At 40.1% G+C, this 45,560-nt stretch carries 43 protein-coding genes; 10 read left to right on the top strand and 33 right to left on the bottom strand.

The window, feature by feature from the left end; translation table 11 throughout:
• Nucleotides 1-161: 161 nt before the first annotated feature.
• From WFH04_RS13415 to WFH04_RS13405, 3 genes are all read right to left on the bottom strand, one after another.
• Nucleotides 162-374 carry a helix-turn-helix domain-containing protein gene (locus tag WFH04_RS13415; RefSeq protein WP_336824563.1) on the bottom strand — a complete coding sequence of 71 codons (213 nt, stop codon included), beginning with the start codon at nt 372-374 and terminating at the stop codon, nt 162-164.
• Between the two features lie 210 nt (nt 375-584).
• Nucleotides 585-890: a P-loop NTPase family protein gene (locus WFH04_RS13410; protein WP_336824562.1), complete on the bottom strand. Its 306-nt coding sequence runs from the start codon at nt 888-890 to the stop codon at nt 585-587.
• 187 nt (nt 891-1,077) lie between these two features.
• The gene (locus WFH04_RS13405) at nt 1,078-1,392 is read right to left on the bottom strand and encodes a hypothetical protein (protein WP_336824561.1); all 315 of its coding nucleotides are present in this window, start codon (nt 1,390-1,392) and stop codon (nt 1,078-1,080) included.
• A gap of 238 nt (nt 1,393-1,630) precedes the next feature.
• On the opposite strand from WFH04_RS13405, the gene WFH04_RS13400 reads away from it, so the two are divergent.
• Complete coding sequence (locus WFH04_RS13400) at nt 1,631-2,971, top strand: recombinase family protein (RefSeq protein WP_336824560.1); 1,341 nt, start codon at nt 1,631-1,633, stop codon at nt 2,969-2,971.
• Here the strand turns inward: WFH04_RS13400 and rlmH are convergent.
• The 16 genes from rlmH to rpsF all read right to left on the bottom strand — a co-directional run bounded on the left by rlmH (nt 2,873) and on the right by rpsF (nt 19,526).
• Complete coding sequence (gene rlmH, locus WFH04_RS13395) at nt 2,873-3,352, bottom strand: 23S rRNA (pseudouridine(1915)-N(3))-methyltransferase RlmH (RefSeq protein WP_336824559.1); 480 nt, start codon at nt 3,350-3,352, stop codon at nt 2,873-2,875. The two genes, WFH04_RS13400 and rlmH, sit on opposite strands and share 99 nt — an antisense overlap.
• Nucleotides 3,353-3,431: 79 nt before the next feature.
• The gene (locus tag WFH04_RS13390; RefSeq protein ID WP_336824558.1) at nt 3,432-3,596 is read right to left on the bottom strand and encodes a CxxH/CxxC protein; all 165 of its coding nucleotides are present in this window, start codon (nt 3,594-3,596) and stop codon (nt 3,432-3,434) included.
• A gap of 182 nt (nt 3,597-3,778) precedes the next feature.
• Nucleotides 3,779-5,074, bottom strand: coding sequence for a S1C family serine protease (locus WFH04_RS13385; protein WP_336824557.1), 1,296 nt, complete (start codon nt 5,072-5,074; stop codon nt 3,779-3,781).
• 482 nt (nt 5,075-5,556) lie between these two features.
• Nucleotides 5,557-6,345 carry an MBL fold metallo-hydrolase gene (locus WFH04_RS13380; RefSeq protein WP_336824556.1) on the bottom strand — a complete coding sequence of 263 codons (789 nt, stop codon included), beginning with the start codon at nt 6,343-6,345 and terminating at the stop codon, nt 5,557-5,559.
• Between the two features lie 13 nt (nt 6,346-6,358).
• Nucleotides 6,359-7,186 (bottom strand): two-component system regulatory protein YycI, encoded by an 828-nt coding sequence (locus tag WFH04_RS13375; RefSeq protein ID WP_336824555.1) that lies wholly within the window; start codon nt 7,184-7,186, stop codon nt 6,359-6,361.
• Entirely contained in the window at nt 7,173-8,501 is a 1,329-nt protein-coding gene (locus WFH04_RS13370) for a YycH family regulatory protein (protein WP_336824554.1), read from the bottom strand. Before WFH04_RS13370 ends, WFH04_RS13375 begins: the two co-directional genes overlap by 14 nt.
• Nucleotides 8,492-10,321 (bottom strand): cell wall metabolism sensor histidine kinase WalK, encoded by a 1,830-nt coding sequence (walK, locus tag WFH04_RS13365; protein ID WP_336824553.1) that lies wholly within the window; start codon nt 10,319-10,321, stop codon nt 8,492-8,494. Before walK ends, WFH04_RS13370 begins: the two co-directional genes overlap by 10 nt.
• A 4-nt stretch (nt 10,322-10,325) precedes the next feature.
• Nucleotides 10,326-11,030: a response regulator YycF gene (yycF, locus tag WFH04_RS13360; RefSeq protein ID WP_336824566.1), complete on the bottom strand. Its 705-nt coding sequence runs from the start codon at nt 11,028-11,030 to the stop codon at nt 10,326-10,328.
• Between the two features lie 581 nt (nt 11,031-11,611).
• The gene (locus tag WFH04_RS13355; RefSeq protein WP_336824552.1) at nt 11,612-13,066 is read right to left on the bottom strand and encodes a peptidoglycan DD-metalloendopeptidase family protein; all 1,455 of its coding nucleotides are present in this window, start codon (nt 13,064-13,066) and stop codon (nt 11,612-11,614) included.
• Between the two features lie 245 nt (nt 13,067-13,311).
• Entirely contained in the window at nt 13,312-14,667 is a 1,356-nt protein-coding gene (gene dnaB, locus WFH04_RS13350) for a replicative DNA helicase (protein WP_336824551.1), read from the bottom strand.
• A gap of 18 nt (nt 14,668-14,685) precedes the next feature.
• Complete coding sequence (gene rplI / locus WFH04_RS13345; protein WP_336824550.1) at nt 14,686-15,132, bottom strand: 50S ribosomal protein L9; 447 nt, start codon at nt 15,130-15,132, stop codon at nt 14,686-14,688.
• A 2-nt stretch (nt 15,133-15,134) separates the two neighbouring features.
• Nucleotides 15,135-17,105, bottom strand: coding sequence for a DHH family phosphoesterase (locus tag WFH04_RS13340; RefSeq protein ID WP_336824549.1), 1,971 nt, complete (start codon nt 17,103-17,105; stop codon nt 15,135-15,137).
• Nucleotides 17,106-17,117: 12 nt separating this feature from the next.
• Nucleotides 17,118-18,056 (bottom strand): YybS family protein, encoded by a 939-nt coding sequence (locus tag WFH04_RS13335; RefSeq protein WP_336824548.1) that lies wholly within the window; start codon nt 18,054-18,056, stop codon nt 17,118-17,120.
• 360 nt (nt 18,057-18,416) lie between these two features.
• On the bottom strand, nt 18,417-18,659 hold the full coding sequence (gene rpsR, locus WFH04_RS13330; protein WP_336824565.1) for a 30S ribosomal protein S18: 243 nt from the start codon (nt 18,657-18,659) through the stop codon (nt 18,417-18,419).
• Between the two features lie 34 nt (nt 18,660-18,693).
• On the bottom strand, nt 18,694-19,200 hold the full coding sequence (gene ssb, locus WFH04_RS13325; RefSeq protein WP_336824547.1) for a single-stranded DNA-binding protein: 507 nt from the start codon (nt 19,198-19,200) through the stop codon (nt 18,694-18,696).
• A 38-nt stretch (nt 19,201-19,238) separates the two neighbouring features.
• Nucleotides 19,239-19,526, bottom strand: coding sequence for a 30S ribosomal protein S6 (rpsF, locus tag WFH04_RS13320; RefSeq protein WP_336824546.1), 288 nt, complete (start codon nt 19,524-19,526; stop codon nt 19,239-19,241).
• Between the two features lie 148 nt (nt 19,527-19,674).
• Between rpsF and WFH04_RS13315 the strand changes: the two genes are divergently transcribed.
• Entirely contained in the window at nt 19,675-20,229 is a 555-nt protein-coding gene (locus WFH04_RS13315) for a DUF3267 domain-containing protein (RefSeq protein ID WP_336824545.1), read from the top strand.
• A gap of 139 nt (nt 20,230-20,368) precedes the next feature.
• On the opposite strand, the gene ychF is transcribed toward WFH04_RS13315, so the two are convergent.
• The 3 genes from ychF to WFH04_RS13300 all read right to left on the bottom strand — a co-directional run bounded on the left by ychF (nt 20,369) and on the right by WFH04_RS13300 (nt 22,702).
• Entirely contained in the window at nt 20,369-21,469 is a 1,101-nt protein-coding gene (gene ychF, locus WFH04_RS13310) for a redox-regulated ATPase YchF (RefSeq protein WP_336824544.1), read from the bottom strand.
• Between the two features lie 114 nt (nt 21,470-21,583).
• Nucleotides 21,584-21,787 (bottom strand): DUF951 domain-containing protein, encoded by a 204-nt coding sequence (locus WFH04_RS13305; RefSeq protein ID WP_336824543.1) that lies wholly within the window; start codon nt 21,785-21,787, stop codon nt 21,584-21,586.
• Between the two features lie 21 nt (nt 21,788-21,808).
• Nucleotides 21,809-22,702 carry a mechanosensitive ion channel family protein gene (locus WFH04_RS13300; RefSeq protein WP_336824542.1) on the bottom strand — a complete coding sequence of 298 codons (894 nt, stop codon included), beginning with the start codon at nt 22,700-22,702 and terminating at the stop codon, nt 21,809-21,811.
• A gap of 210 nt (nt 22,703-22,912) precedes the next feature.
• Between WFH04_RS13300 and yyaC the strand changes: the two genes are divergently transcribed.
• The gene (gene yyaC / locus WFH04_RS13295) at nt 22,913-23,473 is read left to right on the top strand and encodes a spore protease YyaC (RefSeq protein ID WP_336824541.1); all 561 of its coding nucleotides are present in this window, start codon (nt 22,913-22,915) and stop codon (nt 23,471-23,473) included.
• Here yyaC and WFH04_RS13290 read toward each other — a convergent pair.
• From WFH04_RS13290 to rpmH, 11 genes are all read right to left on the bottom strand, one after another.
• A complete protein-coding gene (locus WFH04_RS13290; protein ID WP_336824540.1) occupies nt 23,461-24,165 on the bottom strand; it encodes a DUF554 domain-containing protein in 705 nt (234 codons plus the stop codon). The genes yyaC and WFH04_RS13290 overlap by 13 nt on opposite strands.
• Before the next feature lie 336 nt (nt 24,166-24,501).
• Entirely contained in the window at nt 24,502-25,338 is an 837-nt protein-coding gene (locus WFH04_RS13285; protein WP_336824539.1) for a ParB/RepB/Spo0J family partition protein, read from the bottom strand.
• Nucleotides 25,331-26,092, bottom strand: a complete 762-nt coding sequence (locus WFH04_RS13280) for a ParA family protein (RefSeq protein WP_336824538.1) — start codon at nt 26,090-26,092, stop codon at nt 25,331-25,333. Before WFH04_RS13280 ends, WFH04_RS13285 begins: the two co-directional genes overlap by 8 nt.
• Before the next feature lie 250 nt (nt 26,093-26,342).
• Nucleotides 26,343-27,206, bottom strand: a complete 864-nt coding sequence (gene noc, locus WFH04_RS13275; protein ID WP_336824564.1) for a nucleoid occlusion protein — start codon at nt 27,204-27,206, stop codon at nt 26,343-26,345.
• Nucleotides 27,207-27,365: 159 nt separating this feature from the next.
• On the bottom strand, nt 27,366-28,082 hold the full coding sequence (gene rsmG / locus WFH04_RS13270) for a 16S rRNA (guanine(527)-N(7))-methyltransferase RsmG (protein WP_336824537.1): 717 nt from the start codon (nt 28,080-28,082) through the stop codon (nt 27,366-27,368).
• Between the two features lie 58 nt (nt 28,083-28,140).
• Nucleotides 28,141-30,030, bottom strand: coding sequence for a tRNA uridine-5-carboxymethylaminomethyl(34) synthesis enzyme MnmG (gene mnmG, locus WFH04_RS13265; RefSeq protein ID WP_336824536.1), 1,890 nt, complete (start codon nt 30,028-30,030; stop codon nt 28,141-28,143).
• Nucleotides 30,031-30,522: 492 nt separating this feature from the next.
• On the bottom strand, nt 30,523-31,908 hold the full coding sequence (gene mnmE / locus WFH04_RS13260; protein WP_336824535.1) for a tRNA uridine-5-carboxymethylaminomethyl(34) synthesis GTPase MnmE: 1,386 nt from the start codon (nt 31,906-31,908) through the stop codon (nt 30,523-30,525).
• A 342-nt stretch (nt 31,909-32,250) separates the two neighbouring features.
• Nucleotides 32,251-33,027 (bottom strand): RNA-binding cell elongation regulator Jag/EloR, encoded by a 777-nt coding sequence (gene jag / locus WFH04_RS13255; protein ID WP_336824534.1) that lies wholly within the window; start codon nt 33,025-33,027, stop codon nt 32,251-32,253.
• The gene (gene yidC, locus WFH04_RS13250; RefSeq protein ID WP_381479843.1) at nt 33,024-33,767 is read right to left on the bottom strand and encodes a membrane protein insertase YidC; all 744 of its coding nucleotides are present in this window, start codon (nt 33,765-33,767) and stop codon (nt 33,024-33,026) included. Before yidC ends, jag begins: the two co-directional genes overlap by 4 nt.
• A 137-nt stretch (nt 33,768-33,904) precedes the next feature.
• Nucleotides 33,905-34,273, bottom strand: coding sequence for a ribonuclease P protein component (gene rnpA / locus WFH04_RS13245; RefSeq protein ID WP_336824532.1), 369 nt, complete (start codon nt 34,271-34,273; stop codon nt 33,905-33,907).
• A gap of 93 nt (nt 34,274-34,366) precedes the next feature.
• Nucleotides 34,367-34,501 carry a 50S ribosomal protein L34 gene (gene rpmH, locus WFH04_RS13240; protein WP_224654211.1) on the bottom strand — a complete coding sequence of 45 codons (135 nt, stop codon included), beginning with the start codon at nt 34,499-34,501 and terminating at the stop codon, nt 34,367-34,369.
• Between the two features lie 513 nt (nt 34,502-35,014).
• Here rpmH and dnaA point away from each other — a divergent pair.
• The 7 genes from dnaA to WFH04_RS13205 all read left to right on the top strand — a co-directional run bounded on the left by dnaA (nt 35,015) and on the right by WFH04_RS13205 (nt 45,225).
• Entirely contained in the window at nt 35,015-36,364 is a 1,350-nt protein-coding gene (gene dnaA / locus WFH04_RS13235; protein ID WP_336824531.1) for a chromosomal replication initiator protein DnaA, read from the top strand.
• Between the two features lie 181 nt (nt 36,365-36,545).
• A complete protein-coding gene (gene dnaN, locus WFH04_RS13230) occupies nt 36,546-37,682 on the top strand; it encodes a DNA polymerase III subunit beta (protein ID WP_336824530.1) in 1,137 nt (378 codons plus the stop codon).
• Nucleotides 37,683-38,017: 335 nt separating this feature from the next.
• Nucleotides 38,018-38,257, top strand: coding sequence for a S4 domain-containing protein YaaA (yaaA, locus tag WFH04_RS13225; protein WP_336824529.1), 240 nt, complete (start codon nt 38,018-38,020; stop codon nt 38,255-38,257).
• Entirely contained in the window at nt 38,247-39,365 is a 1,119-nt protein-coding gene (recF, locus tag WFH04_RS13220; protein WP_336824528.1) for a DNA replication/repair protein RecF, read from the top strand. The genes yaaA and recF overlap by 11 nt, the downstream gene beginning before the upstream one ends.
• 135 nt (nt 39,366-39,500) lie before the next feature.
• Entirely contained in the window at nt 39,501-41,423 is a 1,923-nt protein-coding gene (gene gyrB / locus WFH04_RS13215; RefSeq protein ID WP_336824527.1) for a DNA topoisomerase (ATP-hydrolyzing) subunit B, read from the top strand.
• Nucleotides 41,424-41,510: 87 nt separating this feature from the next.
• Nucleotides 41,511-44,015, top strand: coding sequence for a DNA gyrase subunit A (gene gyrA / locus WFH04_RS13210; RefSeq protein ID WP_336824526.1), 2,505 nt, complete (start codon nt 41,511-41,513; stop codon nt 44,013-44,015).
• Nucleotides 44,016-44,127: 112 nt separating this feature from the next.
• The gene (locus WFH04_RS13205; RefSeq protein ID WP_336824525.1) at nt 44,128-45,225 is read left to right on the top strand and encodes an HD-GYP domain-containing protein; all 1,098 of its coding nucleotides are present in this window, start codon (nt 44,128-44,130) and stop codon (nt 45,223-45,225) included.
• Nucleotides 45,226-45,560 lie beyond the last annotated feature (335 nt).

Below are 45,560 nucleotides of genomic sequence, written 5' to 3'. Positions count from 1 at the left end.
AAGCTGGCGTCCTGGCTCGGAAGTCATGCCCGTAGAGGCTCGCTGTCAAGTCGCAACTGCAAACGCAGGCAGACCTTAAAACTTTTGTGCAGTTTAGTGTTGACAATCCAATCTATAGATGCACTCTATAAGATTGAACTTACAATCTCTTCTCGCTCTCTTTATTTTTCAATCTGAAAAATATCTTGAAATTCCAGACCTAATTGCTGAGATATTTTCTTTGCAACCGCTGGGCTAGGGTTTTTCTTATGATTAACAATTTGGTTAAAGTAATTTTCACTTAATCCGGTATGTCTCGAAAACCCACGTTGAGAAAATCCCTTTTCAATTAACATTGCTCGTAATTTATCGGAATCTTTAACAATGATTTTCATGTTTTAATTTTCCCCTCCTTTTGTTAAATGCGTGTTCTTAAAGATAAATAAAAAGAGAAAACCACCTTTAAAAGACTGCAGCATACACAACATCGCTGTCACTCTATAGAAATGGGGTTTTCCCTTATTAGACCTATATTCAATTCTATTTTTTAACCGTAACAACTATATTCTAACAATCTTTTTCTATATTTTAAGAGATCAAACACATTAATCCACTTCACTTAGAAACATCATTGCTATTTTTTCATTTTCCTTTTTAGATATTATTTCTCTTACACTCGCTTCAGGCATAACAACTGGGTATGTCATCTTTTCAATACGGCTTTTTATTCTCCCAGCAGGATACTTCTTTTGGAGTAACCGTATTGACATATTCGAAGTAATAATAGTTGGTCTTTTATAACTCATTCGCTCATCTAAAATTTGTGTTAAAATTTCCTCTGACCAACCTGTTGTTTTCTCAACACCTAAATCATCCATTACTAATACTGGTGCTTGCTTAAAGGACTCCATTAAATTATAAAAGTTCCTTTTAGGGTCATTGTTAGAAAATGAATGCGCATATTTACTACCGAAATATACATTGACTTGATCTTATACTTGATGATGAGTTCATTGGTAATGGCAATTGATAGAAGCGTTTTTCCAGAGCCTTTTGTATTACTGTAAAAGTATAGCCCTTTACCCATATCCTCCATCTCTAAATATTGCTCAACATAACTTGTAGCAATTTTCTTAGCACATAATAATAGGAACGATTGTCAAAGGGATCATTAAAATCAGTCGCATAGGACAAATATACCTCTCTATTTTCTAATGTTGAGAATTTCATATTATTAAGTTCCTCATTATCTGTCAGAGAATAATACTTAAAAACTTCATTTGGCACATATAACTTAATGACTTTGTAAATTGTATTAAATGCATCATTAGGAAAGTAATCTAGGGCTTCTAAAAATTTGACATAATCAATTGGATTTTCTTTAATATACTTTTCTCTCTGATTATTATCCATAAGACCCCTCCACTATCACAATACTTCAACTAGGTTATCTTTTTTAAATAAGCAAAGTTAATTATTGATAATCAACATAAACTATTTAATAAACTCCATTTTCCCCTTCCACTATTTTCATAGTAATATAAAGCTGAAAGGAGGACAAATATGGTAATAGAAATTAAAAGAGTGGCTATCTACGCCCGCGTAAGCACAGAGGAACAAGCAAAAGAAGGTTCGCTTAGTACTTCAAATTATGGCCTCAATCGCTGAAATGGAGCGAAACACATTAGCCGAAAATGTTAAGCTTGGAATGAAAAAGAGGGCCTTGGAAGGGAGATGGAACGGTGGAGTTGTATTTGGATATGACACTGTTAAGAAGCAACTAGTTATCAATGAAAAAGAAGCTGAAGTAGTACAATTAATCTATCATATGTATGCAGATGGTAAAGGACTAAGAGCGATTTCTAACCACTTAAATAAAGCCGGGTATAAGACTAAGCGTAATCGTTATTTCTCCATCAATGGGGTAGCACAGATCCTAAACAATGTAATATATATCGGTAAGATAAGTTGGCTAAAGTTTGAAAACTGGGATTCCAAACGTAGAAAGGGAAAAAATCCAAATCCGATTCTAGTAGAAGGAAAGCATGAACCTATTATTTCGGATGAATTATGGAGCGTTGTACAAGCGAGGAGAAAAAGTAAATCATTTAAGCAACGCCAATCAAACGAACCATTCCTGCTTAGTGGCCTTTTACGCTGTCCTGATTGTGGACAGGGTATGGTCCCTTCGATTACAACATATACACGTAAAGACGGTACGAAACAAAAACATCGTTATTACGTCTGTAGTGATTTCCATAATAAAGGTTCTGCTGCTTGTAAAGCTAATTCTATTAAAACTTATGAAGCAGAAGATACGGTTATCAAGAAAATTGAACACTTTAATCCTAATTGGAAAAGGTTATATAAAACAATCACTGATATTAGTACTAGTTCTGCTCATACGATAACTCAGCTTAATAAAGAATTAGGGGAGATTGAAAAGCAATTAAAGGAAATTGAACAATTACAAACAAGGTATATGGAAGCCTTCGAGAAAAACACTCTCCCTGTTGATATTCTACAAGAACGGTTACAGTTAGAACAAAAGAAAAATGAGCTTATAATACAATTAGGTTCTGTCGATTCAAAAGTAATTCAACCAGATTTGATTGAAAAATCACTAAAAAAATTCCTATCAGTTTATAAGAAGTCATCTAGAGAAAAACAAAAGCAATTATTACAGTTATTAATTGCTAATATTACAATCAAACGAAAAGATAGATCCAGAACAATTAAAAACATAGAACTTGAATTTTATTTTACTGAAATGAATATATCCAAAAGCTTTATACTTATCCATTTGCTATATCGAGAAACGGATAATGAACATACATTTTCAATACCCGCCTCTGACAATGAATTACCACCTTATCTTCAACTTTTTTTGCCTCTATTTGTGGTACGGTTCCCCCCGCATAATCCGAAACCCACGATAAATCTGCTCCAACAATACCAACTTCATCAGCTGATGCGGAAACGTCATTTTTGAGAACGACAGCAATTCATCCGCCCGCTTCAGTGCGTCTTTATGTAATCCGAGAGATCCGCCGATAACAAAAACGACTTTGCTTCGGCCGTATGTCATCAATGATTCCATTCCTTCAGCCAATTCTTCGCTTGTTTTCATCTTTCCTTCAATCGCTAACGCTATGACGTATGCATCGGGGCTAATTTTCGCCAAGATGCGGTCCGCCTCTTTTTTCTTAACGATTTCCATATCTGCTTCGCTTAACGATTCGGGTGCTTTCTCGTCAGGGACTTCAACGAGGTCGATTTTGGCGTAGGCGCCTAATCGTTTGGCGTATTCGTCGATGCCCATTTTCAAATATTTTTCTTTTAGTTTGCCTACTGTAACAATTGTAATATTCACAGGTTGTCCACTCCTTTTTAAAAGTTATAAACAGGACTTATGCACATATCCACAATACTTATCTACATATTGTGTCCGATTATTCGTTCGCCACAATATACAAAGCAAGCTCCTCACAGTAGCTACACTTTGTGGATAACTTTTCGTCTTCATTTAACTCTTTCATGATTGGAAATGTTTCATAGTTTGCGACGAAAACGTCAAGTGCATGATTTATATGGGTTTGACAGCTATATGTTTTCATTTTAACTCCTTCTTTCCATTTTTATTTTTTACACAAAGTTATGCACAAATTCAGGTTTTTTATCCACATTGCTTTTTGGAGGGCAAAAAAACAGGCAGGAGAGCCGATGTTCCGCTACCCTGCCCAATGTGGATAATTTTTTGTAGAGTGTGTGTAAAAATTGTAACATGAACGCTCTATTTTTAAAAAGTATTGCCGTCTTTGAGTACCATTTCAATGTCCAACGGTTTGCCGTTTCGATAAACTTTCATTTTCATCGTTTGACCAACTTCTTTTTCATTATATAAATGTTTGCGAAGGCTAACCATATCCTCGATTTTCTCTCCATCCATTTCCACTATAACGTCGTATCGTTGCACTCCCGCTGCTTGTGCAGGCGTGTTTTGGAAAACTTCCGTTACGACTACACCGCCCGTTATATTTTTTGGCAAGTGCAATACTTCTTGTTGCTGGTGCGTTGGGATATCTTGAAGATTCAACAAGCTGACACCCATTGTCGGACGATTTACTGTGCCTGTCGTTTCAAGATGGTCGATAATCGGGATAGCAATATTGATTGGAATTGCCAAACCGATTCCTTCAACAGTAGCTTCTGAAATTTTCATGGAGTTGATGCCAACAAGTTGTCCAGCCATATTAATGAGCGCGCCGCCAGAGTTTCCTGGGTTGATGGCTGCATCAGTTTGCAGAACGTCCGCCTGCCAATCTACACTGCCATTATTATCGAAATCAATCGGGATGGAACGGTCTTTACCGGATACAACGCCAACTGTTACGGATCCTGCAAAACCAAGACCTAATGGATTTCCGATCGCTATGACTGTTTCTCCTCTTTTCAATGCATCTGAATCGCCAAATTTAATGACAGATTTTACGTGCTTCGCATCAATTTCGACAACAGCCAAGTCTGTCCACAAATCGCTTCCGATTAATTTCCCATCCACTTTCGTCCCGTCATCAAAAGTAATCTCAAGCTCTTGTGCATTTTCGACGACGTGATGATTCGTAACGATATAAGCTTTATCTCCCGATTTCTTATAAATGACTCCTGAACCTGAGCCTGTCTCTCTCGTCATTTCAGAGGACGACCAAAAATCACGGACTGTTTGCAAGTTCGTAATACCGACTACTGCATCCGTCACTTCTCCGACGATTTCCGTAATATCTGTATTAATATCGACAGACAGCTGCTCTTTTTGCAGCGCATTTTCATTGCTCTTTACATTATCAACTAAAGGCGTCTCCTCATTATTTCCCGCAATTGCATTCATTAATAAAAAGACAAGCAATCCTCCAATAACGGCGCCAAGGAGAGAAGGCAAAAAACCACCGCGCCGCTTCACCGGTCTCTCTCTCATATGATTTGGTTCATTTTCATGGTTTTTTTGTTCAAAATTATGTTCTGAAATTTGTTCAGAATCTTGTTCAGGAACAACAGGTTCTTCCTCCCGACGCGGCTCTTTGTTGTATTCGTCCATTTTCCTCTCCCTTTCTGTAGGCAGTTACTTTTACTTTACCCATTTAAATTGTAATTCAATTATATTTGCCGTCATTTCATTCATAATCCAGAAAAAGATTTGTGAAGATCTTGCTTTAGGTTGTAATGAAGGACAGGTTTTATGTAGATAAGTGCAGCGTTACTTATTGCAAGCGAAACATTACATGTCCAAAACGTTTAGGAATGCCTTTTTAGCGTTACTATACTGGCGCAAGCTACTCATTTTCTGGCGCACATATAATAAATACTGGCGTGAACTGATCTGTTTTTGGAGTAAACACAATAAATACTGGCAAAACAATCCGTTTCTGGCGTAAACACAATAAATACTGGCGCAAATCAATTCTTTGAAGATGCACATCTACAAGCACCACTGATTCTCCCACTATCCAACAATCAAAAAAACACCACCGAATGTTAGGCCTGTCTAACATTCAATGGTGCGATTACTTTTCTTCCTACTTAGACAGGTACAAGTTCAGTCGGCTTTTCTGCGTCGGTGTCAAACAGATGGACATATTCGCCTGTACGGATGCCGCATGTTTCCAATGTTTGCGAAACACTCATCCTCGCCAAGTCTTTCATATTATTATCCTTACTTAAATGTGATAAGTAGATCATCGTTTCTTTTTGCGCAACGACTTCGCTCATCGCTACCGCTGCATCTTCATTGGACACATGTCCAACATCGCTTAAGATGCGCCGCTTGACGGACCAAGGATAGCGCCCCATTTGCAGCATGCCGACATCATGGTTGCTCTCAAAGACAAATGCATCCGATCCAGCAATATGACCTTTCATGCGATCGCTCACATAACCTGTATCTGTAATGATCGATAGCTTGCGGCCATTTTCATGGAATACATAAAACATAGGGTCCACTGCGTCATGTGATACAGCAAAAGATTGAATGTCCAACGTGCCGAATGACATCGTTGCCTCCATATCAAAGTGAAATCGCTGTTCCATCGGAATTTCTCCGACGAGTCCATCCATTGCTCGCCATGTTTTTTCATTCGCATAGATGGGTACTTTGTGACGCCGCGCCAATACGCCAATCCCTTTTATATGGTCACTATGCTCGTGTGTAACGAGGATGCCGTTCACTTGCTTCATCGATCGACCGATGCTTTCAAGTTGCTGTTCCATCCGCTTTGCACTAAGTCCCGCATCCACTAAAAAAGCATGTTGCTCTGTCTCGATATAAACGGAATTCCCTGTACTCCCGCTCGCCAAAACACTAAAGCGCATTTATAAAAACTCCTTATTCTTCGACTTCATCCGTTTCTTCCTCTTGCCCTCTATCCATCTGGAAATCGATCACTTTACCTTCAATTGCGTTTATGAAGTAATCCTCAATTTCTCCATCTTCTAATTTTACACGAATATTCCAAGTCGGGGCAAATACTTGGGTTTCCGTTAATTGGACTAATGTGGAATAACCTAAAGTGACACCAATTATTTCGGAACCATGCTTTAAATACCCGCGCGTTGCTAATGAACCGATCACTTCATCCTGTGTGATCAAATCCTTTTTACGGTTGAAGTTAATGAACTCTTCCAATAGCCGCTGCTCATAATGAGTCACTTTATAGTCATTATCCCAGTGAATGACCAACATAGCGTTTGAGCTATAAAAGATTGGTTCACCATTCGCTTTTTGAAAAAAGAGCGCCTTCTTTTCATCTTCATTAACTTCCCAAAGCTCATACTCGGCGCCTTGCCATACATATTTCGTTTTAAACTCGTCAAATATATATTCACCTTTAGCATTTTGAATCGGGACATCTATATGAAATGTCGATTCCAATTTCGTACTGTCAACGATTTCAATATCTTGTCCCTCAAGTAATTCCAAATCTTCAGCTGAAAATGAAACTGAATTGGCAGAGACGTAAGAGAAATTATTTTTGACTACCTGCGGGAGATTATATGTAATATTCTCCTGCTTTAATAATTCTTCAACCGAAGTTTTGCCTGCAACTTGCAAATTTTGCGCTTCTGTATGCTGGCTCAAATATAAAGAATAAAGGAAGATGTTCAAAATGGAAAATACAACAATGAAAATTGTTTTCGTTTTACTCCAATCCAATTTGATCACCTCCAAGACTTTCTGGAGAGAAACGGATCCAATCTCCTTTAAATAAATAATACCAAGACGGTTCCATTATGAAAATTCTTCTTTCCGCGTCATACGTCATATAATATCCAACCGTAATCTCCTCTACCATCTTGAAATCCAATTTATCGGATTCCATTAACATTTGAGCAACTGCCGTACCGGAAGGCATAGTGTAGTCTTCATCGGTAAACGGGCCGTCCAACGTATAGTAAGGACGAATATAATGGAAAACACGCCCTTCTCCAAATGTCTGTGTAATTTCAGTAGTTAAGCCTGAATTATCACTATACACAGGATAACCGTTGCTGAAGAGCTGGAATTTCACATATCTCGAATAAGGGTTCATATACGTATATCTGAATTGGTCTGTCCAGCCACCGTGTTCATTTATTGAATCGAAAACACCTAACAACAGTTCTGTTGCACTTATCATTTCCCTGCTCTCTGCGGCAGGATGGACAAAATTCAATGTTTTTGTGTCGGTGTGTACCGTCATTAACGCATGATCATCACCAAACTCCTCGATATTGGAGCCTACTTGAGTTCTCCTAACCGCATATGGATCGTTAAACAATGCATCCCGGAAACGCGTTGGGCTGATCTCTTCCTGATAGAAAGTCCTTTTCTTCATTTGTATGCCTTCCGATGGCAAAGCAATATACACCGGTTCATTTAATTGCAGCTGTTCGTATTCTGGAAACTCTTGTCCTTCCGTAACAATTGTCTGATAAGATTGTAACAGTTCTTTGGCAACAACTTTTCCTTCATAATGACTTCCTGCTTCCCGGTTAATAAAATGCACATCAAACCCGATATTCTTTGGATCCCATGTTACAACGATATAGTCAAAGGTCTTTTCGGGAACATCGGTTTCTTCAATCGTTAAAATTTCATCATATACAGGAAGCGGCACTTGCCCATGAAAATACAATGTATATTGATTGGGTTGCTCCAAGAAGGACTTGAATTTTTCCCGATTCATTTCATTATCCACTAAAGTGAGTTGTGATATTTTCCATCTGCTCATTTCATTGGTAACTTTTTCGATATCCTGAAGATCGGTTGTCCCTTTTAAACCATCCTCATATTGAATCGTGAGTTTGTAAGGTTTAATAATATCTTTTATTTGCAGTCTTTCACCGATTGAAATGTCAACAGTGGGCAATTCTCCAATCGGTTCAAGATGAGGGCTATACGTCCAAATGGAGAAGGTGAAGGTTATGCTCATAATGACGAGCAACAGTAGAATGATCGATTTGATCGGCTCTATATATTTCAATCCCATTCACCGTCCTCTTGTTGTTCATACGGCAATGTGAAGAATATCGTCGTTCCTTTCCCTTCTTCACTTTCCGCCCAAATATCCCCACCATGCGCTAGAATCATTTCTTTCGCAATAGCAAGTCCTAATCCCGTACCTCCCATTGCACGCGATCTTGCACGGTCTGCCCGGTAAAATCGATCAAAAATGCGATTGACATTCGCTTTCGGGATTCCTAACCCATCATCAGAAATCATCACTTTAATGAACGAACCAGAAGTTGTTACACCAAAACGGACATCTCCTCCGTCGGGCGAATACTTCAGCGCATTGGAAATAATATTGTCGATTACTTGCGTCATTTTATCCGTGTCGATTTCCACAAACAAATCTGATTGTGGCAATAGACGTCTAAAATGGACATTTTGTGATTTTGAAAACTCAAATCGCTCAATAATGGAATTAAAGAAATGGTTAAATTCAACCCATTCAGTATTCAATTCATACTCTTTGCTGTCCATTCTCGATAGTTTCAGTAAATCATTGACGAGCCGGATCATTCGCTCGGTTTCGTTTTGCGTTACATTCAAGAAAGAAGGTGCGATATCCTCGTTTTTCCAAGCACCTTCCGCCAATGCATCCAAATAGCTACGCATCGTCGTTAGCGGCGTGCGCAACTCATGCGAAACATTGGAAACGAATTCCCGTCTCTCCATATCAATTTTTTCCTGTTCCGTATTGTCATGCAACACGACGATAAGCCCATTCACGAAGCCGGTCTCCCTTTGAGTTACGGAAAATGTAGCTCTTAAAATATAGGGCTCGTCTTCCGTACTGAAATCGAGTGCAATCGAATCTTTCACTTGTATTAAGTCTTCGAAAGTATACTCTTGCTCCAAACCTAAAATGCTCGTAATCGGCCGGTTCAATACAAGATCTCTTGTCACCCGCAGCATGCCGAGCGCCGAATCGTTAATAAGGCTGACACGCCCTTTTCGGTCCGTGGAGATGACACCGTCCGTCATGTTTTCCAACACGGAAGCCAATTTACGCCGCTCTCCTTCTGTAGTTGATTGAGATTCTTGCAGCTGATTCGTTAAATGATTAAATGCAATCGCCAATTGCCCCATTTCATCGTTCCCATAAACATGCACTTTCCTTGAAAAGTTGCCTTGAGCCATCGCTTGTGCCTGCCGCCTCATATCTGATATCGGCCTTGTAAATGTCTGGGCGATGAAAATTCCAATAATAATTGTAATAGACAAGGAGAAGAGTACCCCTGCCGCAAGAATTTTATTGATTTCATCGATTTGTTTATAGACTGTTTCAATATTCGCTGCCACATATAGTGTTCCGATTACTTCGGAGTTGTTCATAATCGGATGAACTTGCACCATGACACGTTTTCCAGTCGATGGGTCATAGTTGATCATGTCATAGGATGATTCAGATGAAATTGACCGCCGAACGATATCATCCATTGAACGTTGTCCAACCAAAGATTGGTTTTCTAAAACGGACGTAGCTAAAATACGATATTTAGGGTTAATGACTCGAATTTCGTTAATGTCGTTGTTATCTGATTTGAACCCTGAAAGGATACTCCTCAAACTTTGTTCAGGGGTAGGATCTTCCGGTGACCGTTCTTTCAATAACTCTTCCCTCACACTAAACTCTACAAGGTTCATGCGGTCAATAACGGAGTTTGTAAAATTCGTTTTCAGCGTCTGCTCTAATTTGCTCGCGAAATAGATCCCAATGATTTGCACTGCCACGATAATCAGCATGATGAAAATCAATACAAATTTCACATGGATGGACTTAAAAAAACCGACCTTTTGCATAATTTTACTCCTGTTCTGGATCACGCAAATAATAACCTACTCCGCGTCTCGTTACAATCCACGTCGGATGGCTCGGTGTATCTTCAATTTTTTCTCTTAACCTTCTAATCGTAACGTCCACTGTCCGAACATCGCCGAAATAATCATATCCCCAAACTGTTTGGAGAAGATGCTCTCTCGTCATCACCTGTCCAATATGCTTTGCCAAATAATGAAGCAATTCGAACTCTCGATGAGTCAATTCAATCGACTCGCCCCTCTTTTGGACTAAATAAGCATCCGGTTGAATGACAAGGCTTCCGACAGTAATTTCGTTCGATTCTTCCTGTTCATCCGACAAAGTTTTAGAATGTCTGCGCAAGTTCGCCTTCACACGTGCAATTAACTCCCGTGTACCAAACGGTTTCGTCACATAGTCATCTGCACCTAATTCCAATCCTAATACTTTATCGATCTCCGAATCTTTCGCTGTAAGCATAATAATCGGAAAATCATATTTTTTACGCACTTCCCTGCATACTTCCATGCCGTCCTGTTTTGGCAGCATAATATCTAACAGCATAATATCGGGCTGTACCTCTTCCACTTTTTTTATAGCCTCTTCGCCATCATATGCACAATGGACTGTGAACCCTTCTTTTTTCAAATTAAACTCTAATATATCAGCAATTGGTTTTTCATCATCTACGACTAAAATCGTTTTATCTATCATGATCAATTCCCTTTCCCGCCCGTATGGCGCTTCGTCATTTTCTTTTTACTTTATCATTTTTATTAACACCGCGCATTGATAGCGGTAAAAACAAAGTCTTCCAATCCAATCGGTTCTACGATTCTTGAACTCATAAATTGATATAAAAACATCTAAACTGCATCGTGTAGTGAGATACTTCAGTGCTTACACAAAAATATTATCCAAAAACACATAAAGTCAATAGAACTCGCTATCTTTACTCTAACTATGCTAAAGTCCAACGATCGCACATCATCTCATTAGTTCAAGCATAACATGACTTTCTTAACTCATAAAAGTTGAGTAAGCATACAATGCCTCTCAATACATGCATAACTTTGACACATACCTATCATACCTCATTCCACTACACTACACAGTTATCCTCCCATACAGTAGATACCTTATCGTTTCTCGGGTTTCTCTACTGCATCTTATTACTATTCTCCGCTATCGGAATGAACCCCTTCATTACGTAAGCATAAAATATTTCCCGGGCAATTTTCGCCAAAACAATACGAAAAGGGACGACCTCAACACTGTCGTCCCCTTTCTATTTATCTTAATAAACTTAGTGGATCAATATTAGAGCCATGTTTCAACACTTCAAAATGTAAATGCATACCTGTAGAACGGCCTGTAGACCCCATCACACCAATTTTCGTCCCTTGTGGTACTGTTTGTCCTACTTTCACTTCAATCGATGACAGATGGGCATATAACGTTTCATAGCCATTGTTATGAGTAATGACAATTCGGTTGCCATATGTGCCATGATAACCTACTTGCGTAACAACACCATTATCCGCTGCAAAAATAGAACGGGATGACGGGCGTGCGATATCGATCCCTTGATGTACTCTGCCCCAACGTTTGCCCATTTGGCTGGAAATATATCCGCCGTCTGCAGGCCAGACGAAGTTACCTGTCCCTCTTGATGGAATTACTTTTGTCCCTACCACTGTCACTTCATGCACAGGTTCAACTATGACATGCTCCTCTGCAACAGACTTCCCGATTACAGTCCCGTTTTTCTTCCTTACAATTTGGGTGACTGCTTTTTTGCCGTCTGTTCCTTCCTGCTTAACCCGTTGTTCACCTTTAAACTTTGTTTCGTCTTTCTCGGTAAGCTTTTTATATTGAATCGGCTCTATTTTCTTAGTTTCATAATGAGCTTCGACTTCAACGAAAGGCTCCAAAACAGTTACATTCAATTCATCGCCGATTTGCAGAAGTGTGTCTTCTGTAATGTTCGGATTCAAATCCAACAATTGCTGCGTCTTCATATTATGTGCAGAGGCGATTTTCCCAAGTACATCTCCAGCCTGCACTGTATACTTCTTTTCTTCCAGCGTTCCTTTATTGAGTAAAGTCAACGCATCTTCTACGCCTAATACTTCATCTGGCGCTGTTTTGCCTTCCTCGGCTTGTAGTTCTTTACTGAATTCAATATTGACTAAACGTGTTTCATTTTCTTTCAAAGGTGGTAAAGATTCAGTAGATTGCTTGCGGGCTTCGAATTCAGTTAGTTCTTCTTCTGAAACGGTTTGCAATTTAAGTTCTTTGATCACTTCATCATAGGCGGCTTTGTCTTTAACGTAAAGTACACTTTCTCCGCCGATGTTAATGCCCATTGCTTCCGCCTCCACGGATAGCATATCTTGAAGTTGTCCAAGAACTTGGCTGTCATCCGTTCCGACTGAAAACACCTTTTCCTCGACGACAGACAAATCCGAACCGATTGTCAGAGGAAGATTCTTATATTCGGAGACCGCTTCTTTCATCTTCTCTTCTTTTATTTTTTCAAGGTCATCAATGTTTGCCAATTCACCAACATATTGCCCGTCTGAATAGATATGATAGATCGTTTGGATGCCTTCCTGTTCACCGGAAAAACCAGAACTAATGCCAAGACCGGCAAATAATACCGAAGCGACCCCTATTTTTTTTATAGTGCTATAGAAGTTACATCTCTTCCTGTTTCCTTCTTTTACTTCCTTGTTGAAAGACATGATTAAAGACTCCTTCTGTTCTACATCATTAGAGCAGTTTATCAATGTTTCTGCTTTTTCACGCCTCTTTAATTTAACATATCTATATACCTACTTGGCGCTTTGTAACTATTTGTAATAAACTTGTAGTATTGCAACCAATTATTTTAAAAAACTTACATATGTTGGTATAAAGTAAACAATTTTCAACAAAATAATAAGCCTTCTGAACGGATAACTTACTTCCGTTGAGAAGGCCTTTTACTTTATGCATGAACAGGAGCTTGATGTTGGCTCCAATCGATATTTAAGAATTTATTATACTCTTTCGCAAACGCTAATGTTACAGTTCCTGTCGGGCCGTTACGTTGCTTCGCAATAATAATTTCAATCATATTTTGGTTTTCTGTTTCCTTATCGTAATAGTCCTCACGATATAGGAAGGAAACGATATCCGCATCTTGCTCAATACTTCCCGACTCACGTAAGTCCGACATCATTGGCCGCTTGTCTTGTCGCTGCTCAACGCCCCTAGAAAGCTGTGAAAGTGCGATGACAGGTACTTTTAGTTCACGGGCAAGCGCTTTAAGGGAACGGGAGATTTCAGATACTTCCTGTTGCCTGTTCTCGCCGGAGCGCCCGCTTCCCATAATGAGCTGCAAATAGTCGATCATAATCATTCCAAGGCCGTGCTCTTGTTGGAGCCGTCTGCATTTCGAACGAATTTCGTTAATGCGGATCCCTGGCGAGTCATCAATGAAAATGCCAGCGTTGGATAGACTGCCCATCGCCATCGTCAGCTTACGCCAATCCTCAGCTTCCAAATTACCTGTCCGCAATACTTGTGCGTCAATATTGCCTTCCGCACAAAGCATCCGCATGACAAGCTGTTCAGCACCCATCTCCAAACTGAAAATCGCAACATTTTCATCCGTCTTCGTTGCGACGTTTTGTGCTACATTCAATGCAAATGCCGTTTTACCGACAGAAGGACGGGCTGCAACGATGATCAAATCATTGCGTTGAAAACCCGCAGTAATTTTATCCAAATCACGGAATCCTGTCGGAACTCCTGTCACTTCACCTTTGCGTGTATGAAGAAGCTCAATATTGTCATACGTTTCGACCAACACGTCTTTAATATGCTTGAAGTCACCGGCATTTTTTCGATTGGATACTTCCATCATCTTTTTTTCCGCTTCGGATAAGACAGCTTCTACTTCATCTTCTCTTGTAAAGCCATCTTCGACTATGGAAGTTGCCACCTGAATGAGCCGTCTTAGCAGCGACTTCTCTTCAACAATTTTAGCGTAGTATTCAATATTCGCCGCAGTCGGCACTGCATTGGCAATTTCCGTCAAATAGGAAATGCCTCCTACGTCTTCAAGCTCTTTCTTGGCGGATAGCTCTTCCGTTACGGTGACAACGTCAATCGCTTGTCCCCGATCGCTTAAAATGAGCATCGTATCAAAAATCTTACGGTGGGCCGTTCTATAGAAATCATCCGGCAAAAGAATTTCCGATGCCGTAATCAAAGCTTGCGGCTCTAAAAAGATCGCACCAATGACAGACTGTTCCGCTTCGTTATTATGCGGCGGAACCCGATCAAAACTTTGTTCCATTTATGCCCCTGCTTCCCATTACTCTTCCGTCACATGCACTTTTAATGTTGCTGTAACGTCCGGGTGTAATTTAATTGGCACATTTGTATAGCCTAAAGATCGAATGGCATCCGGTAATTCCATTTTTCTGCGGTCCACTTTAATCTTCTCGCTTTTCTCCAATGCATCGGCAATTTGCTTCGTCGTAATCGATCCAAATAGACGTCCGCCTTCGCCTGACTTCGCTTTCATCTCAACCGTAATGTTATCAATTTGCTCTTTTAGTTTTTTCGCAGATGCTAGCTCTTCAGCAGCATCTTTTTCAGCACGTTTTTTCTGTCCTTCCAATTGGCTCAAATTACCTGGTGTTGCTTCAACAGCCAATTTATTTTTCAAAAGGTAGTTTTGTGCATATCCTACAGATACATCTTTCACTTCGCCTTTTTTGCCTTTTCCTTTGACGTCCTTCAAAAAGATTACTTTCATCTTCAATTTCCCCTTTCCAATTTATCTGCTATGACTGCTTTCAGTTTTTCTTCTGCCTCTTCTACAGTATCGACGTCTAACTGGCAAGCTGCGTTCGTCAAATGACCTCCACCGCTCAACTCCTCCATAATGAGCTGAACATTCAATTCACCTAATGACCTCGCACTGATGCCTATTTTGCCATCCAAACGTGGAGCAATGACGAATGAAGCGATGACGCCTTGCATTGTCAATAAAATATCGGCGGTTTGCGCAATTAGAACTGGGTTATATACGACGTCATTCTCCCCTTTAACAATTGCCACGCCGGAAGGTGATAACTCTACCGTCTCCACTAATTTCGAACGAGCAATATACGTTTCAATATCCTCTTTCAAGAGCCGTTGAACTAATACTGTATCTGCTCCATTTGTTCGCAAATAGGATGCCGCCTCAAACGTCCTTGCCCCCGTTCTAAGCGTGAAGCTTTTCGTATCGACAACTATGCCGGCAAGCAACGCAGTCGACTCTAACATCGTCAGCTTCTTATGCTTCGGCTGATACTCGATCAGTTCGGTAACTAATTCAGCTGTCGAAGATGCATACGGTTCCATATAGACTAAAACTGTATTGTTAATAAACTCCTCGCCTCTCCTATGGTGGTCGATGACGACTATCTTGTCGGCTTTGCCGATCAATCTTTCATCAATCACCAAGCTCGGCTTATGCGTATCAACGATAATAAGAAGCGATTTGTCTGTCACCATGCCCATAGCGGTTTCCGGATCAATGAATTGCTCAAATAATTCAGGCTCAGACTTAATTTCATCCATTAGCCTTGTAACGCTTCCATCGAGCTCGTCAGGATTAATCACTACATAGCCTTCCACATTGTTCATGCGGGCCATTTTACGAACGCCGATAGCAGCACCAATTGCATCCATATCCGGCATCTTATGACCCATAACAAAAACCTTATCGCTGCCGCGAATCAAATCGCGCAAGGCATGTGAAATGACACGTGCTCGTACGCGCGTCCTTTTCTCGACTGGATTCGTTTTACCGCCGAAAAACTTCAGCTTGCCATCTGGACGTTTAATGGCAACTTGGTCGCCCCCACGCCCTAAGACAAGATCCAAACTCGACTGAGCCAATTCGCCTAATTCGGTTAACTGTTCTGAACCGGTCCCTATCCCGATGCTCAAAGTCAAGCCAGTGCTTTGCTTATTTGTTTTTTCACGCATATCATCCAAAATGGTGAATTTCGACGCTTCTAATTTCGAAAGGATTGCCTCATTAAGAACGGCTAAAAATCGGTCCGATGCAACCCTTTTAACAAAAATGCCATTTTCGTTCGCCCAACCATTAACGAGAGACGTTACTAACGAATTGATTTGGCTTCTTGTCTGGTCATCCATCGTTTGGACAATTTCATCGTAGTTGTCGATAAGCAAAATGCCTAATACGGTCCGATCTTCATAATAAAGTGATTCCATCTCTACTTTTTCAGTTACATCGAATAGATAGAACAATCGCTCTTCCGATCTATAAATCACTTTATAAGAAAAATCACCAACTTTCAAAAGCGGTAATTCTCCCTCTTCTTTGTTTATAATTTCTTGAAACGTTTCGGAAAGCTGAAACAACTCTTCCCCAATCAATGTTTCTTTTTCAAAAATCCCGACTGCATATGGGTTTGCCCATTCAATCACATTCTTTTCATTTACCAATATGATTGCAATCGGCAATTCTAATAACGCTTCTTCCCCTACCTTTTTCATGCGGTAGGATAACGATTCAATATGTTTTTCTGTTTCTACATAGGTCTGATCTTCAAGCTTCCAAGCAATCCCCATAGCCATTATGAATGGAACTGTAAAAAAAAGCCCCGCCCAAAAATTCGATAGAAATAAAAGGACAGCTGCAATCATTCCAAGGAGAGATAAAACAGCCAATGGGTAGCGAATCGCTCTTTTTCTGAAAAATGACCTCATTGTCTCATCCCCTTACTTCAAGTTGTCTTTTCCGATCCATGCACGAATATTCATTCCTATGTCAACAATCCCTAACAAAGTAGTAATGGGATTTAAAAGTATCGCCAATACAGTTGTAAAGAACGTGACAACACCCGGTAATTTCATCTTATGCATGAAGTAATGGATGAGCGCAATCCCTTGCAGTAAAAAAAGTAATCTTAATATGATTGTCGCATTAATGTAGATCAAATAAATAGTTGATTCGACCTTCATATCCATTATAAACGGCAATAATATAAGCAATCCATAAACAAAAATTGTTACTACAGGCAACTTCATTTCTCTGAAAGGTGGGAATTTCGGTACATCGAATCCCATTCTTCGAACGACCTCGAGACTTGGCATAATGATCATGAATGTAAAAACATAGGTAGATGTAATGAATAGAGCTGGTATAGCAGCCTTATAGGTTTGAAATGCCGATTCAATGACTTCCTCATAGTCCTTTGGAAGCTCACCATATAGAGTGAAAATCTCCATCATACGTTGCTGGACAGAATCCATTGACGCCATTAATCCATCAATCGGATTTATGTTGAAAAGGAATATCGATCCGATATATAACAGGATCAGAGACACGAGCATGAACAAACCTGAAGCCATATAAATGTAGAGCTTCGTTTTTTTCAATACGATAAGTTCACCGATAATGAATCCTAAGAAGCCAAATATGATTGCTGTCGGCAATATGAGCAACCCACCCGGAATGAGAGAAAGCACCATGGCAATCAATACAACAAATATTGACGATGTCCGGTCATGCTTCAAACGATATAGGATCATTGGAATCGGGACGAAAAGCATCATCAGTACACCAATTACCGGTAAATAAAAAGAACCTACAAGCAGTATTGTGAACAACGCACTCATCATTGCACCGTAGGTTATTTTCTTAGTAGGGTCTTGCATCTTTCAGTTCCTCCATCCGGATAATGGACAATTTCCTTATCCATCAATTACTCCTCGGCGTAATTGCGTCAGTTTTTTAGAGATTATATGTTGTGTGAACGATTTTACTCCTTCACCTCATTCAATACATGACATCCGCCGGAAGCATTATTTAAATTCCCCCTCCTAACTTATGAAGGATATCGGCTCGATCCCGTCACTTATAGAAGTCTAACGCAACTACAGAATTTAAATAAATAGTTGTTACAATTGTATCATGATTGCCCCCGATTAACCAAAAACACAGCAGCGTCTACAATGAAAAAACCGCCTTGATTCTCCGGAAACCCGGTATCACAAGGCGGTTACATGTTATTTACATTATCTTTCTTCCGAAACGAACGGAAGAAGTGCCATAATACGCGCACGTTTAATAGCAGTCGTTAATTTACGTTGATATTTCGCGCTTGTACCAGTTACACGGCGAGGCAAGATTTTTCCACGTTCAGAAATAAATTTCTTAAGTAGATCTGTATCTTTATAGTCGATATGTGTAATGTTATTTGATGTAAAATAGCAAACTTTACGACGTCTGCGTCCTCCACGACGTGGTGCCATAATGATTCCCCTCCTTACTTTTTACGTATGATTGGACCTTTCAGAACGGCAAATCGTCATCCGATACTTCGATTGGACCGCTGCCTACTGAGAATGGATCCTCATCAGTACGTGAATAATTTTGTTGGCTTGGTTGTTGATATTGTTGGTTAGGCTGCTGGTTCTGATAATAAGGCTGTTCGTTCCGCGGTGCACCGTAAGCAGCTCCGGATCTTTCGGAATTAGCACTACGCGGCTCAAGGAATTGTACACTGTCTGCCACGACTTCCGTCATGAAGACACGCTTGCCGTCTTGTCCATCGAAACTGCTCGTCTGAATACGGCCTTCGATGCCTGCAAGACTTCCTTTACGTAAAAAGTTCGCAGTGTTTTCCGCTTGTTTTCTCCAAGTCACACAGTTGATGAAATCCGCTTCACGTTCACCTTGCTGGTTAGAGAATGTTCTGTTTACAGCTAATGTGAAACGTGTAACGGCAATTCCGCTCTGCGTGTATTTGAGTTCAGGATCTTTTGTCAATCGGCCAACTAAAACGACACGGTTAATCATCAGAATGCAACCTCCCTCATCTTTTCGTTCTATATAGATTAGTTGTCAAGACGAACAGCCATATGACGAATGATATCTTCGTTGATGTTCGCTAGACGATTGAATTCATCGATTGCTTCAGCACTTGCGTTAGCTGTCACCAATTGGTAATAGCCTTCGCGCAGATCGTCGATTTCGTATGCAAGACGGCGCTTGCCCCACTCTTTCGACTCGATGATTTCCGCTCCGTTAGAAGTAAGGATCCCATCGAAACGTTCGATCAATGCTTTTTTAGCTTCATCTTCCAATGTTGGACGGATAATGTACATGATTTCGTACTTTCTCATCTTCAGTCACCTCCTTATGGACTTTGGCCCACATAACTGCGGGCAAGGAGTAAGTAAATTTCTATTACTCACATCATCATATTTTATCACAGTGATTCCCAACATACAACAATTTTATTGTGTATAATAACAACGAAAGGGTGGTTGCATGGAAATTCAGAGAGAACCCGATAAAATCATCGAAATCGATTTGCGCAAAGTATCATTGACAAGCATCTATCTTTCAATCGGTAGCCTTGTCTTTCTTATGGTAATCAAATCTTTAATTGCTGGCGAACTTCGTGTTTCATTCTCTATTACATCGGTCATTTTATTCATTGTAGGTTATTTGCTTCTCATCGTACTGCACGAACTTTTTCATTTACTTGGCTTCCGAGTATTTGGCAATGTTCCGTGGAAGAGTATGATTGTAGGCGTGAACTTAAAAATGGGTGTCGCCTACGCTACGACGGATAAGCCAATGACGAATAAAGCGATTCGAAAAGCTTTACTGCTGCCATTTTGGACGACCGGTATTTTCCCAGCTCTTGTTGGTTTGTTGTTAGACAACGGAATAGTATTAGGGTTAGCTGCCTTTCTAATCGGCGGTGCGGCAGGTGATTTTGCAATGTACAAAGAGCTGAAGGAGCTTCCGGATGATTGGATGGTAAAAGATGACCCAGAAGCGCCAAAGTTATATATGTACAAGCCAAATCGAATTTGAAGAGCCATGCCTCGTGCAAATGGCTTTTTTATTTTCTCACTTCAGTTGCAGTGAACAATGTTGATCGAACTCTCGTATAACTGAAAAATGCAGCAGGCAATATACAATCGCCTACCGCATCTTCTTACATCTATTCACCTTATACGTTAAATCTAAACAGCATAACATCTCCATCTTGGACGACATAGTCTTTACCTTCCAGACGCACTTTCCCCGCCTCTTTAGCTGCTGCCATCGAACCAGCCTCTACAAGCGCATCATAAGAAACAGTTTCCGCTCGGATAAAACCACGTTCGAAATCCGTATGGATGATGCCAGCACATTGAGGTGCCTTCATTCCTTTACGGAATGTCCAAGCACGCACTTCCTGAACGCCTGCCGTAAAGTATGTAGCGAGGCCTAATAATTGATATGCTGCTTTAATCAGCTGATCTAACCCTGATTCTTTAATTCCTAACTCTTCAAGGAACATTGCTTTTTCCTCGTCATCAAGTTCAGCCATTTCTTCTTCGATTTTCGCACAAACGACAATAACTTCTGCATTGTCTTGCACTGCGAAATCCCGAACCGTTTTCACATATTCATTTTCATCTGCATTGGCAATTTCGTCTTCAGATACGTTTGCGACATACAGCATCGGTTTAATTGTTAATAAATGCATGCCTTTAATCAAGCTGTATTCCTCTGGCGTCAATTCTACTGATCGTGCCGGCTTTTCATTTTCAAACGCTTCTTTCAGCTTCAGCAGCACAGGTTCTTCAGCCATTGCATCTTTGTCTTTCTGCTTCGCCATTTTCGAAACGCGAGTAAGCCGCTTTTCAACACTTTCCATGTCTGCCAAAATCAGTTCCAAATTGATGACTTCAATATCTGAAATCGGATCAACTTTACCAGAAACATGCGTAATGTTGTCATCGTTGAAGCAACGGACAACTTGGCAAATCGCATCCACTTCACGAATATGAGATAAGAATTTATTTCCTAACCCTTCACCTTTGCTTGCCCCTTCAACAATCCCTGCGATATCTGTAAATTCGAACGCAGTTGGCACTGTCTTTTTCGGAACAACCAATTCAGTTAATTTTTGCAAACGCTCATCCGGTACTTCAACGATCCCGACGTTCGGGTCAATTGTACAAAATGGATAGTTTGCCGCTTCCGCTCCTGCTTTCGTAATTGCATTAAATAAAGTCGATTTCCCTACGTTCGGAAGACCGACGATCCCAGCCGTTAACGCCATTTATTTCCCAACCTTTCATTATAGGTCCATTTTCCAATCATATTACGATCGATGTACTTCATCCGTAACAATTTCAACTCTTCCATTATAGGAATAGTTCGGTCATCTGTCTATTTACTGTTCCGATTCGGCAGATACGATGACTTTTTTCATTTTCTTCGCAAATTCATTTCTTGGAATCATGACGCTATGGCCGCAGCCTTCACATTTAATGCGAATATCTGCACCCATTCGGATGATTTTCCAAGCATTTGATCCGCATGGATGCGGTTTTTTCATCTCTACAATATCATGCAAATGAAATTCTTTCCCCACCATCATGCATCTTCCCTTTCTCCATCATTTATTATCCAATGATTTGGACACAATTGTCGGATACGGAATTGCCAAATCTCTCTCCGTTAAATATTGCTTTAACCCTATACTAATTTTACGCGCAACGTCAAAATGCCTCATCGGTTTCGTTTCTGCTATCACACGTTCAATTGCCGCTGTATCAGTAAAATCCCTTGCTCCAACTAATTTAGGAACACCCATTAAATCAGGGTCCTCATCTTTCATTTTTTCTAAAAATTCATCGATCGCTTTTTCAGCATCTTCTAATTTTATTTCAAATGGGATCGTGACGTCTACAATTGCCAAGGAGTTTTTCACTGAAAAATTAACAACTTGCCCGATTGTTCCGTTTGGAAGGATGAACAGCTCGCCGGTCGAACTTTTTATTTTTGTTGTCCTTAAACCAATTTCATCTACTATACCTTCTGCCGTACCGATTTGGACGTAATCACCTACTGAAAATTGGTCCTCAAATAAAATGAAAAAACCAGATATGACGTCTTTTACAAGGCTTTGGGCACCGAAGCCAACCGCAAGCCCTAATACTCCCGCCCCAGCCAATAAACCTCGCACATTTATTGAAAACTCCGAGAGGATTGAAAGCATGGCTGAAAAGTAAATGACGTACGTCAATGTATTTTCCAAAAGCTTCAGTAGTGTACGCTCACGCCGTTCCTCTTTTCGTAGCGGCCCTTTGAATTTAATTTTAAAGACCTTACGAATAACTGATTTCCCAAGCTTCACCAAAAACATGGACAGCAAAATAATAAAAACGATTCGTACTCCGACGACAGCGATTTCAATCCATGTTTCATTATTGAAAATGAACTTCTCTATTTTCTCGGTATCTTCATTCAACACGATTTCCTTCAGCTTTTCCACAATTTTCGTTGTCACTTGCAATCTCCTTTCATGTCGTATAAATCCTTTGGCTTAAGCGTATACTGCTTAACAATGTATCCCCTTTGAACTTTGGCGAAATCAAACCAAACTAGTGTTTCTTTCTACCACAACATCTATGCCGGTCTAAATGCAATCAGTTCAAAACAACAGCGATGCCTTATTACAACTCTATAGGATCAATACTAATAGAATGGAGCATTGTGCATGCAATCTACTTTATTAAATGACTATGAATTTCGTATGCATCATAAAGATTTAGGAGCCGTATGGAAATTAAGCACTTACCTCTTAGAAAATATCCCTTTTGAAAAAGAGGCAATTTCCTTTTTCTGCATTGGGACGGATCGTTCTACTGGAGATGCGTTGGGTCCTTTGACAGGTTCTCTTTTATCAGAATCAATTTTGTTTCCATTTCCGGTTATCGGCACATTGGAAGATCCTTTGCATGCATTAAACTTGCAACAACGATTAGACGATACGTTAACGATCAATCCATCAACATATATCGTTGCAATTGATGCATGTTTAGGAAAAAGTGATTCAATTGGAGATTTACTTATCCAAAGCGGTCCTCTATACCCCGGTAAAGCTGTCGGAAAAGACTTGCCTCCTATTGGAGATATTTCAATAAAAGGTGTAGTCAATGTAGCAGGTTTCATGGAGCAAGCTGTCTTGCAAAGCACTCGTCTTCATCTTTCATTCGAAATGAGCCGTGTAATTTCTCGTGCTTTGCAGCTAAGCTATAGCAGATTTCAAAATAAATGAACAATCGTAACGATAATCCCTACAACAAAAATAGCCGGTATAAGGTTAGCCACCCTAATTTTCGTTAAGCCAATCAAATTTAATCCGATTCCGATAATCATTAAACCGCCGGTTGCGGTCATTTCCGTTATGAATAATTGGATAAGATCATCTGGGACAAATTTATTAATCTGTGTAGCTAATAAACTAATAAGTCCTTGATATATCAGAACAGGAAATGCAGCAAATAGCACACCGATTCCCAATGTTGAACTAAGAATGATTGAAGTGAAGCCATCAACAATTCCTTTCATGATCAGCACATCATGATCATTTCTCAAGCCACTGTCAATCGCTCCAATGATAGCCATCGACCCTACTGCAAATATGAGCGTTGCAGTGACAAATCCTTGAGCAATTCCTTGCTGTTCTTTTTGGGCGGGCATCTTTTTTTCAATCCACATCCCTAACGCATTAATTTTATGTTCGATATCCAACCATTCGCCAATGACAGCACCTACCACAATACTAATAATGACGATTAACAATTGGGTGCTGTCGAATGTCATTTGAATGCCAATCGCTACAATAGCTAAACCTATTCCGTACATAACGGTTTCTTTCATTTTTTCCGGTATTTCTTTTAAAAACCTGCCTGTCAATGAACCCATTATGATTAAAAGGAAATTGACAATCGAGCCGAATAATATCATTTTCCTTCACTTCCAATCACTAAAAATAATACCTATTTTGCACGCTTTAGCAAAATAGGTATCATCTTTATTTAGCAAATACTTTTATACTGTAAGCAAGCGCCACCTAAAAACATTTCTTAATAGGTTGCAAAATATGCAGTTTTATTTCCTATACGGCGAATTTCTCTACTGTAGATAAAAACTTTTCGGTAGATCAATTTTATAGAAGTATTCACTAAGACATACTGTACGTCTATAGCTGTGCGTAAATTCCCCGATTAACTGTTTTTCATGCAATGTAAGTTATCTATACTTCTTTTCACTTGTGATCACTTACTACAAGAGGGAGTCAAATTATTCATTTAACAACTCTAATATTCTTTCTAAGTCTTCTTCGGTAAAGAATTCAATTTCTATTTTACCTTTGTTTTTACTCTTTTTAATCGTTACATTCGTGCCGAAGTATTCACGCAAATTCGACTCTTGTTCTTCGATAAAGATGCTTTTCTTTTCTTTCTTTGTTTCACGTGGAACATCTTCGTTCAATTTTTGTACTAATTTTTCGAGTTGTCTAACATTCAAATTTTCTTTAATTGTTCTTTCTGCAACTGCAATAATTTGTTCTTTTTTTCGAAGCCCTAATAATGTACGTCCATGCCCCATTGAAAGTTTACCATCTGTAATAAGACCTCTAATTTTTTCGGGAAGAGTTAGCAAACGAATATGATTGGCAATATGTGGTCTACTCTTTCCTAACCGGAATGCCAATTGCTCCTGAGTTAAATTTAAGTTATCCATTAGTTTTTGGTAAGCTTCTGCTTCTTCAATTGGTGTTAAATCTTCACGTTGCAAGTTTTCCAAAATAGCCATTTCCATTGACTCTTCATCAGTCAATTGACGAACCACTGCAGGAATCTCCACCAACCCTGCTAACTTCGCAGCTCGGAAACGCCTTTCTCCAACTACAATTTCATACATTGTACCGACTTTACGGACAATAATCGGCTGTAAAATTCCATGTTCCTTAATAGACTCGCTCAATTCTTGAATCGCATTTTCATCAAATATCTTCCTCGGTTGATACGGATTTACTTTAATACTTTTTAATCGTACATGTTCAATTGCTTCCGCTTTTGTTAAAGACTCGTCAGGAAATAAAGCGTTCAACCCTTTACCAAGGCCTTTAGCCATTATGCACCACTTCCTTTGCCAGCTCTAAATATACTTCAGCACCTCTGGATCTCGCATCATAAAGAATGATTGGCTCGCCGTGACTTGGTGCCTCACTCAACCGTACATTCCTTGGAACAATCGTACTGTACACTTTATCTTGAAAATATTTTTTAACTTCTTCAATCACTTGAATCCCTAAGTTTGTCCTTGCATCGAACATTGTCAGCAACACACCATCTATCATTAAATTTTCATTTAAATGTTTTTGGACGAGCCGGATGGTGCTCAGTAGTTGACTTAAACCTTCTAATGCATAGTACTCACATTGCACAGGTATAATTACTGAATTGGCTGCTGTTAAGGAATTGATTGTCAGTAATCCTAATGACGGAGGGCAATCAATTATAATATAATCATACGAATCTTTAGCATCCTGTATCGCATGTTTCATACGGACTTCTCTTGAAATTGTCGAAACCAATTCAATTTCTGCACCTGCTAATGAAATAGTAGCTGGAACGATATCTAAGTTTTCCATTTTTGTTTTATGGATTACTTCGTTAATATTCACGTCATCTATTAACATATCGTAAATGCACTGATGGACATCGCCCTTATTGACCCCTACCCCGCTCGTTGCGTTTCCTTGCGGGTCTGCATCGATCAAAAGAACCTTTTTGCCAATATGTGCAAGGCAAGCACTTAAATTAACTGAAGTTGTTGTTTTCCCGACGCCTCCTTTTTGATTGGCGATCGCAATAATTTTACCCACGCTTGCACCTGCTTTCTCACTCTTTGTACTGCTTTTATTTCAATCGAACTTGTTCACCGCCATGCATATACATACCGGGTAACTATTAATCTTGTTATAACAATTTCAGCCATGCTTTTTACACACTTCTATTTTATCAAAAAAAGAAGTTGCATGGTATCGTTATAGCACAAAAAACTCCTGCTGGGTAAAGCAAGAGTCGACTCACATGGGATGGAGCTTCTTTGTTAAACTGTTATTGACTAGTTCATTATTTTTTTTTCGGTATTTTTACCGTGATCGTATAAAAATCATCCGAATCTTCTTCTTCAGTTTTTACGTTGATTCCACTTTTAGATACAAGAGCTAAAGACTGCCTAATCGTATTAACTGCAATTCTTACATCTTTACTGACGGATTTGCGACGAACAGGTTTCTTCTTCTCTTTTTCTTCTTCAACGACAGGATTCATTATTTCATGAATTCGTTCCTCAAGTTGTTTTACATTAAGTTGCTCATCTAACGCTTCTTGGAACACTTTCATTTGAATCTCACTATCTTTTATCGGTATGAGCGCCCTAGCATGTCTTTCCGAAAGCTCTTTCGATAAAATCTTTTCTTTTATTGGTTCCGGCAATTTTAATAAACGTAGCTTATTTGCGATCGTGGACTGCCCTTTCCCTAAACGTTGCGCCAACGCTTCCTGCGTCAACGAGTGCAGCTCCAACAATTGCTCATATGCATACGCTTCCTCTATAGCTGTCAATTCTTCTCGTTGCAAGTTTTCAATAAGTGCAATTGAGGCAGTTTCCTTGTCATCCAAATTTCGGATAATGGCTGGTACTTCTTCCCAACCTAATTTTTTCATCGCACGGTATCTTCGTTCCCCTGCAATAATTTCATATCCTTCTTCAGACTTGCGAACAACAATTGGTTGAATGACACCATGCGTATGAATTGTCCGCGCTAATTCCTCAATCTTCTCTTCAGAAAAAATTGTACGAGGTTGATATTTATTCGGCTTAATTAATTCTATTTGAACTTGCTCTACTTTCTCTTGCGGGCTCGTTTCCTCTATATCTAAAGCAGGCTCCTTTTCAGCATTACCAAAAAAACGCGAAAACGTATTTTTCATCCCGGCACCACCTTTACAAAACTGCTCGTCTGTAATCTTCTCTTTCGTTATATCCATTATATATCCTCTCGATTACTTATGAAAGGGTTCATTACAAATGGATTACAAACGTATGTCGAATAACCAAATACGAACTTTATTTTGTTTCACGTGAAACATTTATTGAATTGGCGATTTATTTGGAACGCCAACTTTGCGGGGATACTTCTTTGGTGTTGTTTTCTTTTTTGCAAAGACAAAAATATTACGTTCACTTTCTTCGATTGGTAAATGAAATGAATGCTTTTCTTTCATTTCAATGCCTAAAACTTGAATAGCTTTTTTGGCATCGGATAGTTCTTCTTTAGCAGCTGCCCCTTTCATAGCAACAAAAGTGCCCCCTACTTTAACAAGAGGAACACATAACTCCGAAAGTACCGATAATCTTGCAACTGCTCTTGCCGTTACAATATCAAATTTTTCTCTGTACAAAGGATTTTGACCAAAATCTTCTGCTCTGTCATGGACAAAATGAACATTTTTTAGCTGTAGTTTTTTTGATAGTTCATTTAAAAAAGTAATTCTTTTGTTTAATGAATCAACAATCGTAACAGACAAATCCGGAAAACAAATTTTTAATGGGATACTTGGGAACCCTGCCCCTGCTCCAACGTCACAAAGTGATTTTTCTCCTAATAAATCAACATAGAAAGCAGCAGTAATGGAATCATAAAAATGCTTTAAATAAACAGATGGCTCATCAGTGATCGCCGTTAAATTCATTTTTTCATTCCATTCAACCAACATTTGGTAGTAATCCCTAAATTGTGCAATCTGTAATTCAGTCAATTGAATGCCCATCTCATTCATTGCTTGAATAAATTGTTCTTCGTTCAAGTAAATCCTCCTTAGTAAAAAGACTGATGCGGACTATCGCCACATCAGTCACTTAGTATTATCCAGATATTTTAGCTATTTTTCCTTGCTCGATGTAGACGAGCAAAATTGAAATGTCGGCAGGGTTCACACCTGAAATACGGGATGCTTGCGCAATGGATAGTGGGCGAACTGCATTCAAATTAGCTTTCGCTTCTTTGGCAATGCCGGAGATTGCATCGTAATCGATGTTTTCCGGTATTTTTTTGTTCTCCATCTTTTTCATACGCTCGACTTGTTGCATCGATTTTTCGATATAACCTTCATATTTAATGAAAATCTCAACTTGCTCCGCAACTTCATCGGATTTTTCCTCTTTAGGAGGAACGACACGAATAATTTGGCTGTATTTCATTTCTGGTCGTTTTAGAAGATCTGCAGCTTTCATCGGTTCACGAAGCTCTGTTCCGCCTGATTCACGAATAATTTCTTGAACTGCTTCATTAGGTTTAATCGTCACTTTTCGTAGTCGTTCAATTTCCTCTTCAATCTGTTGTTTTTTCACGAGGAATTTTTCATATCTTTCATCGCTGATCATTTGCAATGAATGGCCAATTTCCGTTAATCTCAAATCGGCATTATCATGGCGCAGCAATAAACGATATTCCGCTCTTGAAGTTAGCAGACGATATGGTTCGCTCGTCCCTTTTGTAACTAAGTCATCAATCAGTACACCGATATATGCATCTGCACGGCCTAAAACGACCTCTTCTTTGCCTAATACATTACATGCAGCGTTAATGCCCGCCATAATGCCTTGAGCCGCTGCTTCCTCATAGCCTGAAGTTCCATTAATTTGACCTGCAGTGTACAGATTTTTAATTTTCTTCGTTTCCAAAGTGGGCCAAAGCTGAGTCGGAACGACAGCGTCATATTCAATCGCATAACCAGCTCTCATCATTTCTGCTTTTTCAAGTCCAGGTACACTTTCAATCAATCTTCTTTGTACATGTTCAGGCAAGCTTGTTGACAAACCTTGCACATATACTTCTTTCGTATTGCGGCCTTCCGGCTCCAAGAATATTTGGTGTCGTGATTTATCGGCAAAGCGGACGATTTTATCCTCGATGGATGGGCAATAACTTGGCCCTTTCCCTTTGATCATGCCTGAATACATCGGAGAAAGGTGAAGATTTTCATTAATGATTTCATGTGTTTTAGGTGTCGTATACGTTAACCAGCAAGGCAATTGATCTGTAATGAACTCTGTAGTTTCATAACTGAATGCTCTTGGCTCTTCATCACCCGGCTGAATTTCCGTTTTGCTGTAATCGATCGTTTTGCTATTGATGCGTGGAGGTGTCCCCGTTTTAAAACGAACCATATCAAAACCAAGTTCTCTAAGATTTTCAGCTAATTTAATGGCTGGCATTTGGTTATTAGGTCCACTTGAATATTTTAAATCACCGATAATGACTTCCCCTCGGAGGAATGTTCCGGTAGTAATGATTACCGTTTTAGCACGATAAATCGCGCCAATTTGTGTAATAACACCTTTTACTTCATTCTCTTCGATGATCAATTCTTCTACAACACCTTGACGAAGTGTCAAGTTATCTTGTTCTTCCAAAATGCGTTTCATTTCTTGTTGATAAAGGACTTTATCCGCTTGCGCACGTAATGCGCGAACTGCAGGCCCTTTCCCTGTGTTCAACATCCGCATTTGAATATGCGTTTTGTCGATTACTTTCCCCATTGCTCCGCCGAGTGCGTCTATTTCCCTGACGACGATCCCTTTCGCAGGACCTCCAAGAGAAGGGTTGCATGGCATGAAAGCAATCATATCCAAATTCATTGTCAGCACCAATGTCGATGCACCCATCTTTGCAGAGGCGAGAGCCGCTTCAACGCCAGCATGCCCTGCTCCGATGACTATACAATCGAACGTGCCTGCTTCAAATTGTGGCATGTTCGTTCATCCTTCCTATTTTATAAAATGATTTTTCCGTGTCTATAGGATCGATTTCATGATACTGTTTCAGCTAATCGTTTGTTAATTAGGCAATTATTGCTCCAATATCGGAGCTTTACGGCGCCCTGTGCTCCCAACGCTACGCTTTTGCTCGCAAAGCCCGTTCTTCGTTATGGGCTAAGGCTAAAATGTGCTCCCAACGCTGCGCTTTTGCTCGCAAAGCCCGTTCTTCGTTACGGGCTTCGCTTTTATTACTATCCAGACTCCAAGCGCCAGCTCCTTGGGTCGTTTCAGATAAGAAGCTAAGGCAAAATGCGCCTTAGTTTCTTATCTTCCAACGCCTGTCGGAGCTTTACGGCGCTTAGTGCTCGCAGCGCTAACGCTTTCGCTCGCAAAGCCCGTTCTTCGTTACGGGCTAAGGCTAAAATGTGCTCCCAACGCTGCGCTTTTGCTCGCAAAGCCCGTTCTTCGTTACGGGCTTCGCTTTTATTACTTCCCTAAACAGAACTGGGAGAATAGTTGGTTGATGAGGCTGTCTTGGACGGTGTCTCCGATGATTTCGCCTAATAATTCCCAAGAACGGGTTAGGTCGATTTGGATCATGTCTACTGGGACGCCTGCTTCTGCAGCGGCCAGCGCATCTTCAATTGCTTGGTGCGCTTTGTGAAGCAATGCGATATGCCTTGCATTCGAGACGTATGTCATATCTCCAGAGTCAATCGTTCCTTCAAAGAACAGCTTAGCAATGGCTTCTTCTAACTCTTCAACTCCTTCATCTTTCAGTAAGGAAGTTGTGACAATTTGCCCTTCGCCAACGATGTTCTCTACTTGCTGTATATCAATTCTACGAGGTAGATCCGTTTTATTGACGATGACGATTCGGTCCATTCCTTCAGTTGCTTCAAATAAACGAATATCTTCATCCGATAGTTCCTCTGAATGGTTTAACACTAATAAAATCAAATCAGCTTCTTTTAAAACTTGTCTTGATCTTTCGACACCGATCCGTTCCACAATATCTTCTGTTTCCCGGATACCAGCTGTGTCTATTAGACGAAGTGGTACACCTCTGACATTAACGTATTCTTCTATAATATCACGGGTCGTTCCTGCAATCTCTGTTACGATTGCCTTATTCTCTTGAACCAAACTGTTTAACAATGAAGATTTACCGACATTCGGCCTACCGATAATGACGGTGGAAAGTCCTTCGCGCAAAATTTTCCCTTGAGAAGATGTACGAAGCAGCTTTTCGATTTCTCTCTTCACCCACGTACATTTTTCCGTCATAAGGGGAATCGTTACTTCCTCAACATCATCGTATTCTGGGTAATCGATATTGACTTCGACTTGGGCCAATGTTTCCAAAAGCGCTTGTCTTAAATCACCAATCAATCTGGAAAGCTTTCCTTCCATTTGGTTGAGTGCAACATTCATGGCACGGTCCGTTTTAGCACGAATTAAATCCATGACGGCTTCAGCTTGCGATAAATCGATTCTTCCATTCATAAAAGCTCGTTTAGAGAATTCGCCTGGCTCTGCAAGTCGTGCACCCATTCGAAGTGTTAAACTTAACACCCTGTTAACCGCCACAAGTCCCCCGTGGCAATTGATTTCCACAACATCTTCCCTTGTGAATGTTTTCGGTGCCTTCATAATTGAAACCATAACTTCTTCAACGACTTCATCCGTCGATGGATCGACTAAATGTCCATAATGGATTGTATGTGATTGTTCATCCGCAAGGCGTTTGCCCGACGGAGAACGAAAAATGCGGTCTGCAACGTCGATAGCCTCGTCACCACTTAGCCGGACAATGGCGATAGCCCCTTCCCCTATGGGGGTGGAAATGGCAGCTATTGTATCTTCATGCACGTTCGTTCATCCTTCCTAATTTGTTACCCACATGTGGATAACCGTTTTGACTTGACTATCTGACAACATATAATAACATAAATCATCCTATTCTCATAGCACAGGGAACTAAAAATGTGGATAACTTTTTGAATACGTATAAAAGTTTTTTAGAGAAGCGTTTAGCGATGACTGGCAATCAAACGGACTAGCCAAGTCCATCCTTCGACGTTCGATGGCCCTAATGGTGTATACGTGGGATTTCCTTAAATTGTTTTCTGCAAATATTGAAAGCAAAATTTCATGAAAACATACTAAAAAACCCCGAATGTTTTGCATAACATTCGGGGCCAACTATTTGTTTCAGTAGAGCGGTTCAATAACTAAATAGCGATTTGGATCCGTTCCTTCTGAATACGTTTCAATATCTAAACGGTTTGATAAGGCATTATGAATGACTTTACGTTCGTAAGATGGCATCGGTTCAAGCTGTACCTTCCTGCCTGTTCTGACAGCTTGATCAGCCATTCTTTCTGCAAGCTGCTCCAACGACTGTTCGCGTCGCTGTCTATAGTCACCGACATCGAGACGAACAACTTTAAATTGACCTGCTTTTTTATTTGTTACAAGCTGAGCCAATTGCTGTAACGCGTTTAACGTTTGCCCTCTCTTGCCAATTAGAAATGATGCCTTTTCACTTTGCAATTGAAATGAAATATATTTCCCTTCCATTTCATGTTCGATTTTTAAATCATGAATACCCATATCTTTTGCAATTGCCGTCAAATAAGCTTCAGTGTCACGGATCGCTTCCTCATCACCGTTAACGTTCATCTCTCCGGCTGACCTATCTTCCTCTATCGTTTCTTCTAAAGGATTGCTCTCTTCAATAGGCTCTGCTATGACCGGATCGGAAGGTTGAACAGGCTCCTCTGGCTGCATCTCTTCATTTTTTAATAAACTATTTTGCTGCTTAAGCGAAACGCTTACTTCAGCATCCCGAGCACCAATTCCTAAAAATCCTTTTTTACCTTCATCCACGATATCAATTTCCACTTCATCACGCGTTACATTGAGCTCTTGCAGCGCTTTGGAGATCGCAATTTCTACAGTCGCTCCCTTTCGCGTTATCTTGTTCATTTTCTTTTCCCTCCCACTTTTGCAGGTGTGGCTTCTTTTTTCTTAAATGGTTTGTAAATGAAAATGTTTTGGATAATTGAAATGATGTTACCGATAACCCAGTAAAGCGCAAGTGCTGCAGGTAAGAATGTACCGAAAATCATAATCATGAAAGGCATGATATACATCATTACTTTCATTTGTGGGTTGTCCATCGCAGGGCCTGTACGCAAGACGATAAATTGCATTAAGCCTGCAATGATCGCTAATGTGATGCTTGGCGTTGCAAGTTCGAAAATAAGGAAATTCCCAATTTCAATTTCAGGGGTTGCGTTCATTCTGCTGATCGCATGGTAAAGGCCAATGATAATCGGCATTTGAATAATAACAGGCAAACATCCGGCCGCAGGGTTGATTTTTTCTTCTGTTATAATTCTTTGCATTTCTTCACGATACTTTTGCTGAGTAACCGCGTCTTTTGACTTATATTTCTCTTTTAATTGGTTCAGGACCGGCTGGATCTCTTGCATGCGCTTCGAGCTTTGTGCCTGCTTGATCATGAGTGGCAATAAAATGAGGCGGATAATAATCGTTACCGCAATAATACCGAGTCCGTATGTTCCTAACAGTTCTTTGAACGTGCTGATTAAGGAAACAATCGGCCAAACGATATATTTATTCCAAAATCCTTCACTCGTTGAATAAATTGGTTCATTGAACTGTGAGCACCCTGACAAAAATACTGTCAAGATTGTCAGCATAAATAGTATTCCGGCTTTTCTCTTCAATTTGTTTCCCCCAAATCTGTTCTGTTCCGTGAAGAAAGCATTACTGTCAGTTTATCACGAACATTTAGTACGTTCTACTTCTTAATTGGTTGGATAGGCAAAATATACATTCAGTCTGTCTTTTTTCTCTTCATTTCACTCTTCTTGAATGCCCTTGCAATTCTTAAAACATGTTGCAGACTTTTTTTCGTTTCATGAAAATTCATTGTGGCCGCCTGATGTCTGGCGATAATAACAAAATCCCTATCATTGCGTAACTCGTCCTTCATTTCTAAAAAGGCTTGCCGAATATAGCGTTTCACTTGGTTTCTCGTCACAGCGTTCCCGATTTTTTTGCCAACGGACAATCCGATCCTGAACTCCTGTTGGTCTTCTTTTATATAGGAATAAACAACGAATTGCCGATTGGCGACGGATTTACCACTTTTAAATACTTTTTGGAAATCAGCATTCTTTTTGATTCTTTGACTTTTTTTCAAGTAGCTCACCCGCTTTATTTCATACTTTGTTTCCGTCTCTCAGCAATATGACTATCTCTTAACGAAAAAAAAGACCACTGAGGTACAGTGGCCTTATGCTGAAAGCACTTTTCTTCCTTTGCGTCGACGAGCCGCTAAAACTTTACGACCACTTTTTGAGCTCATTCTCGCGCGGAAGCCGTGAACTTTACTACGTTTACGTTTATTTGGTTGGAATGTACGTTTCATGTTAAAGACACCTCCTGCATTGTCCCTTTGCTATGTGACAGTCTTGAACAGTATAAAGGTCATTTTCATGAATGTCAATCTTTTTTATAAAGACAAACTCGCCATCCTTTGATCGTCTACAGCTTTATCTATCTCGTTTCGACAAAATTCTTATCCACAATTGAACAACATTCGACATGTATATCTTGTTCATAGGAAATAGCGCTCATTTTTTTATTCACAAGTCTTATCTACAGCTTCTACACATATGAAAACCTGTGGATAAAACAGTTTTCCACAGTTGCGGGTCCTGTTTATAACTCATAGAATCCCTTGTCATTATAATAGTTTCCTGTTACAATTAAAAAGATTTTGCTGTGAATAAATTTAAGAGATAAAATTCTTATCCACAATTGTTGATATATTGTGGATAATTTTTTCAACACTTTTGGATATAAGATATCCACATGGCTGGATTCTGTGTATAATACATATTTCCATGTCTTATTTTTTATGTGTAAAGGAGGGAAAAAAGTGGATCAGCTAAGTAATTTATGGAATGAAGTTTTGTCGAAAGTTGAAGAACGCATTTCCAAGCCCAGTTTTGAAACATGGCTAAAATCGACAAAGCTCATGTCCTATGGCAATGAAAATGTGACGATTGCCGTCCCGAATTCATTCGCCAAAGATTGGCTTGAAAATCATTACGTTCATTTGATAACTGGCATTCTATCCGAATTAACGGGGGAAGACCGGCTTATCCAATTCGTCGTTCCTAAAGAAATGGAAGAGAATGATTTCCAGCTTCCAAAACCAGCTGTCCAGCAATCGGAAAAAATTCAAGTCCCTTCAGCATCTGTCATGCTGAATCCAAAGTATACATTCGACACATTCGTCATTGGATCTGGCAATCGCTTTGCCCACGCAGCGTCGTTAGCTGTCGCAGAGGCACCAGCGAAGTCCTACAACCCGCTGTTCATCTATGGTGGAGTCGGTTTAGGAAAGACGCATCTAATGCATGCAATCGGACATTATATTTTGGAACAAAACCCTAATGCAAAGGTTGTCTATCTATCTTCCGAAAAGTTTACAAATGAATTTATTAATTCGATCATGAATAACAAAGCGGGCGATTTTAGAAATCAATACCGCAATGTTGACGTGCTTTTAATAGACGATATTCAATTCATCGCTGGGAAAGAACAGACTCAAGAAGAATTTTTCCATACATTTAACACGCTGCATGAAGCATCAAAGCAAATTATTATCTCAAGCGACCGTCCCCCAAAAGAAATTCCTACATTGGAGGATCGTCTAAGATCTCGCTTCGAATGGGGACTCATAACAGATATCGCGCCGCCTGACTTGGAAACGCGAATAGCTATTTTGCGTAAAAAGGCAAAGGCAGATGGATTAGTTGATATATCGGATGAAGTGATGCTCTATATTGCCAATCAAATTGATACGAACATTAGAGAGTTAGAAGGTGCGCTTATTCGAGTGGTCGCCTATTCCTCGCTAGTCAATATGGATATTACGACAGATTTAGCTGCAGAAGCGTTAAAAGATATCATTCCGAATTCAAGGCCACGCACCGTGACGATTTTAGATATCCAAAAATCAGTTGGGGAGCATTTCAATATCCGGTTAGAGGATTTTTCTGCAAAAAAAAGGACGAGGGCTATCGCATTCCCTCGCCAAATTGCAATGTATTTATCAAGAGAGCTTACGGATGCTTCATTGCCGAAAATCGGATCTGAATTTGGCGGTCGAGACCATTCAACAGTCATTCATGCGCATGAGAAAATTTCCATGCAATTAAAGGAAGATCCAAATTTGCAGCAAGATATCCAAGAAATCCGAAATGCGTTAGGCCGTGGATAAATTGAAGCTGTGAATAGCTATGAATAAAAAATACAGCTTACAAACACGTTATGCACATGTGTATATCTTTGTTAGATAAGGCTTTTTCAGCGTTATTAACATATCCACAGCCCCTATTACTATTATTACTATAAATCTTTATTAATTATTATTATATAAGCGAGGGAAGAGAGGATCCAAAATGAATTTTGAAATCACGAGGGATAGTTTGCTTGATGGATTGAATGATGTGATGAAAGCAATTAGCCAAAAAGTAGCGAACCCTATATTAACTGGTGTGAAAATTGTAGTTGAAGATAAAGGAATGACGATGACAGGAAGTGATTCAGACATAACAATCTGTACGTTCATTCCAAGTGAAAAAGACGGCGAACAAATTATCAATGTTAAACAAACAGGTTCAATCATCCTGCAAGCGAAAATGTTTAATGAAATTGTTCGGAAACTACCAACAAACGAAGTGACAATTGTAGTTGAAAATGGAACACATGCACATATTAGCTCTGGAAAATCGGAATTCCATTTGATCGGTTCAAATGCAGATGATTATCCGATTTTGCCATCTGTAAAAGATGATCATAGCTTTTCATTGCCGGCAGATCTTTTAAAATCAGTGATTAGAGAGACCGTATTTGCCGTATCTCAAGCTGAAACTAGACCAATTTTGACAGGTGTTCATTGGGAAACAGTAGATGATAAACTTATTTGCGTAGCTACAGACAGCCATAGGCTTGCAAAAAGGGAAATCACACCAGAAGTGATGTCTGAAATTCCATTTAGCGTTGTCATTCCAGGAAAAAGCCTTCAAGAATTAAATAAAATTCTCGCTGACAACTCCAACTTAATTGAAATTGTTATTGCCGATCAGCAAATTTTGTTTAAAACGGCCAATGTTCAATTTTACTCACGTCTTTTAGAAGGGAATTATCCTGATACTTCAAGATTGATACCAGCAGAACATAAAACCTCAGTAACAGTAAATGGAAAACAGCTGTTGCAAGCGATTGACCGGGCTTCATTGCTCGCGAGAGATGAAAGAAACAATATTGTCCGTTTTTCTGCAAATGAAGGTAACATCATCGAAATTACGTCTAATTCACCAGAAATTGGTAAAGTTGAAGAGTCAATTGAAGCGATTGAAGTAGTTGGTGAAGATTTAAAAATATCATTTAGTGCAAAATATATGATGGATGCATTAAAGGCCATTGAAGGTCAAAACATTGTTATCCAATTTACTGGCGCTATGAGACCTTTCATCTTGAAAGCAGTCGACAGCGAGGCAATCTTGCAGCTCATTTTGCCGGTTCGAACTTTTTAACAATGGATGGTGAAAGGATAGTCTATAACGGACTATCCTTTCAGACTGTAGACAAAGTATTTTTTCACTTTGTCTACAGTCTTTTAAAGGTTTTTAGTTATGGGATAAGTGTTTGCCCAGCTTGGCTTGAAAACGCTTGCCAGACAAGGCGCGAAGTCGAGCGAAGACCCGAATAGAACTTAAGGTTCATGAGGGGACGAGCGAGACGAGCAACGCAGTATGCGAGCGTTTGTCAACAAGCTGAAAGGATAGTCTATAACGGACTATCCTTTTTACTTAATGCCTAAAGTTCGGTAAAATAGAAGGACAGACTAATTTGTGAAGGGTTGAAGCAGATGGAAATTCTGAAAATAGATACGGAATTCGTCACATTAGGCCAGCTCTTGAAAATGACCGATGCAATTAGCTCAGGGGGCATGGCAAAATGGTTTTTAAGTGAAAATGCCGTTTTTGTGAATGGGGAGCAAGAAAATCGTAGAGGCAAAAAACTTGTTGATGGCGATATTATTAACATCCCCGGAATAGGAAGATTTAAAATATCCACATCTTTAGACGGTCAAGCGGATGTATATTGAGCGGTTATCACTGACGGATTATCGTAATTATGCAGCGCTTGACCTTTCCTTCTCTCCTCAAATCAATGTTTTAATCGGTGAAAACGCACAAGGGAAAACAAATATCATGGAATCGATCTATGTGCTTTCGATGGCGAAATCTCATCGAACATCAAATGATCGTGAATTGATACGTTGGGAACAAGAGTATGGTAAAATAGAAGGGGACATTCAACGCAAATTTGGAAAACTACCACTTGAATTGATTATTTCAAAAAAGGGCAAGAAAGCAAAAGTCAATCATTTGGAACAGAACCGATTAAGTCATTATATCGGTCAACTGAATGTTGTCATGTTTGCGCCTGAAGACTTGAATCTTGTTAAAGGAAGTCCGCAAGTGAGACGGAGATTTTTAGATATGGAAATTGGTCAGATTTCCCCTGTCTATCTACATGACTTGCTGACCTTCCAAAAAATTTTAAAGCAACGCAATGCGATTTTAAAAGATAATCGCGGCAAATTAGAGTTAACGGACGTCATGTTCGATATATATACAGAACAATATATCCAACTATCTGTGCAAATTATCCGTAAACGATTCCATTTCATAGAATTGCTGCAGAAATGGGCCGAGCCGATCCACGAAGGAATTTCAAGAGGATTGGAGCAACTTAAAATCACTTATGGTACTTTAAAAGACCTAAAATCTGGGCAGACTGTGGAGCAAATGGAAGAAATACTCAGCCGGAGATTGCATGAAGTGAGACGTCGTGAACTGGAGCGGGGAATGACATTGATTGGCCCGCACCGTGACGATCTCCATTTTTTTGTGAATGGGTATGATATTCAAACATACGGCTCTCAAGGACAACAACGGACAACGGCCCTGTCCTTGAAATTAGCGGAGATTGAACTGGTTAAACAAGAAGTCGGAGAAACGCCTGTACTTCTGTTGGATGATGTTCTTTCTGAACTTGATGATTACCGTCAATCTCACTTGCTAAATACGATGCAAGGCCAAGTGCAGACATTTGTCACAACGACGAATATCGCAGGGATCGATCACGAGACGATCCGGAAAGCAAAGATGTTCGAGGTGTCTGCTGGCCATGTAGTAAAAGAAGATTGACAAATAGCCATTGCGATCGAATGATGGTGCCTAATTTATAATTGTGCTTTAGGTAACCGCATTGGACTTTCAGGTAAGTTACACATGCCTTGAAAAAGGATAGATGTTCAGAAAGGAAAGGTGAATACTTTGGCGATGGAAGAGAAAGAATTGCAGACAGCTTATGATGCCAATCAGATACAAGTATTGGAAGGTTTAGAAGCTGTCCGTAAACGTCCCGGCATGTATATCGGAACGACAAGTGCGCGCGGACTTCATCACTTAGTATGGGAAATTGTAGATAACAGTATCGACGAAGCTTTAGCTGGATACTGTGATCATATAGAAGTTGCTATCGAGAAAGATAACTGGATTCGTGTGGACGATAATGGACGAGGCATTCCAGTAGGCATCCAGGAATCTACGGGAAGACCGGCTGTTGAGGTCATTATGACTGTACTTCATGCAGGCGGTAAGTTCGGAGGCGGAGGTTATAAAGTTTCGGGCGGATTGCACGGTGTAGGTGCGTCCGTCGTCAACGCGCTTTCCGAGAAAACTCAAGTGTATGTAAAACGGGATGGCAAAATCCACTTCATAGAGTTTGAGCGCGGTATTTTGACACAGGAGCTGCAAGTAATCGGAGAAACGGATGAAACTGGTACGCGTACACGGTTCAAAGCAGATCCCGAAATTTTTACAGAAACAACTGTTTATGATTATGGGATTTTAGCACATCGTCTTCGGGAACTTGCCTATTTGAACCGTGGATTGCGTATCTCTATTACAGATGAGCGTGAAGAAGAGCAGCGCACCGACACGTTTTTTTATGAAGGCGGCATTAAATCATATGTTGAGCATTTAAATCAAAACAAAGAACCAATTCATGAAGATCCGATATTCATTGAAGGAGAAAAAGACGGCATTTCAATTGAAATTGCGATGCAATACAATGCTGGCTATGCCGAAAACCTGCTTTCTTTTGCGAATAATATTAATACGTATGAAGGCGGAACTCATGAAGCTGGCTTTAAAACGGCACTTACCCGCGTTGTGAATGATTATGCTCGAAAAAACGGTTTGGTGAAGGAATCCGAGCCGAACTTATCTGGCGATGATGTTCGAGAAGGGCTGACAGCTATCGTTTCTGTCAAGCATCCGGATCCTCAATTCGAAGGACAAACGAAAACGAAATTAGGAAACTCTGAAGTGAGTACCATTACGAATTCTTTATTTGCTGAAGGTTTTCAAAGATTCCTGCTTGAGAATCCAACAACATCACGATTGATTGTAGATAAAAGCTTAATGGCTGCTCGCGCACGGGTTGCTGCAAAAAATGCAAGGGAACTCACACGCCGTAAATCTGCGCTTGAAGTTTCCAGCCTTCCTGGCAAATTAGCTGACTGTTCTTCGCGGAACCCTGAAATTAGCGAATTATATATTGTTGAGGGAGACTCAGCGGGAGGATCCGCAAAAAGTGGTCGTGATCGCCATTTCCAAGCGATTCTACCATTGCGCGGTAAAATTTTGAACGTCGAGAAGGCACGCTTAGACCGTATTTTAGGAAACGCGGAAATTCGTATGATGATTACAGCCTTAGGTACGGGAATTGGAGAGGAATTCGACCTTTCAAAAGCCCGATATCATAAGATTGTCATCATGACGGATGCGGACGTTGATGGAGCCCATATACGTACATTGCTGCTTACATTTTTCTTCCGTTTCATGCGCCCTTTGATTGAAGCAGGCTACGTCTATATTGCACAGCCACCTCTTTATCGCGTGAAACAAGGAAAGCATGAGGAATATTGTTTCGATGAAGAAGAGCTACAAGAAATACTTGAACGGCTGTCGCCGAATCCAAAACCGGTCATTACTCGCTACAAAGGGCTTGGTGAGATGGATGCGACACAATTATGGGATACGACGATGGACCCTGAACAGCGGACCTTACTGCAAGTTCATCTTGAAGACGCTTTTGATGCGGATGCAACATTTGAACAGTTGATGGGTGATGAAGTTGAACCACGCCGTAAATTTATCGAAGAAAATGCGATGTATGTGAAAAACTTGGATACTTAATCGAACAGATCAATCCAGTTGATGTTTTTATAAGACTTGCACATGTAATGCAAGCTGATGCAACAGAGTTGAAAGGAGCTATACCTAATGGCAGATATGTCGAAACGTGGTGTCCAAGGGATCAATATCAGTCAAGAAATGAAAACGTCCTTCTTGGATTATGCCATGAGTGTTATCGTTTCACGTGCGTTGCCTGACGTAAGGGATGGATTGAAGCCGGTACACCGCCGTATCCTTTATGCGATGCAGGATCTTGGGAATACTGCGGATAAGCCTCATAAGAAATCTGCTCGTATCGTCGGAGATGTCATCGGTAAATATCATCCGCATGGCGATAGCGCTGTTTACGATACGATGGTGCGGATGGCGCAAGATTTCAACTATCGCTATATGTTAGTTGATGGCCACGGGAATTTTGGTTCCATTGATGGTGATGCAGCTGCGGCAATGCGTTACACTGAATCACGCATGTCCCGCATTGCTATGGAATTATTGCGTGATATAAACAAGGATACAATTGATTATCAAGATAACTATGATGGCCAAGAAAAAGAGCCCGTCGTTCTTCCGAGCCGTTTTCCGAATTTGCTTGTGAACGGTACTTCAGGTATTGCAGTCGGTATGGCTACTAATGTACCCCCACATCATTTAGGTGAAACAATTGATGCGGTCTTGGCATTGGCTGACAATGCTGCGATTACGACAGAAGAACTGATGGAAATCGTACCTGGCCCTGATTTTCCGACTGGAGGGATCATTTTAGGCCGCAGTGGCATTCGTAGGGCCTATGAAACAGGGAAAGGCTCCATCATCATCCGAGGAAAAGTGGAAATTGAGACGCATTCCAACGGCAAAGAGACAATTATTGTTACAGAATTGCCGTATCAGGTGAATAAGGCAAGATTGATCGAGAAAATAGCTGAGCTTGTACGAGACAAGCGGATTGATGGGATTACACATTTGGCGGATGAGTCTGACCGTACAGGCATGAGAATCGTCATCGAAGTTCGCAGAGATGCAAATGCTCATGTCATTTTAAATAATTTATACAAACATACTGCATTGCAATCGAGCTTCGGCATTAATATGCTTGCTCTTGTTGATGGCCAGCCGAAAATCCTTTCTTTGAAAGAGATTTTGTATCATTACTTGGAACATCAAAAAGTGGTCATTCGGCGCAGAACACAATTTGAATTGAATAAAGCAGAAGATCGTGCACATATTTTGGAAGGTTTGCGCACCGCTCTTGATCATATTGATGAAATCATTACTTTAATTCGTTCTTCTAAAACAACCGATGAAGCAAAAAGTGGCCTAATGGAGCGTTTCAGCTTGTCAGAACGGCAAGCACAGGCGATCTTGGATATGCGCTTGCAAAGGTTGACAGGACTCGAAAGAGATAAAATCGAAGATGAATATCAAGAACTGCTTAAGCTTATTGCCGAACTGCGAGAAATCTTGGCAGATGATCAAAAAGTGTTGAATATTATTAAAGAAGAATTGCTTGAAGTGAGGGAGCGATTTTCGGATAAACGCCGGACAGAAATCACAATCGGCGGCACTGAAATGCTGGAAGACGAAGACCTCATTCCAGAAGAGAACTCTGTATTGACGTTAACGCATAATGGCTATATTAAGCGCCTGCCTGCAAATACGTACCGTAGCCAACGCCGCGGCGGACGAGGCATCCAAGGAATGGGAACGAATGATGACGACTTTGTTGAACATCTATTAAACACGTCTACACATGATACGATTTTATTCTTTACGAGCAAGGGACGGGTATTCCGTAAAAAAGGATATGAGGTTCCGGAATATAATCGGACTGCAAAAGGATTGCCACTCATCAACCTATTGGACTTCGATAAGGAAGAAAAAGTGACAGCAATGATTCCAGTGAAGGGCTTTGAGGAAGATAAATTCCTTTTCTTTGCTACACGCGGTGGTGTCGTCAAGCGAACTTCCGTATCTGAATTTGCCAATATCCGGTCGAATGGCTTGATTGCATTGACATTACGTGACGATGATGAATTGATTGGCGTAAAAATGACGAGCGGAGAAGAGAAGATAGCGATTGGTACGAGAAACGGCATGCTCATTAAGTTTGATGAGCAGGAAATCCGCGCAATGGGCAGAGTTGCCAGTGGCGTGCGTGGGATCCGTTTGCGAGAAGGAGACTATGCTATCGGAATGGATACTGTTTCAGAAGGCGATGAAGTGCTTGTCGTTACTGAGAAAGGCTTCGGTAAACGAACGCCCGAAGATGAATACCGAGTCCAATCTCGTGGCGGATATGGCTTGAAAACATTGAATGTAACAGACCGCAATGGACCGCTTGTCGCCATGAAAACAGTAGATGGAACTGAAGATTTAATGCTGATCACGATTCATGGCATATTAATCCGTATGGACATCGAAGATATTTCTTCAATTGGCCGTACAACGCAAGGCGTTCGCCTTATCCGGTTAGGAGAGGACGAATTGGTTGCTACAGTTGCGAAGGTCGAAAAAGAGACTGAAGAGGAAACGGTTGAAAAAGCTGAAGAAACAACCACATCAGTTGAAATAGAAGAAACAGATATCGAAGAATGATAAAAGTTATTGGGACGGCATAATTGCGGTTCCAATAACTTTTTTTATCGTCTATCCGAAAGAAATGGAGTATAATAGTTCTACGATAATTTAGAAAGCGGTGGGTCTCAGGATGGAAGTATATAAAAATGTTAGTGACTTGCGTGCTGGTATTTTACTGAAGGAAGATGTATTTGTGAATACAAAATATCCGCTCATACGAAAAGATACCGAACTTTCACCTGAACATTTGGAAGTACTCCAAGCATTCAGTGTCAAAAGGGTCAAAGTGGAAGAACGTGTGTCCAAGAAGGTAATGCCAAAAGACGAGCAAATTCCCCATCTTGATGTTGATGCGGTGCTTGATCATATTCCGGTCAATATGTACATCCTGCGGAAGCAATATAATGAAACAGTTCGTGAATATAAAAAGGAATTTATAGCTTGGCGTGCGGGAAAGCAACCAGACATTACAAAAATTCGGGAGCTCATCATTCCTTTATTAGAAAAATTTATTTCGAATAAACGGATGTTAACAATGCTGAACGAATTATCTGACCCTAAGGACTATATATATCATCATTCTATTGCAGTTGGCATTCTATCAGCTGCCATAAGCAATCAAATGGGCAATTCTAAAGGAGAAAACCTTCAAATCGGCTTAGCAGGAACACTGGCGGATTGCGGAATGGCAAAAATAAATCCTGAGATTATAGAAAAAACAGCATTTTTAACGAAAGAAGAGTATAACGAAGTAAAAAAACATACTTTATTTAGTGTAAAAATGATTCAAAGTTCACCGTTGCTTAGGCAAGAAATGAAAATGGCGATTTTGCAACACCATGAACGTTTAGATGGAAGCGGGTATCCTCGTGGAGATAAACTGGATACAATTTCAACTTATGCTCAAATCTTAGCAGTAGCGGATGTGTTTCATGCCATGACATCTGAACGACTTTATCGATCCAAACACTCTCCATATAAAGTGATTGAAATGATAAAAGAAGAGGAATTTGGCAAATTCGACATAAAAGTAGTTGAAGCACTCCACAAATTGATTGGTAATTTATCTATAGGAATGCGAGTGAAATTGACATCTGGCGAAATAGGAGAAGTTATGTTCCTCCATCGAGATACGCCTTTACGTCCGATAGTCAAGATATTATATAGCGGTTCTACCCTTGATTTAACGAATAATCGATCTATAGCGATAGAAAAAATCATTGAATAATATTGATGAGAAGCCTTATTTATATAGTTAGGCTTCTTTTTGGGAGATAAAATTAAAAAAGATGAAATAAAGTATTGCAATATAATCAGTTAGCTGTTAAAGTAAATAACGTTGCGTTTCCGATAAACGAAACAAACAAAAACAACTTCAAAAGTTTTTAAGAAAAGTTGTTGACAAAGAAAACGCAAGATGGTATTATATAAAAGTTGCTTCTGTGAGAGGCGACGAAATGAACCTTGAAAACTGAACAGCAAAACGTCAACAAATAAAGTCTCAAAGCCGACCCCGTCGGCGGAAGAGACAAAACGAATCTTCGGATTCAAAATTGACATCTT

Source organism: Sporosarcina sp. USHLN248, assembly GCF_037144575.1.
Classification (GTDB): domain Bacteria; phylum Bacillota; class Bacilli; order Bacillales_A; family Planococcaceae; genus Sporosarcina; species Sporosarcina contaminans.
The sequence above is the reverse complement of the archived record's forward strand: the minus strand, read 5'-3'. Positions and strand labels throughout refer to the sequence as shown.

Bases quoted from the DNA above. Each gene is read 5' to 3' on its own strand.
- WFH04_RS13415 (WP_336824563.1), bottom strand. From the start codon at position 374: ATGAAAATCATTGTTAAAGATTCCGATAAATTACGAGCAATGTTAATT.
- WFH04_RS13410 (WP_336824562.1), bottom strand. From the start codon at position 890: ATGGAGTCCTTTAAGCAAGCACCAGTATTAGTAATGGATGATTTAGGT.
- WFH04_RS13405 (WP_336824561.1), bottom strand. From the start codon at position 1,392: ATGGATAATAATCAGAGAGAAAAGTATATTAAAGAAAATCCAATTGAT.
- WFH04_RS13400 (WP_336824560.1), top strand. From the start codon at position 1,631: ATGGCCTCAATCGCTGAAATGGAGCGAAACACATTAGCCGAAAATGTT.
- WFH04_RS13390 (WP_336824558.1), bottom strand. From the start codon at position 3,596: ATGAAAACATATAGCTGTCAAACCCATATAAATCATGCACTTGACGTT.
- WFH04_RS13385 (WP_336824557.1), bottom strand. From the start codon at position 5,074: ATGGACGAATACAACAAAGAGCCGCGTCGGGAGGAAGAACCTGTTGTT.
- WFH04_RS13380 (WP_336824556.1), bottom strand. From the start codon at position 6,345: ATGCGCTTTAGTGTTTTGGCGAGCGGGAGTACAGGGAATTCCGTTTAT.
- WFH04_RS13370 (WP_336824554.1), bottom strand. From the start codon at position 8,501: ATGGGATTGAAATATATAGAGCCGATCAAATCGATCATTCTACTGTTG.
- walK (WP_336824553.1), bottom strand. From the start codon at position 10,321: ATGCAAAAGGTCGGTTTTTTTAAGTCCATCCATGTGAAATTTGTATTG.
- WFH04_RS13355 (WP_336824552.1), bottom strand. From the start codon at position 13,066: ATGTCTTTCAACAAGGAAGTAAAAGAAGGAAACAGGAAGAGATGTAAC.
- dnaB (WP_336824551.1), bottom strand. From the start codon at position 14,667: ATGGAACAAAGTTTTGATCGGGTTCCGCCGCATAATAACGAAGCGGAA.
- rplI (WP_336824550.1), bottom strand. From the start codon at position 15,132: ATGAAAGTAATCTTTTTGAAGGACGTCAAAGGAAAAGGCAAAAAAGGC.
- WFH04_RS13340 (WP_336824549.1), bottom strand. From the start codon at position 17,105: ATGAGGTCATTTTTCAGAAAAAGAGCGATTCGCTACCCATTGGCTGTT.
- WFH04_RS13335 (WP_336824548.1), bottom strand. From the start codon at position 18,056: ATGCAAGACCCTACTAAGAAAATAACCTACGGTGCAATGATGAGTGCG.
- ssb (WP_336824547.1), bottom strand. From the start codon at position 19,200: ATGATTAACCGTGTCGTTTTAGTTGGCCGATTGACAAAAGATCCTGAA.
- rpsF (WP_336824546.1), bottom strand. From the start codon at position 19,526: ATGAGAAAGTACGAAATCATGTACATTATCCGTCCAACATTGGAAGAT.
- WFH04_RS13315 (WP_336824545.1), top strand. From the start codon at position 19,675: ATGGAAATTCAGAGAGAACCCGATAAAATCATCGAAATCGATTTGCGC.
- ychF (WP_336824544.1), bottom strand. From the start codon at position 21,469: ATGGCGTTAACGGCTGGGATCGTCGGTCTTCCGAACGTAGGGAAATCG.
- WFH04_RS13305 (WP_336824543.1), bottom strand. From the start codon at position 21,787: ATGGTGGGGAAAGAATTTCATTTGCATGATATTGTAGAGATGAAAAAA.
- yyaC (WP_336824541.1), top strand. From the start codon at position 22,913: ATGCAATCTACTTTATTAAATGACTATGAATTTCGTATGCATCATAAA.
- WFH04_RS13290 (WP_336824540.1), bottom strand. From the start codon at position 24,165: ATGATATTATTCGGCTCGATTGTCAATTTCCTTTTAATCATAATGGGT.
- WFH04_RS13285 (WP_336824539.1), bottom strand. From the start codon at position 25,338: ATGGCTAAAGGCCTTGGTAAAGGGTTGAACGCTTTATTTCCTGACGAG.
- noc (WP_336824564.1), bottom strand. From the start codon at position 27,206: ATGAAAAATACGTTTTCGCGTTTTTTTGGTAATGCTGAAAAGGAGCCT.
- mnmG (WP_336824536.1), bottom strand. From the start codon at position 30,030: ATGCCACAATTTGAAGCAGGCACGTTCGATTGTATAGTCATCGGAGCA.
- jag (WP_336824534.1), bottom strand. From the start codon at position 33,027: ATGAACAAGATAACGCGAAAGGGAGCGACTGTAGAAATTGCGATCTCC.
- yidC (WP_381479843.1), bottom strand. From the start codon at position 33,767: ATGCTGACAATCTTGACAGTATTTTTGTCAGGGTGCTCACAGTTCAAT.
- rpmH (WP_224654211.1), bottom strand. From the start codon at position 34,501: ATGAAACGTACATTCCAACCAAATAAACGTAAACGTAGTAAAGTTCAC.
- dnaN (WP_336824530.1), top strand. From the start codon at position 36,546: ATGAATTTTGAAATCACGAGGGATAGTTTGCTTGATGGATTGAATGAT.
- yaaA (WP_336824529.1), top strand. From the start codon at position 38,018: ATGGAAATTCTGAAAATAGATACGGAATTCGTCACATTAGGCCAGCTC.
- recF (WP_336824528.1), top strand. From the start codon at position 38,247: ATGTATATTGAGCGGTTATCACTGACGGATTATCGTAATTATGCAGCG.
- gyrB (WP_336824527.1), top strand. From the start codon at position 39,501: ATGGAAGAGAAAGAATTGCAGACAGCTTATGATGCCAATCAGATACAA.
- gyrA (WP_336824526.1), top strand. From the start codon at position 41,511: ATGGCAGATATGTCGAAACGTGGTGTCCAAGGGATCAATATCAGTCAA.
- WFH04_RS13205 (WP_336824525.1), top strand. From the start codon at position 44,128: ATGGAAGTATATAAAAATGTTAGTGACTTGCGTGCTGGTATTTTACTG.